The organism is Saccharopolyspora rhizosphaerae, assembly GCF_003931915.1.
GTDB classification, from domain to species: Bacteria; Actinomycetota; Actinomycetes; order Mycobacteriales; family Pseudonocardiaceae; genus Saccharopolyspora; species Saccharopolyspora rhizosphaerae.
This window is the reverse complement of the sequence record NZ_RSAA01000016.1, coordinates 55,722-110,611: the sequence shown is the minus strand read 5'-3', so window position 1 is coordinate 110,611 and position 54,890 is coordinate 55,722. Positions and strand designations below refer to the sequence as shown.

At 71.0% G+C, this 54,890-nt stretch carries 57 protein-coding genes, 5 tRNA genes and 1 other RNA gene (2 of these 63 cut by a window edge); 33 read left to right on the top strand and 30 right to left on the bottom strand.

Going from position 1 to position 54,890, the window contains the following annotated elements; translation table 11 throughout:
* Positions 1–722: the 3' portion of a cysteine desulfurase-like protein gene (locus tag EIL87_RS17935; RefSeq protein WP_125091703.1), read on the top strand. Its footprint begins 478 nt before the window's first position; the window shows 722 of its 1,200 coding nt (coding positions 479–1,200); the start codon falls outside the window, past its left edge; it ends in the stop codon at positions 720–722.
* Positions 723–826: 104 nt separating this feature from the next.
* On the opposite strand, the gene EIL87_RS17930 is transcribed toward EIL87_RS17935, so the two are convergent.
* Entirely contained in the window at positions 827–1,804 is a 978-nt protein-coding gene (locus EIL87_RS17930) for an NAD(P)H-quinone oxidoreductase (RefSeq protein WP_125091702.1), read from the bottom strand.
* A 151-nt stretch (positions 1,805–1,955) separates the two neighbouring features.
* On the opposite strand from EIL87_RS17930, the gene EIL87_RS17925 reads away from it, so the two are divergent.
* Positions 1,956–3,467 (top strand): M28 family metallopeptidase, encoded by a 1,512-nt coding sequence (locus EIL87_RS17925; protein ID WP_125091701.1) that lies wholly within the window; start codon positions 1,956–1,958, stop codon positions 3,465–3,467.
* 55 nt (positions 3,468–3,522) lie between these two features.
* Here EIL87_RS17925 and EIL87_RS17920 read toward each other — a convergent pair whose 3' ends face one another.
* Together EIL87_RS17920 and EIL87_RS17915 are read right to left on the bottom strand one after the other, a co-directional pair.
* Positions 3,523–4,128: a hypothetical protein gene (locus EIL87_RS17920; RefSeq protein WP_125091700.1), complete on the bottom strand. Its 606-nt coding sequence runs from the start codon at positions 4,126–4,128 to the stop codon at positions 3,523–3,525.
* A 148-nt stretch (positions 4,129–4,276) separates the two neighbouring features.
* Positions 4,277–4,741 carry a hypothetical protein gene (locus EIL87_RS17915; protein ID WP_125091699.1) on the bottom strand — a complete coding sequence of 155 codons (465 nt, stop codon included), beginning with the start codon at positions 4,739–4,741 and terminating at the stop codon, positions 4,277–4,279.
* 81 nt (positions 4,742–4,822) lie between these two features.
* Between EIL87_RS17915 and EIL87_RS17910 the strand changes: the two genes are divergently transcribed.
* Complete coding sequence (locus EIL87_RS17910; protein ID WP_158628659.1) at positions 4,823–5,503, top strand: TetR/AcrR family transcriptional regulator; 681 nt, start codon at positions 4,823–4,825, stop codon at positions 5,501–5,503.
* A gap of 1 nt (position 5,504) precedes the next feature.
* Here the strand turns inward: EIL87_RS17910 and EIL87_RS17905 are convergent, their stop codons facing one another.
* The 4 genes from EIL87_RS17905 to EIL87_RS17890 all read right to left on the bottom strand — a co-directional run bounded on the left by EIL87_RS17905 (position 5,505) and on the right by EIL87_RS17890 (position 7,771).
* Complete coding sequence (locus EIL87_RS17905; RefSeq protein ID WP_125091697.1) at positions 5,505–6,152, bottom strand: dihydrofolate reductase family protein; 648 nt, start codon at positions 6,150–6,152, stop codon at positions 5,505–5,507.
* Between the two features lie 192 nt (positions 6,153–6,344).
* Positions 6,345–6,533 (bottom strand): hypothetical protein, encoded by a 189-nt coding sequence (locus tag EIL87_RS17900; RefSeq protein ID WP_233576344.1) that lies wholly within the window; start codon positions 6,531–6,533, stop codon positions 6,345–6,347.
* Between the two features lie 80 nt (positions 6,534–6,613).
* Positions 6,614–6,832, bottom strand: coding sequence for a helix-turn-helix domain-containing protein (locus EIL87_RS17895; RefSeq protein ID WP_125091695.1), 219 nt, complete (start codon positions 6,830–6,832; stop codon positions 6,614–6,616).
* A gap of 51 nt (positions 6,833–6,883) precedes the next feature.
* A complete protein-coding gene (locus tag EIL87_RS17890; RefSeq protein WP_125091694.1) occupies positions 6,884–7,771 on the bottom strand; it encodes an LLM class F420-dependent oxidoreductase in 888 nt (295 codons plus the stop codon).
* Between the two features lie 84 nt (positions 7,772–7,855).
* On the opposite strand from EIL87_RS17890, the gene EIL87_RS17885 reads away from it, so the two are divergent.
* A complete protein-coding gene (locus EIL87_RS17885; RefSeq protein WP_125091693.1) occupies positions 7,856–8,317 on the top strand; it encodes a GNAT family N-acetyltransferase in 462 nt (153 codons plus the stop codon).
* A gap of 48 nt (positions 8,318–8,365) precedes the next feature.
* Entirely contained in the window at positions 8,366–9,139 is a 774-nt protein-coding gene (locus EIL87_RS17880) for a sporulation protein (RefSeq protein WP_125091692.1), read from the top strand.
* 77 nt (positions 9,140–9,216) lie between these two features.
* On the opposite strand, the gene EIL87_RS17875 is transcribed toward EIL87_RS17880, so the two are convergent.
* Entirely contained in the window at positions 9,217–10,491 is a 1,275-nt protein-coding gene (locus EIL87_RS17875) for an MFS transporter (RefSeq protein WP_233576343.1), read from the bottom strand.
* Between the two features lie 380 nt (positions 10,492–10,871).
* Between EIL87_RS17875 and EIL87_RS27510 the strand changes: the two genes are divergently transcribed.
* Positions 10,872–11,081, top strand: a complete 210-nt coding sequence (locus EIL87_RS27510) for an SgcJ/EcaC family oxidoreductase (protein WP_233576342.1) — start codon at positions 10,872–10,874, stop codon at positions 11,079–11,081.
* 305 nt (positions 11,082–11,386) lie between these two features.
* On the opposite strand, the gene EIL87_RS17865 is transcribed toward EIL87_RS27510, so the two are convergent.
* Positions 11,387–11,471 (bottom strand) — tRNA-Ser (locus tag EIL87_RS17865).
* A gap of 50 nt (positions 11,472–11,521) precedes the next feature.
* A complete protein-coding gene (locus EIL87_RS17860; protein WP_407690551.1) occupies positions 11,522–11,992 on the bottom strand; it encodes a MarR family winged helix-turn-helix transcriptional regulator in 471 nt (156 codons plus the stop codon).
* A 120-nt stretch (positions 11,993–12,112) separates the two neighbouring features.
* On the opposite strand from EIL87_RS17860, the gene EIL87_RS17855 reads away from it, so the two are divergent.
* The 4 genes from EIL87_RS17855 to EIL87_RS17840 all read left to right on the top strand — a co-directional run bounded on the left by EIL87_RS17855 (position 12,113) and on the right by EIL87_RS17840 (position 15,371).
* Complete coding sequence (locus EIL87_RS17855) at positions 12,113–13,084, top strand: ABC transporter ATP-binding protein (protein ID WP_125091691.1); 972 nt, start codon at positions 12,113–12,115, stop codon at positions 13,082–13,084.
* Positions 13,081–13,851, top strand: a complete 771-nt coding sequence (locus tag EIL87_RS17850; protein WP_125091690.1) for an ABC transporter permease — start codon at positions 13,081–13,083, stop codon at positions 13,849–13,851. Before EIL87_RS17855 ends, EIL87_RS17850 begins: the two co-directional genes overlap by 4 nt.
* Before the next feature lie 258 nt (positions 13,852–14,109).
* Positions 14,110–14,916: a L,D-transpeptidase family protein gene (locus EIL87_RS17845; protein WP_199740480.1), complete on the top strand. Its 807-nt coding sequence runs from the start codon at positions 14,110–14,112 to the stop codon at positions 14,914–14,916.
* A 50-nt stretch (positions 14,917–14,966) separates the two neighbouring features.
* A complete protein-coding gene (locus EIL87_RS17840; RefSeq protein WP_125091689.1) occupies positions 14,967–15,371 on the top strand; it encodes a hypothetical protein in 405 nt (134 codons plus the stop codon).
* Between the two features lie 213 nt (positions 15,372–15,584).
* Here EIL87_RS17840 and hisC read toward each other — a convergent pair whose 3' ends face one another.
* Entirely contained in the window at positions 15,585–16,634 is a 1,050-nt protein-coding gene (gene hisC / locus EIL87_RS17835) for a histidinol-phosphate transaminase (protein ID WP_125091688.1), read from the bottom strand.
* Positions 16,635–16,865: 231 nt separating this feature from the next.
* Here hisC and EIL87_RS17830 point away from each other — a divergent pair, with 231 nt between their 5' ends.
* From EIL87_RS17830 to EIL87_RS17815, 4 genes are all read left to right on the top strand, one after another.
* Positions 16,866–17,552, top strand: coding sequence for a dienelactone hydrolase family protein (locus EIL87_RS17830; protein WP_125091687.1), 687 nt, complete (start codon positions 16,866–16,868; stop codon positions 17,550–17,552).
* Between the two features lie 64 nt (positions 17,553–17,616).
* Positions 17,617–19,593, top strand: coding sequence for an acetoacetate--CoA ligase (locus EIL87_RS17825; RefSeq protein WP_125091686.1), 1,977 nt, complete (start codon positions 17,617–17,619; stop codon positions 19,591–19,593).
* Between the two features lie 80 nt (positions 19,594–19,673).
* Positions 19,674–19,763: transfer RNA gene (locus tag EIL87_RS17820), tRNA-Ser, on the top strand.
* Positions 19,764–19,803: 40 nt separating this feature from the next.
* Positions 19,804–19,876: transfer RNA gene (locus EIL87_RS17815), tRNA-Arg, on the top strand.
* A 262-nt stretch (positions 19,877–20,138) separates the two neighbouring features.
* Here EIL87_RS17815 and EIL87_RS17810 read toward each other — a convergent pair.
* The 4 genes from EIL87_RS17810 to EIL87_RS17790 form a co-directional block, all read right to left on the bottom strand.
* Positions 20,139–20,786, bottom strand: coding sequence for a cyclase family protein (locus EIL87_RS17810; RefSeq protein WP_125091685.1), 648 nt, complete (start codon positions 20,784–20,786; stop codon positions 20,139–20,141).
* Between the two features lie 124 nt (positions 20,787–20,910).
* Positions 20,911–21,117 (bottom strand): hypothetical protein, encoded by a 207-nt coding sequence (locus EIL87_RS17805; protein WP_125091684.1) that lies wholly within the window; start codon positions 21,115–21,117, stop codon positions 20,911–20,913.
* 410 nt (positions 21,118–21,527) lie between these two features.
* On the bottom strand, positions 21,528–21,716 hold the full coding sequence (locus tag EIL87_RS17795; protein ID WP_125091682.1) for a hypothetical protein: 189 nt from the start codon (positions 21,714–21,716) through the stop codon (positions 21,528–21,530).
* Between the two features lie 95 nt (positions 21,717–21,811).
* Positions 21,812–23,125 carry an MFS transporter gene (locus EIL87_RS17790; RefSeq protein WP_325049479.1) on the bottom strand — a complete coding sequence of 438 codons (1,314 nt, stop codon included), beginning with the start codon at positions 23,123–23,125 and terminating at the stop codon, positions 21,812–21,814.
* Between the two features lie 63 nt (positions 23,126–23,188).
* Here EIL87_RS17790 and EIL87_RS17785 point away from each other — a divergent pair, with 63 nt between their 5' ends.
* Entirely contained in the window at positions 23,189–24,193 is a 1,005-nt protein-coding gene (locus EIL87_RS17785) for a GlxA family transcriptional regulator (RefSeq protein ID WP_125091681.1), read from the top strand.
* Between the two features lie 47 nt (positions 24,194–24,240).
* On the opposite strand, the gene EIL87_RS17780 is transcribed toward EIL87_RS17785, so the two are convergent.
* Both EIL87_RS17780 and EIL87_RS17775 read right to left on the bottom strand, forming a co-directional pair.
* Entirely contained in the window at positions 24,241–24,444 is a 204-nt protein-coding gene (locus EIL87_RS17780; RefSeq protein WP_125091680.1) for a hypothetical protein, read from the bottom strand.
* 310 nt (positions 24,445–24,754) lie between these two features.
* Complete coding sequence (locus EIL87_RS17775) at positions 24,755–25,225, bottom strand: YbaK/EbsC family protein (protein WP_125091679.1); 471 nt, start codon at positions 25,223–25,225, stop codon at positions 24,755–24,757.
* A 243-nt stretch (positions 25,226–25,468) separates the two neighbouring features.
* Between EIL87_RS17775 and EIL87_RS17770 the strand changes: the two genes are divergently transcribed.
* Positions 25,469–25,669, top strand: a complete 201-nt coding sequence (locus EIL87_RS17770; RefSeq protein WP_125091678.1) for an antitoxin — start codon at positions 25,469–25,471, stop codon at positions 25,667–25,669.
* A 144-nt stretch (positions 25,670–25,813) separates the two neighbouring features.
* On the opposite strand, the gene EIL87_RS17765 is transcribed toward EIL87_RS17770, so the two are convergent.
* Entirely contained in the window at positions 25,814–26,785 is a 972-nt protein-coding gene (locus tag EIL87_RS17765; protein ID WP_125091677.1) for a prephenate dehydrogenase, read from the bottom strand.
* A gap of 122 nt (positions 26,786–26,907) precedes the next feature.
* Here EIL87_RS17765 and EIL87_RS17760 point away from each other — a divergent pair, with 122 nt between their 5' ends.
* The 4 genes from EIL87_RS17760 (at position 26,908) to EIL87_RS27735 (ending at position 30,473) form a co-directional block, all read left to right on the top strand.
* A complete protein-coding gene (locus EIL87_RS17760) occupies positions 26,908–27,396 on the top strand; it encodes a tRNA adenosine deaminase-associated protein (RefSeq protein ID WP_125091676.1) in 489 nt (162 codons plus the stop codon).
* Complete coding sequence (locus EIL87_RS17755) at positions 27,393–27,878, top strand: nucleoside deaminase (RefSeq protein WP_125091675.1); 486 nt, start codon at positions 27,393–27,395, stop codon at positions 27,876–27,878. Before EIL87_RS17760 ends, EIL87_RS17755 begins: the two co-directional genes overlap by 4 nt.
* Before the next feature lie 172 nt (positions 27,879–28,050).
* Positions 28,051–28,136 (top strand) — tRNA-Ser (locus tag EIL87_RS17750).
* A 309-nt stretch (positions 28,137–28,445) separates the two neighbouring features.
* The gene (locus tag EIL87_RS27735; RefSeq protein ID WP_267898859.1) at positions 28,446–30,473 is read left to right on the top strand and encodes a putative bifunctional diguanylate cyclase/phosphodiesterase; all 2,028 of its coding nucleotides are present in this window, start codon (positions 28,446–28,448) and stop codon (positions 30,471–30,473) included.
* A 46-nt stretch (positions 30,474–30,519) separates the two neighbouring features.
* On the opposite strand, the gene EIL87_RS17740 is transcribed toward EIL87_RS27735, so the two are convergent.
* Together EIL87_RS17740 and EIL87_RS17735 are read right to left on the bottom strand one after the other, a co-directional pair.
* Positions 30,520–31,908 (bottom strand): FAD-binding oxidoreductase, encoded by a 1,389-nt coding sequence (locus EIL87_RS17740; protein ID WP_233576341.1) that lies wholly within the window; start codon positions 31,906–31,908, stop codon positions 30,520–30,522.
* A gap of 135 nt (positions 31,909–32,043) precedes the next feature.
* Positions 32,044–32,129 (bottom strand) — tRNA-Ser (locus EIL87_RS17735).
* A gap of 123 nt (positions 32,130–32,252) precedes the next feature.
* Between EIL87_RS17735 and ffs the strand changes: the two genes are divergently transcribed.
* Positions 32,253–32,347: signal recognition particle sRNA small type (gene ffs, locus EIL87_RS17730), an RNA gene on the top strand.
* A gap of 58 nt (positions 32,348–32,405) precedes the next feature.
* Positions 32,406–34,607 carry a DNA polymerase III subunit gamma and tau gene (locus EIL87_RS17725; RefSeq protein WP_125091674.1) on the top strand — a complete coding sequence of 734 codons (2,202 nt, stop codon included), beginning with the start codon at positions 32,406–32,408 and terminating at the stop codon, positions 34,605–34,607.
* A gap of 1 nt (position 34,608) precedes the next feature.
* On the opposite strand, the gene EIL87_RS17720 is transcribed toward EIL87_RS17725, so the two are convergent.
* Positions 34,609–36,411, bottom strand: coding sequence for a S9 family peptidase (locus EIL87_RS17720; protein WP_125091673.1), 1,803 nt, complete (start codon positions 36,409–36,411; stop codon positions 34,609–34,611).
* A 228-nt stretch (positions 36,412–36,639) separates the two neighbouring features.
* Between EIL87_RS17720 and EIL87_RS17715 the strand changes: the two genes are divergently transcribed.
* From EIL87_RS17715 to EIL87_RS26865, 8 genes are all read left to right on the top strand, one after another.
* Positions 36,640–37,002 (top strand): YbaB/EbfC family nucleoid-associated protein, encoded by a 363-nt coding sequence (locus tag EIL87_RS17715; protein WP_125091672.1) that lies wholly within the window; start codon positions 36,640–36,642, stop codon positions 37,000–37,002.
* A gap of 16 nt (positions 37,003–37,018) precedes the next feature.
* The gene (recR, locus tag EIL87_RS17710; RefSeq protein WP_125091671.1) at positions 37,019–37,615 is read left to right on the top strand and encodes a recombination mediator RecR; all 597 of its coding nucleotides are present in this window, start codon (positions 37,019–37,021) and stop codon (positions 37,613–37,615) included.
* 308 nt (positions 37,616–37,923) lie between these two features.
* Positions 37,924–39,618 carry an ABC transporter substrate-binding protein gene (locus EIL87_RS17705; protein WP_125091670.1) on the top strand — a complete coding sequence of 565 codons (1,695 nt, stop codon included), beginning with the start codon at positions 37,924–37,926 and terminating at the stop codon, positions 39,616–39,618.
* 83 nt (positions 39,619–39,701) lie between these two features.
* Complete coding sequence (locus EIL87_RS17700; RefSeq protein ID WP_125091669.1) at positions 39,702–40,712, top strand: ABC transporter permease; 1,011 nt, start codon at positions 39,702–39,704, stop codon at positions 40,710–40,712.
* Positions 40,713–40,718: 6 nt separating this feature from the next.
* The gene (locus EIL87_RS17695; protein ID WP_125091668.1) at positions 40,719–41,651 is read left to right on the top strand and encodes an ABC transporter permease; all 933 of its coding nucleotides are present in this window, start codon (positions 40,719–40,721) and stop codon (positions 41,649–41,651) included.
* A 12-nt stretch (positions 41,652–41,663) separates the two neighbouring features.
* Positions 41,664–42,662, top strand: a complete 999-nt coding sequence (locus tag EIL87_RS17690; protein WP_125091667.1) for an ABC transporter ATP-binding protein — start codon at positions 41,664–41,666, stop codon at positions 42,660–42,662.
* A 71-nt stretch (positions 42,663–42,733) separates the two neighbouring features.
* Positions 42,734–43,825: an ABC transporter ATP-binding protein gene (locus tag EIL87_RS17685; protein ID WP_125091758.1), complete on the top strand. Its 1,092-nt coding sequence runs from the start codon at positions 42,734–42,736 to the stop codon at positions 43,823–43,825.
* Positions 43,826–43,901: 76 nt separating this feature from the next.
* Positions 43,902–44,075 carry a hypothetical protein gene (locus EIL87_RS26865; RefSeq protein WP_158628658.1) on the top strand — a complete coding sequence of 58 codons (174 nt, stop codon included), beginning with the start codon at positions 43,902–43,904 and terminating at the stop codon, positions 44,073–44,075.
* A gap of 102 nt (positions 44,076–44,177) precedes the next feature.
* Here EIL87_RS26865 and EIL87_RS17680 read toward each other — a convergent pair whose 3' ends face one another.
* A complete protein-coding gene (locus tag EIL87_RS17680) occupies positions 44,178–45,077 on the bottom strand; it encodes an EamA family transporter (RefSeq protein WP_199740479.1) in 900 nt (299 codons plus the stop codon).
* Positions 45,078–45,149: 72 nt separating this feature from the next.
* Here EIL87_RS17680 and EIL87_RS17675 point away from each other — a divergent pair, with 72 nt between their 5' ends.
* Positions 45,150–46,055, top strand: a complete 906-nt coding sequence (locus EIL87_RS17675) for a LysR family transcriptional regulator (RefSeq protein WP_125091666.1) — start codon at positions 45,150–45,152, stop codon at positions 46,053–46,055.
* Positions 46,056–46,065: 10 nt separating this feature from the next.
* Here EIL87_RS17675 and EIL87_RS17670 read toward each other — a convergent pair whose 3' ends face one another.
* The gene (locus tag EIL87_RS17670; RefSeq protein WP_125091665.1) at positions 46,066–47,673 is read right to left on the bottom strand and encodes an alpha-amylase family protein; all 1,608 of its coding nucleotides are present in this window, start codon (positions 47,671–47,673) and stop codon (positions 46,066–46,068) included.
* Positions 47,670–47,882 carry a hypothetical protein gene (locus EIL87_RS17665; RefSeq protein WP_233576340.1) on the bottom strand — a complete coding sequence of 71 codons (213 nt, stop codon included), beginning with the start codon at positions 47,880–47,882 and terminating at the stop codon, positions 47,670–47,672. The genes EIL87_RS17670 and EIL87_RS17665 overlap by 4 nt, the downstream gene beginning before the upstream one ends.
* Positions 47,883–48,349: 467 nt before the next feature.
* Here EIL87_RS17665 and EIL87_RS17660 point away from each other — a divergent pair, with 467 nt between their 5' ends.
* Positions 48,350–48,979 (top strand): DedA family protein, encoded by a 630-nt coding sequence (locus tag EIL87_RS17660; RefSeq protein ID WP_125091663.1) that lies wholly within the window; start codon positions 48,350–48,352, stop codon positions 48,977–48,979.
* A 495-nt stretch (positions 48,980–49,474) separates the two neighbouring features.
* On the opposite strand, the gene leuA is transcribed toward EIL87_RS17660, so the two are convergent.
* The gene (gene leuA / locus EIL87_RS17655) at positions 49,475–51,265 is read right to left on the bottom strand and encodes a 2-isopropylmalate synthase (protein WP_125091662.1); all 1,791 of its coding nucleotides are present in this window, start codon (positions 51,263–51,265) and stop codon (positions 49,475–49,477) included.
* A 248-nt stretch (positions 51,266–51,513) separates the two neighbouring features.
* On the opposite strand from leuA, the gene EIL87_RS17650 reads away from it, so the two are divergent.
* The gene (locus tag EIL87_RS17650) at positions 51,514–51,867 is read left to right on the top strand and encodes a hypothetical protein (protein ID WP_407690553.1); all 354 of its coding nucleotides are present in this window, start codon (positions 51,514–51,516) and stop codon (positions 51,865–51,867) included.
* A gap of 24 nt (positions 51,868–51,891) precedes the next feature.
* Here EIL87_RS17650 and EIL87_RS17645 read toward each other — a convergent pair whose 3' ends face one another.
* From EIL87_RS17645 to EIL87_RS17630, 5 genes are all read right to left on the bottom strand, one after another.
* Positions 51,892–53,076 (bottom strand): aminotransferase class V-fold PLP-dependent enzyme, encoded by a 1,185-nt coding sequence (locus EIL87_RS17645; RefSeq protein WP_233576339.1) that lies wholly within the window; start codon positions 53,074–53,076, stop codon positions 51,892–51,894.
* Positions 53,077–53,217: 141 nt separating this feature from the next.
* Positions 53,218–53,844, bottom strand: coding sequence for a permease prefix domain 1-containing protein (locus tag EIL87_RS17640; protein ID WP_125091660.1), 627 nt, complete (start codon positions 53,842–53,844; stop codon positions 53,218–53,220).
* Positions 53,841–53,978: a hypothetical protein gene (locus EIL87_RS26860; protein ID WP_158628657.1), complete on the bottom strand. Its 138-nt coding sequence runs from the start codon at positions 53,976–53,978 to the stop codon at positions 53,841–53,843. The genes EIL87_RS17640 and EIL87_RS26860 overlap by 4 nt, the downstream gene beginning before the upstream one ends.
* A gap of 76 nt (positions 53,979–54,054) precedes the next feature.
* Complete coding sequence (locus tag EIL87_RS17635) at positions 54,055–54,645, bottom strand: nitroreductase family protein (protein ID WP_125091755.1); 591 nt, start codon at positions 54,643–54,645, stop codon at positions 54,055–54,057.
* Between the two features lie 28 nt (positions 54,646–54,673).
* Positions 54,674–54,890, bottom strand: the 3' end of a protein-coding gene (locus EIL87_RS17630) for a glycosyltransferase family 39 protein (protein ID WP_233576338.1). Its footprint extends 872 nt past the window's final position; only the last 217 of its 1,089 coding nucleotides appear in the window; its start codon lies off the right edge, out of view; the stop codon is at positions 54,674–54,676.

Here is a 54,890-nt window from a genome sequence, read left to right as displayed (position 1 = left end):
TCGTGGCGACCACCGCCGCCTCCGGCGCGGTCGGCACCCGGCCGGACATCCGCCCGGCGGCGGAGGCCGCCGACGAGCACGGCGCGCTGCTGGTCGTCGACGCGTCCGCGGCGGCCCCGTTCCTCCCGCTGGACATCACCGCGCTCGGCGCCGACGTGGTGGCGGTGAACGCCTCCGCCTGGGGCGGTCCGCCGGTGGGGGCGCTGGCGTTCCGCGACCCGGCGATGCTCGACCACCTGCCGTCGGTGTCGCTGGACCACAGCGCCCGCGGTCCGGAACGCCTGGAGATGGGACCGCACGCGTTGCCGCTGCTGGCGGGTCTGGTCGCGTCGGTGGACTACCTCGCCGACCTCGACGACGCGGCCATCGGGCCGCGCCGCGAGCGGCTGCTGACCTCGCTGCGCGCGGTGAAGTCCTACCAGGCCGGACTGCTGACCACCCTCACCAACGGTTTGCGGAAGCTGCCCGAGGTGGTGCTCATCGGTGACGCGATGCGCCGGATCCCGTCGATCGCCTTCACGGTCAACGGGGTCAAGGCCGAGGACGCGGTCGCGCACCTCGCCGACCAGGGCATCTGCGCCTTCGCCGACCCGGGCACCCACGGCGTGTTCGCAGCGCTGGGTGCGGCCGAGGTCGGCGGAGCCGTCCGCGTCGGCCTCGCGCACTACACGAACACCCGGGAAGTCGACCAGCTCCTCCAGGCGGTCGCCGGCCTCGCCTGACCGCCCGGTCCTCGGTTCGCGGAACCCTTCCCGGGTCCGCCCGGTCAGCACGAGGAGGCGATTTCGCGCGGAACGGCTGGGGATCCGCGCGAAACCGCCGGAGGTCACCGCACCAGCAGGAGCTTGCCCCGGACGTCGCCGGCTTCGAGGGTGGCGTGGGCGCGGGAGGCCTCGGCCATCGGGATGGTCGCGTGCACCGGCATCCTCACCTCACCCGCCTCGACCAGCGGCCAGAGGTGTTCGCGCACGTCGGCGACGATGCGGCTCTTGCCGTTCGGGCCGTCGACCGGCCGTCCGCGCAGACCGAGCGTCGAGATCCGAAGCCGCTTCATCAGCATCTTGCCCAGGTTCAGCTCGGCCTTGGCGCCGCCCTGCATGCCGATCACCGCGAGGTGGCCGTCGGGCGCGAGCGCCGACAGGTTCCGGTCCAGGTAGGACGCGCCCATGTTGTCCAGGATGACGTTCGCACCGCCGAGACCCTTGAGGACCTCGACGAAGTCCTCGTCGCGGTAGGAGATCACCGGGTCGGCGCCGAGCTCGGCGCACAGCGCCCGGCTGTCGGCCGACCCCGCGGTCGTCGCCACCCGCGCGCCCAACGCCTTGGCGACCTGGATCGCGCAGGTGCCGATGCCGCCCGCGCCGCCGTGCACCAGGAACAGGTGCCCCTCGCGAAGTCCGGCCTCCATCACCACGTTCGACCAGACGGTGCACGCGACCTCGGGAATCCCGGCCGCTTCCACCAAGTCCACACCTTCGGGTTTGGGAAGCACTTGCGCGGCCGGGACCGCCACCCGTTCCGCGTACCCGCCGCCCGCGAGCAGCGCGCACACCTCGTCACCGACGTTCCACCCGGTCACGCCCTCACCGATCTCGACGATCCTCCCGGAACACTCCAGTCCGGGGATGTCGCTTGCGCCCTGGGGCGGCGGGTAGTTGCCTTGGCGCTGGGCGAGGTCGGCGCGGTTGACCGCGCTGGCAACGACGTCGATGACCACCTCACCCGCTCCGGGCTTGGGGTCCGGGTGCTCGGTCCACACCAGGACGTCGGGGTCGCCGGGCTCGCTGATTGAGATTCCGTACATGCCCGTGACGGTAGTCAGCCGCGAGCGGCGCGAAAACTGAGAACGCGGTTCGGATCGGGAAAAACGGGAAACATTCCCGCTTCTGAACTCCGTCCGGGTTCGGTTGACTGGATCAGGACATTCACCCATTCCACTCAAAACGGGGAGCATGATGAGTTCGCGAACCATCACACCCAGACGCGCGGCGGCCGCGCTGACGGCTACCTGCGCGGCGGCCCTCGTGGCCATCGCCCCTGCCTCCGCGGCGCCGGCCGACCTCGGCGACCGGATCACCGGCGATGCGGTGAACCGGCACCTCATCGCGCTGCAGCGGATCGCCGACGTCAACGGGGGCAACCGCGCGTCCGGGCTGCCGGGCTACGAGGCGAGCGTGGACCACGTCGCGGGCAAGTTGCGCAACGCGGGCTTCGACGTGACGACACCGGAGTTCACCTACGACGCCTACTACCTGGACTCCTTCAGCCTCGCGGTCGGCGGTCAGCCCACCGAGGGCGACGCCCTGGAGTACTCCCCGGCCACCCCGCAGGGCGGGATCACCGCGCCGCTGTCGATCGCCGCGGTCGACGACACCCCGGGGTGCGAGGCCGCTGACTTCCCGGCGGAGGTCGCGGGCACGGTCGTGCTGATCCAGCGCGGTTCCTGCACGTTCGCGCAGAAGCAGCAGGTCGCCGCCGATGCGGGCGCGGTCGGCACGATCATCTACAACAACGTCGACGGCCCGCTCAACGGCACGCTCGGCGACCCGGCGGACGCGCGCATCCCCAGCGCCGGCGTGACCAAGCAGGTCGGCGAGGGCCTGGCCGGGCAGGCGGGCGCCGAGGTGAACCTCGACATCCAGTCGCGGCTGGAGTCCGTCACCACGCGCAACGTCGTGGCCCAGACCCGCACCGGGCGGCCCGACAACGTCGTGATGGCCGGTGCGCACCTGGACGGCGTTCCGGAGGGCCCGGGGATCAACGACAACGGCAGCGGCAGCGCCGGTCTGCTGGAGGCCGCGCTGCGCATGGGCGGCAGCCCGCAGACCGAGAACGCCGTGCGCTTCGCCTGGTGGGGCGCTGAGGAGTCCGGCCTGGTCGGGTCCACGAAGTACGTGCAGAGCCTGACCTTCGAGCAGCAGCTCGACATCGCGCTGTACCTGAACTTCGACATGATCGGTTCGCCGAACGCCGCCTACTTCGCCTACGACGGCGACGACTCCGACGGCGTTGGAGCGGGCCCCGGCCCGCAGGGCTCGGCGCAGATCGAGCAGGACCTCGTGGCCGCGATGGCCGCGCAGGGCGTGGAGCTGGAGGGCACGGACTTCGACGGCCGGTCCGACTACGGCGAGTTCATCGCCAACGGCATCCCGTCCGGTGGTCTGTTCACCGGCGCGGAAGGCGTCAAGACCGAGGAGCAGGCCGCGAAGTGGGGTGGCACGGCGGGCATCTCCTACGACCCGAACTACCACCAGGCGGGCGACGACCTGCGCAACATCGACCGGGTGGCGCTCGAGCGCAACGCCAAGGCGCTCGCCAACGTCGTCGAGGCGTACGCGGAGAGCACCGAGGGCGTCAACGGCGCGCAGACCCGTGACGAGCGGGCGAGCCTGCGCCAGGCGCAGCTGTCCACCTTCGCCGCGCACTCCGGCGGCCGGGCGGTCCCGCACGGTCACAACGCGAGCTGACCTGCAGCTGGAGCGGGGTGCGGAGGCCTCTCCGCACCCCGCTCCGTCGTGCGCGTCAGGAGATGGTCACCTCCGACGGGAGCTGCAGCGTGCCGCTGAGCGTCGCGCTGGTCCCGCCGTCGCACAGGAAGCCGCTCTCGCTGATCGGGAACGACTCGCCGGAGTTGGCGGTGAGCTGGTGCGTGCCGTTGTCCCAGCCGTTGCCCCGGACCGTGACGTTGTCCACCTCCACGGTGCAGACGCCGCTGATGTTCACGGTCGCGCTGGCCTGGCTGATGTCGACGCTGCTGGTGCTGGTCGCCGTGGACAGCCACTGACCGGTGGCGGTGACCGTGGTCGTCGCGGAGGGGGCCAGCGTGTTGGTGCAGTCGGTGAAGGTGGGAGCCGCGGGCGCGCCCGCGGAGTTGACGGTGCCGGCGACGGCCGGGTCACCACCGGTCGGGGCCAGCACGTTGCCGCTGACGGTGCTGCACCGGACTTCGAGGCCCGTGTTCGACCTCATGACCAGCTGCGTTCCGCTCGCCAGGGTGATCGGTTCGACGGTGTTCTGCGGATTCCACTGGACGGCCTGCGCGGTGGCCGCCTGGGCCGCCGCAGCGCCGCCGAGGGAGAACGCGGCGATCAGCGCCACGCCTGCCGCCTTCCGTCCTGCTGTGCGCATCGTGACCTCCTGTCGTCGGGGCACGCCTCGTCGCTCGCACGACGCGCGGAGGCGCGTCGCGGAGTGGAACGCAGAAGTGGTGAATTCGAGGCGGTGCCCGGGGGAAATAGAAACACGAGTGTTTACAAACCGCAACGAAAACTGCGCGCTAGGAATCTCGCTCCCCGCGCCGGTGTGCGGAGAGGAACGGGGCGAAATGGGTGAGGCGATGCGCCAAACGAGCGTGGTCGACGGTTCCTCCGCGTAGTTCTTCGCGCACGAGTTGGCGCACGGCCCCGACCACGAATTCGACCTTCGTCTCGTACCCGGGTTCGCCGCAGGAGAGGACCAGGTCGAGGATCGAGCTGGTCAGCCGGCTCCTGGCGGCTCGGCTGTAGGCCATCAGGCGTGGATGTTCCGCCTCGCCGCAGTCGCCGAAGTACAACCGGGCCGCCGCCGGGTTCTCGGACAACCAGGTGATCAGGGCACCCACCGCAGTGCGGTATCGATCCAGGCAGTTCTCGTTCTCCGAACACGCCTTCCGGCAGGCGACGTGCCACGCCTCCACGGCTTCCGTGAACGGGTTCGGTGAATTCGGGATCAGGTGGTCGTCGTGGCTCCCCGAAATGTGCACGCGGGCACGGTAGCGGCCCGGTAACCTCGTGATGAAGATCTTCTCCAGGGAAACGCCGACCACGAGCGAGGTGTGGGGCAGGTGGGCGCCACGGCTCCCCGCGCACCGCGGAAGTTGCCGCCCGGGCGGCACGGGATCCCGGCGGACCAGGTCGCCGAGGACCAGCGCGGGCGCATCCTCGCCGCGGTCGTGACCGCCGTCGGCGAACGCGGTTACGGCGGCGCCACCGTCGAGGACTTCACCAGCCGTGCCGCGGTGTCCCGCAAGACCTTCTACCAGCACTTCGCCAACAAGCAGGCCGCGTTCCTGGCCGCTTACGACGAGACCGCCGACCGCGTCGTCAGCGCCCTCCGCAACGCCTACTCGGCCCACGCCGACTACGTCGCCAGCGCCCGCGACGCGCTGGAGTGCACGCTGCGCGAACTCGCCGCCGACCCCGACGCCGCCGTGCTGGGCGTCGTCGAGGTCTTCGCCGCCGGGCCGGAAGCGCTGCGCCGCCGGGGCGAGATCATCCGCACGCTCACCGAGCTGATCACCGAGCACACGCGGGACCTGCCGCAGGCGGCACCCGGAGCGAGCTTCACCGCCGAGACCATCGTCGGGGCGGTGCTCGAAGTCCTCCACAACCGCGTCCAGCGGGGCGAGGCCCGACAGCTGCCCGACCTCCTGCCGGACTTGCTCTACTGCGTCATCGCCCCGTTCCTCGGCCACGAGCGGGCGACCGAGGAGCGGGCGAAGGTGCTGCGCGACCCGGCGGGATGACTCAGCGACGCCAGAAGAAGTGGTGCTCGACGCCGCTCGGCGCCGTGATGCGCTCCAGGTGGTAGCGGTCGGTGAGGTCCTCGGGGCTGTTCCAGAGGCGGAGACCGTCACCGAGCTCGATCGGGACGACCGCGACGTGCATCTCGTCGACGAGGTCGGCCTCGATGAACTCCCGCAGTGTGGTGACGCCACCGCCGATGCGCACGTCCCGGCCCTCGGCCGCGGCCTTGGCCTTCTCGACGGCGTCCTGCGGGCTGAGGTCGACGAAGTGGAACGTGGTGTCGGAGAGGGTGAAGGACGGCCGTTCGTGGTGGGTGAGGACGAAGACCGGGGTGTGGAAGGGCGGCTGGTCACCCCACCAGCCCTGCCACTCGTGGTCCTGCCACGGGCCCCGCTGCGGGCCGAACTTGTTGCGCCCCATGATCTCGGCGCCGATGTTGTGGCTGAAGTCGCGCGTGATGCGGTCCTCGACGCCCCGGGTGCCGCCCGCGTCGACCCGGTTCGGCCAGCTGGCCGTCGCCCCGGCCCAGGAGAACAGCTGCCCGGGGTCGACCGCGTGCCCGAAGGGCTGCTCGAAGCTCTGGGCACGACCCGCTCCGATGCCTTCGCGCGAGACGCTGATGCAGTGAACTCGAACCCGCTGCTCCATGGTGTGCTCACCTCGCCACTGGCCGTCCGGTGACCACCAAGCTACTGAGCTGCCAGGTCCAGGTCTTCTCCGATCTTGCGCAGTCGGCGGGCGCGCTGCGGCCGGGCAGGGGCGCGCACACGTCCCACGACACGTCCCCAGCCGCGACTGGAGAACAGGTCGCGCGACATGTGCGCGCCACCCGGCTCGAGGTCAGGCTCCGATGGCCTCGGAGTTCGCGCGTTCGCCCGCCAGCAGGGCCACCCGGTAGTGCGCCAGCGACTTGTTGAGGCGGTCGCGGGCCAGCTTCGCCTGTTCGTCGTCCACCCCGATGCCGAGGTGCGCGCACACAGCGGCGCCGGTGGGCTTCGGCCGTGCTGTCACGTCCTGTGTCTCATCCACGAACCCCATGCTCGCAGCCCTCGGCCGAGACCGTTCCCCGAGCCCCCGTCGAGCGCTTCGGGCCCCGGTGGACTGCGCGTTCACGACGACACCACGACACCCATCGCTTGGAGGAACCGCAGCGCCAGCGGCTTGGCCGGGACGACCTGCTGGGCCTCGAAGCGCGCCACGTCGGACTCGGACACCTGGGCCGACGCGGCGAGCTCGGCGTGGTTCCAGCCCAGCTCCTGGCGAGTGAGGAGCACCAGCCGGACCAGGTCCTCGGTGTCGTGGGGGTGTTCTTGCTCGGTTCCACTCACGCGGCGACCTTAACCATGCAAGGTCACCGCCCCGTCACCCTGATGTCAGGCTCACAGATCGAGTGCCGGTGCGATCTCGCGCAGCGCGGGCAGCGGGTCGTCGGAAAGCCCGTCACCGAGGACCTGGACGACCACGTGGTCCGCACCCGCGTCGAGGTGGCGGCGCACGTGCGCGGCGATCGCCTCCGCGTCGCCGATCGCCACCAGGTACTCGGCCAGCTTGTCGGACCCGCCGACGACCAGGTCGGACTCGTCGAAGCCTTGGCGCAACCAGGAGTTCCGGTAGTTCGGCAGTTGCGAGTACATGTGCAGGTGCTGGTGCGCTCGCCGCAGCCCGAGCTCCCGGTCGGTGGTCAGCGCGACGGCCTGCTCGCTGACGATCCACTTGTCGGGTCCGAGCAGCTCACGCGTGGTCGCGGTCTGCTCCGGGGTGATCAGGTACGGGTGCGCGCCGTCCGCGGCGGTGCCGGAGAGCTCGATCATCTTGGGGCCGAGGGCCGCCAGCAGGCGGGTCGGGCGCGGTGCCCCGGGTTCGACCTTCTCGGACAGCTCGTCCATCCGCCGCAGGTAGTCGCGCATGGTCGTCAGCGGCTTGGCGTAGGTGCCGGCGTTGCCCTCGACGAGGGGAGCGTGGCTGACGCCGAGTCCGAGCACGAACCGGCCGGGGTGCAGCGCGCTGAGCGTGCGGCCACCGGCCTCGGCGGCCTTGGCGTCGCGGGCGTGGATGTTGGCGATGCCGGTGCCGACCACGAGCCGCTCGGTCGCTCCCAGCAGCGCCGCGGCCTGCGTCAACGACTCCTTGCCGAACGCCTCGCCGTAGAACAGCGAGCCGTAGCCGAGCTCCTCCAGCTCGGCTGCTCGAGCGCGGACGTCCTGGATGCGCCACGCGTCGCTGGTCCACCACACACCGGTGCGGGACTGGAAATCGATCTGTGCCATGGTCCGACGCTATACCTGTGACCACGCCGGAACACTCCGTGATGACACGCGCGTGGACGGCCGTGCGAGGCACGATCCGGCGGCATGGGAGATCACGCGCAGCTCCGGCGAGCCGAGCCGTCCGACTACGACCGCATCATCGACGTCGTCGACGACTGGTGGGGCCGTCCGGTCCGCTCCGTCCTGCCGCGGTTGTTCCTCGACCACTTCCACCGGACCAGCTTCGTCGCCGAGGACCGCGGTGAGCTGACCGGATTCCTGATCGGGTTCCTCTCCGGCTCCGACGACGAGTCCGCCTACGTCCACTTCGCCGGGGTCGCTCCGCGAGCGCGAGGGGGAGGGCTCGCCCGGCGGCTCTACGAGCACTTCTTCGACCTCGTCGGCGGTGCGGGGCGGGTGCGGGTGCGGGCGATCACCACTCCGCACAACCACGGGTCGATCGCCTTCCACCGAGCCCTGGGGTTCGCGGTGCGCGGCCCGATCCCCGACCACAACGGCCCGGGTGCTGATCGAGTCCTGTTCAGCCGCGAGGTGCGTGCCACATGATCACCGGAACCGGCACCGCGCGCGGTGCGCAGGCGTCACACTGGAGGCATGTTCAAGAAGCTCCTGGCCGCGGTGGGTGTTGGCGGCGCTGAGGTCGAGACCGAACTGCGCACCCCGGGCGTGCAGCCGGGCGGTTCGGTCGAGGGGGTCGTCCGGCTGCGCGGGGGCGAGGTCGCGCAGCAGTTGGACGGGGTGTCCGTCGAGTTCGTGACCCGCGTGGAGCACGAGGTCAACGACGACGAGGTCAAGTCCAAGCGCGCCTTCGGCCGGCAGCGGGTGGGCGAGGCCGTCGCGCTGCAGCCGGGCCAGGTGGTGGAGCTGCCGTTCCAGGTGGTCGCTCCGCTGGAAACCCCGATCACCTTCTACGGCGGTCGCCACCTGCCGGGCGGCGAGGTCGCGGTCCGCACGCGGCTGGAGATCAGCGGGGCGGTCGACGCCACCGACACCGACCCGATCGGCATCGGAGCTCTCCCGGCCCAGCACGTCTTGCTGCACGCGGTGGAGCACCTCGGCTTCCGCCTGCACCGGGTCGACTGCGAAGCGGGCCACCTGCGCGGAACCCGCCAGACGCTGCCCTTCTACCAGGAGGTCGAGTTCCACGGTTCGCCCCACTACCCGCGCCTGAAGCAGCTGGAGGTCACCTTCATCGCCGGCCCTGACGGTCTCGACGTGGTCCTCGAAGGCGACAAGAAGGCCGGTCTGATCACCAGCGGCCGGGACCTCAGCCACCGCCTCAGCGTCGACCACCAGACGGTCTCGCAGGTCGACTGGGCCGCGGAACTCCACAACCACCTCTCCCGCATGAGCAGCGGCTGGTTCTGAAGCGGGGTCGCATCCTTCGTTCCACAGTGGACGGCGCGGGGCTCCGCGGCGTTTCTCGGGAGGTTGCGAAGGTGCTTTCACCTGGACCTTCCCTCCGCCGGCGGGACAGCAGGCACTGCTGAGGAGTCGTCCACCGGGAGGTCGCGGGTGTGGCGGAGGGGAGAGGTGAGCAGCCACGCCGAGGAGAGCAGGACGCCGAGGGCGGCGATCCACAGGGTGGTGCGCATGCCCAGGTGAGTGCCGATCACACCGCCCAGCAGCGCGCCGAACGGCGCGGTGGCCCGGAGCATGAAGCGCATGGTGGCGTTCATCCGGCCCATCAGGTGGTCCGGGCACAGCGCTTGGCGGAAGCTGGCCTCGACGATGTTCACCGTGATGAGGCAGAACCCGCTGATCACGCCGCCGATCGCGAACCACGCGAGGCGTGGGCCAGGCCCGGTCAGGGGGACCAGCAGCATCCCGGCACCGAGGCCGACGATCGCCACCAGCATCAGCCGGGCCTGACCAACGCGGCGTGCGATCGCACCGGTGCTCAGTGCCGCGGCGACCGCCCCCAGCGGACCGATGCTGCTGAGCACCCCCACTTCTCCAGGCGACAAGCCGACCTCGAGCGCCAGGAACGCGATGACGATCGCGATGCTCGCGGCCTGGAAGAACACGACGCTGGCCCCGCTGCAGGCGATGGCCCGCAGAACGGGGTGCCCGAAGACGAACTGCAGTCCTTCGCGGATCTCGGTGGTCAACCGGCGGTCGGTGGGACGTTCGCGGGGCGGCTCGTCGCTCCGGATCGCGCGCAACCAGCCGGCCGACCACAGGAAGCTCACCGCGTCGACGACGATCGCCAGCGGAGCGCTCAGCCACTGGACCAGCAACCCGCCCGCAGCAGGGCCGGACACTTCAGCGACCGACGTGTTCGCCTGCAGCTTCGAGTTCCCCTCGACCAGGTGGGACCGGTCCACGAGCCGAGGCAGGTAGGACTGGTGCGCGACGTCGAAGAAGACGGTCAACACCCCGACCACGGCGACGACCGCGTAGAGCTGCCACAGCGCAAGCCGGCCCGACCAGGCCGCGACGGGCAGCGAGATCAAGGCGAGTGCTCGGCCCAGGTCGGCCACCACCAGCACAGGGCGGTTGCGCCACCCGTCGCACCACGCACCCACCGGCAGCCCCAGCACCAGGAAGGCCGCCGTCTCCAGCACCGCGAGCAGCGAGACCTGGAACGGGGAAGCGCCCAGCTCGGTGATGGCCAGCAGCGGAAGCGCCACGAAGCTGATCCGCGAACCGATCTGGCTGAGCCCGTCAGCCACCCAGAACCGCCGGAAATCAGCACCCATGCCCCTCGAACCGACCACCGGTCCCGTCCCTCCTCCTGCGCAACGAGCCCGGTGAGGCTAAGTGCCGGGCCGCTGCGCGGGGCAAGACTGTGAGGAAGTCGCCACCACGGCGCCGCCGCGTCGACGTCATCGATGGACCGTCACCGCGACCGAGACTTGCGCTCGACCTGACTCGAAGTTCGAGACTGCGGCACGTGGACGAACTGGGGAGCCGCGCACGGCGGAGATCGAGGCGATCGAGCGCGTGGTCGCCGCCATCGAGCACACGCAGCAGAACGCACGGCCCGACGAGTTCGTCGCCTCTACCGCGACGACGCCATCTGGACGACGGCCCACGGCAAGCGCCTCGTCGGCCGCCACGAGATCTCGGCTGCACACACCAGGTTCTCCCCGGCGCGATGGCGGGTCTGGAGGTGACCTACGACGCCGAGCAGGTGCTGTTCCTCCGCCCCGACGTAGCGGCCGTCAAGGTGCGGCAGCGCTACCTCACCCCCGACGGCGACCCCGCCGGCACCGAGAGCGAAGGCAGCCCGCTCTACGTCATGGCCGAGGAAGACGGCCACTGGCGCCTGGCCGCCGGTGAGAACACGCTGGTCCGCCCGTCCTGACGCTTCGGAACAGCCAGCTGATCAAGGCCTTCCCGTCGGGTTCAGCTCACCGCCCCGAGGAAGGTGCCCGCCTCGAAGCGCGTGAGATCAAGCAGTACGTCGAGGAGCTGCGGGGGCGTGTTGACCACTTCCCGCGGAGACGGCGGTGCGTCGCGGTCTCCGGCCACACACAGACGGGAGCGGGCAGTGTCCCGGACATCCGGGCAGTGCTGGTCGCTGTCCTCGACAGTGCGGAAGAACGGCTGCAGAAGCAACGAGGCCCGGTGGGGGATGTCCCCGCCGGGCCGTGTTCGGGCTGTTCAGAGCGGAAGCGGCGGGATTCGAACCCGCGGTGCCTCTCGGCACGCTCGCTTTCAAGGCGAGTGCATTCGGCCGCTCTGCCACGCTTCCACGCCGCAGCGTAGCCAACTCCGGATGCTGGGCCTACAGGCGGTCCGGGGTCAATCGAGGCTGCGGAGGTGGTCGGTGAGACGGCTGAAGACCGCGGCGAGGGTCTTCTGCTCGTCGGGGTCGAGGAGGTCGATCATGTGCTCGCGGACGCCCCTGACGTGGGCCGGGGCGGCTTCGCGGAGCTTGGCCATGCCGTCGTCGGTGAGGACCGCGAGGACGCCTCGGCCGTCTTCCGGGCATTCCTGCCTGCGGACCAGGCCCGCTTTCTCCAGCCTGCGGATCTGGTGCGACATGCGGCTCTTGGAGTGGGCGATGCCGTTGGCGAGCTCGCTCATCCGCAGCTGCCCGTCGGGAGCTTCCGACAGCGAGACCAGGATCTCGTAGTCGGCGATCGACAGGCCGTGCGTGACCTGCAGTTCTCTGCCGAGGCGGTGTTCCAGCAACGCGCTGCCCACGATGTAGGCGCGCCACGCGGTCATCTCCGTCTCGCCCAGCCACGGGGTGTCGGTCGCCTCGGTCACCCGGTCAGGTTACCCAGGCCGGGGTCGATCGCGGGCTGTGGCGGGAACCTCGGTGCGAAATTGGATTGCCTGGGCTCCGGTTGCCGCGACTAACATCGAACATCGAGCCAGGGGGTCGATGTGTCGGTCGCGGTCGAGGTGTCAGAGCTGGTCAAGCGCTACCCGAAGAGCCAGTCCCACGCGGTCGACGGGCTGTCCTTCCAGGTGCGCGCAGGCGAGGTCTTCGGGCTGCTCGGCCCGAACGGGGCCGGCAAGACGACCACCGTCGGGATCCTCACCACCCGGGTCCAGCCGACCAGCGGACGGGCCGTGGTCGCCGGGGTCGACGTGGCCGCCGACCCCGTCGCCGCGCGCCGCAAGGTCGCCGTCGTGCCGCAGCGGGTGAACCTGGACCGCTCGTTGAACTCGCGGCAGAACCTGATCTGGCACGCCACCTACCACGGCGTTCCGCGCGCCGAACGGCACCGGCTGGCCGACGAGCTGCTCGACCGGATGGGTCTGGCGGACAAGGCCAAGGCCCGCGTCGACGACCTCTCCGGCGGTCAAGCGCAACGGTTGATGATCGCCCGCGCGCTGATCCACAAGCCCGAAGTGCTGTTCCTCGACGAACCCTCCACCGGCCTGGACCCGCAGGCGCGGCTGTTCGTCCACGACCGCATCAACGACCTGCGCGACGAGGGCGTCACCGTGGTGCTGACCACGCACGACATGGACGAGGCCGAGAAGCTCTCGGACCGCGTCGGCGTCGTCGACCACGGCCGGCTGCTCACGCTCGACACCCCGGAAGCGCTGATCCGCTCGCTGCCGGGCAGCGGGACGCTCGACGCCACGGTGCTGGCGGACGGCTACGAACCCGACAAGATCACCGATCTGCTCGGCGAGGTCGCCGGTGTCGAGCAGGTTGAGCGCATCAGTCCGGACGACGCCGCTGAGCTGCGGCTGCGGCTCTACGTCGGGTCGGAACCCGCCGCGCTGCTCGGGCCGATCGCGCACACCCTGCACGAGCGGCGGATTCCGGTCAGCGACCTGTCGCTCGGCTCGGCGACGCTGGAAGACGTCTTCATCGACCTGACCGGCCGGGAGTTGCGATGAGTTCGGTCCGCGCGTTCCTCGCCGTCCTCGGGCGGGACGTCTTCGTCACCGGCCGCGAGCTGCCCAGCTTCCTGGCGCAGGTGCTGGTGCAGCCGGTGGCGCTGCTGTTCATCTTCGGCAAGGTGCTCGGCGAGCTCGGCTACACCCAGCCCGACTACGCGCAGGTGCTGCTGCCCGGCATGATCGCGCTCAACGCGTTCCTGGTGTCGTTGCAGAACACCTCGTTCCCCCTGGTCCTGGACTTCTCGTACTCGCGGGAGATCGAAGACCGGCTGCTGGCGCCGCTCCCGATCAGCTGGGTGGCGGTGGAGAAGATGCTCTTCGGCGCACTGCGCGGGCTGTTCGCCGCGGTGCTGATGGTGCCGCTGGGCGTGTGGATGCTCGGCCGGATCGACTGGGACCTGAGCGGTCTGCCGTTCGCGCTGCTGTGCATGGTGCTGGGGTCGGCCTCGGGTGCCGCGGTCGGCCTGACGGTGGGTGCCGCGGTGCCGCCGCGGCGGATCAACATCATGTTCGCGGTGATCCTGGCGCCGCTGATGTTCACCGGTGCGACCCAGTTCCCGTGGGCGCAGCTGGAGCACCTGCGCTGGTTCCAGGTGCTGTGCGCGATCAACCCGCTGACCTACGTCAGCGAGGGCATGCGCGGGGCGCTGCTGCCGGGGATTCCGCACATGGCGCCGTGGGTGTGCGTGCTGGCGCTGCTGTTCGCCTCGGCGTTGTTCGGGGCCTTGGGGATCCACTTCTTCCTGCGTCGCGCGCTCGACTGAGGAATGTCGCTCAGCCGAGGGAAAAGAACAACACGATCAGGTGATCTGATCTCGGTAACGACCCTCGCCCGACCCCGAAGTCAAGCCGTTTCTGCTGGTCAGGGTCGGTTTTTGGGTTGATCGACCGGCGCGGGTCGGTTCGGTGGCGCTTGAACACCCGGATAGCTTCCGGCTGGCATTTGATCTCTCGGATCAGCTGCCTCCTCCAGGCGCCCAGTGCCTCGGAGGACCTCAGAGCCAACGGGCCAGGAGCCGATCATGAGCCTACGTCGCACAGCCGGTGGCCCCGCACGCGTGCGGGCTTGCACGGCGGCCGCGCTGGGCTTGGCGTGCCTCGTGCTGCCCGGGTGCGCGGCGACCCCCGCCGCGCCACCCGAGCGGCCGCCGTACGCCATGGCGAAGGCCGACCTGGGAATGCAGGCCGATGCCACCACGTTCACCGAGTTCCCCAGCGCCCCTGCGGATCCCGCTCCCCACGGGAGTGCCGACGGGGTGGTGCTGCGGGTGCTCTCGGACGTGGCGGTGCACCAGTCGCCAGGCGGGCCGGTGTTCGCGAAGCTGCCCGCCAAGCAGCTCGACAACCCCACGTGGGTGCCGGTCATCGCCGAGCGCGGTCAGTGGGCGCAGGTCCTGCTGCCCTCGCGGCCCAACGGGAGCACCGGCTGGGTGCTGCTGGACGAGCAGACCCAGCGCGCTCGCACGCCCTACGAGGTCGACGTCGAGATCGACGCGCGGCGGCTCACGGTGCGCCGCGACGGCGGTGTGATCGGCGAGTGGGTGGTCGGAGTCGGGGCGTCGGATTCGCCGACGCCGCGCGGGCGGACCTACATCATGGCGGCGATCGAGGAGACGGTGACCAAGTTCAGCCCGATCATCCTGCCGCTGGGAACCCACTCCAACACCTTCAGCACGTACGGAGGCGGGCCGGGCACGGTCGCGCTGCACGGCTGGCCGGACCCTTCGGTCTTCGGCCAGGCCAGCAGCGACGGGTGCGTCCGTGTCCCCGACGACGCGCTGCGCCTGCTGGCAACGCTGCCACTGGGCACGCTCGTCCACCTGCGGTGACCCAGCTGCCGGTGGAGTCCCCCGAGAAACCAAGGAAGAGGAAGCGATCTATGCGCAAGACGGCTTACATGGCGGGCGCGCTGGCCGTGGGCACCGCGAGCATGGTGATCGGCGGCACGCAGGCGTTCGCCGACAGCAGCGACAACGACGGCATCAACATCGGCAACGACAACAACGCGAGCGTGCTGCCGATCCAGCTGTGCGGCAACAACATCGCGATCCTCGGTGCGGTCGTGCCGGTCGCCTCGCCGCAGAACGTGGTGTGCGCGGCGAACGCCCCGATCGTGGAGGGGCCGGGCGAGGAGCCGCCGGCGTCCGAGGAGGAGCCGCCTGCGGAGGAGCAGCCGCCCACCGAGGAGAAGCCGGCTGAGGAGCCGCCTGCCTCCCAGGAGGAGAAGCTGCCCGAGGCCCCGACTCCCGTCGCGGTGCAGGGTCACCACGCGGTGACGGGCTGACCGACACCTGGTCGGGTGGGCCGGCCACCTGAACGGGTGGACCCCATGATGCTTCTGTAGCGAAGGGACCGGCCCCCCACTACATTCCGGTGCTGCGTAGATGGCTACGCGTGCAGATGTGGTCGTTTCGGCTCAAGCGACCACGATCGCAGCGGTGGTGGCTGGCGAAGTACTCCCCCTCTCTTCGCCGGTCACCACCGTTGCTCGTGCTCGTCAGCCGAAGGACTTGGCCGCGGCCAGGAACGCGTCGTTCTCGTCCGGCTGACCGATCGTCACGCGGGCGCCCTCACCGGCGAAAGCCCGCACCACGACCCGGTTCTCCAAGCAGTGCTCGTTGAACGCCGCGGTGCGCTCACCCAGCGGCAACCACACGAAGTTGGCCTGCGTCTCGGGGACCTCGTACCCCATCGCGATCAGCTCGCGGTGCACCCGCGTCCGCTCGGCCACCACGTCCGAGCAGCGGCGGCGGAGCTCGTCCTGGGCCTGCAACGAGGCGATCGCGGCGGTTTGGGCGAGGGCGTTGACGCTGAACGGGATGCTCACCTTGCGCAGCGCCTCGACGACCCGCACCGGGCCGATCGCGTAGCCCGCGCGAAGACCGGCCAAGCCGTAGGCCTTCGAGAAGGTCCGCATCGACACGACGTTGTCGCGCACGCGGGTGATTTCCACGCCGTCCGGGGCCTCCGGGTCGTCGACGAACTCGAAGTAGGCCTCGTCGAGCACCACCAGCACGTCACCCGGAACGCGGTCCAGGAAGGCGTTCAGCTCCGCCCGGCGCACGAGGGTCCCGGTGGGGTTGTTCGGCGTGCACACGAACACCAGCCGGGTCGCCGGGGTGATCGCCGCCAGCATCGCTGCCAGGTCCAACGCGTGCTCGCCGGTCAGCGGCACCTTCACCTGCTGGGCACCGACGACCTGCGTGATGATCGGGTAGGCCTCGAACGACCGCCACGGGAAGACGACCTCGTCCTCGGCGGTGCAGGTCGCCTGCACCAGCTGCTCGCACAGCGCGACCGAGCCGCAGCCAACCGCGACCTGCTCGGGCGCGACGTCGTAGTGCGTGGCGAGCGCTTCGGTCAGCGCGGTCACGCCCATGTCGGGGTAGCGGTGCACCTCGGTCGCGGCCTCGTTGATCGCCGCCACCGCGCTGGGCAGCGGGCCCTCGGAGACCTCGTTGCTGGCCAGCTTGATCGACCCGGGCACGGTTCGACCCGCCACGTAGGGCGGCAACTGCTCCAGGTCGGCACGGGTGCGCACGCTCATCGGCATCTCCTACCTCGATCCGTCACCCAGGACGTTAACCCGACCTCACCTGCGTCCACACCACCGCTGTCCGCTTCCCGCCTCGGCACGGCACCTCGCCCTCCGGCACGGCCCGTCCGGTGGCCTTCGCCACGCCGCGTTGCCGTCGGTGCGGCTCTGGGCGCCCAACCGTTGGTCCGTATGGATGACGGTGTTGCCCGCTGTTCACTTGGCTGTGATTACCTGCCCGACATGATCCCAACCCGTACCGAGACGATCGCGCTCACCGACGGCACGGGGCTGCGGCTGACGGTCGCCGAGCCCGACAACGTGGTCCGCGGGGGCCTCGTCTTCCTGCACGAGGCGCGCGGAATCACGGAGCGGGTGCGCACGCTCTGCAGCCTGCTGGCCGAGGAGGGGTGGCTGACCGTCGCCCCGCACCTCTACCACCGCGAGGGCACCGACGAGCTCGGCGACGACCAGTGCGAGCACGAGCAGGTGCGCAAGCTCTCCGGCGACTCGATCCTCGCCGACACCGACGCCGCCTTCCTCTGGCTCACCGACCAGGGTGTTCCGACGGACTGCCAGGGCGTCCTGGGCTTCGACATCGGCGGCTCGGCCGCTCTCGTGGTCGCCTCCAGCCGCTCGCTCGGTGCGGCGCTCAGCGTCGGCGGCACCGGCATCCTCGAACCGCTCTCGGCCGCGCTCCCGCCGCTGGTGGACGTCGCGGGCGAGCTGGCGTGCCCGTGGCTGGGCATCTACGGCGACGACGTGGCGGCCGGCGAGGTCGACAAGCTCCGCGAGGTCACCGACAAGGCCGAGGTCGCCACCGACGTCATCCGCTACCCGGGTGCCGGCCACCGCTTCGACCTCGACTCCGAAGCCGCCGCCGAGGCCTGGCGCCGCGCGCGGAACTGGTTCGACCTGCACCTTCGCTGAGGACCCGGCCCTGGGTGACGTTCGCCCTGGCAGGAAAGGCCTCCGGTGGGTTAGGAAGTAGCTCATGACGACCGCACCGGAGCTGTTGTGGGAACCGAGTCCGGACCGAGCAGCCGCCAGCCGGATGGCCGCTTTCCGCAGGTGGCTGCGTGATGAGCGCGGGCTTGACCTGCCGGACTACCGCGCCCTGTGGGAGTGGTCGGTGGCCGACCTGCCGGGCTTCTGGTCGGCGATCGCCGAGTTCTTCGACGTCACCTTCCACGGCCGCCCCGAGCAGGTGCTCCCGGAGGAGGTCATGCCGGGTGCCCGCTGGTTCCCCGGTGCGACGCTGAACTACGCCGAGCACGCGCTCCGCGAGGGCGAGGGCAAGACCGACGAGGACCTGGCGGTGGTCTTCGTGCGCGAGGACGGCCGCAGCGAGGAGATCACCTACGGCGAGCTGCGCAACCGCGTCGCGGCCGCCCGCTTCGCCCTCGCCGAACTGGGCGTCGGTGCGGGTGACCGGGTCGCCGCCCTGGCTCCGAACTGCCCGGAGGCGCTGGTGGCGTTCCTGGCCGCCGCGAGCCTGGGCGCCACGTGGTCGTCGTGCTCCCCGGACTTCGGCGCACGCGCGGTCGCCGACCGGTTCGTGCAGATCGAACCGAAGGTCCTCATCGCGGTCGACGGCTACTGCTACGGCGGGCGCCGGTTCGACGTCCGCGAGACCGTCGACCAGCTGCGCGCGGAGATGCCGGGACTGGCCGCCACGGTCCTGATCGACTACCTCGGCGAGGAGCACGGCTTGCCGGGCGCGCTGGAGTGGTCGGAGCTGCTTGCCCACCACCGCGGCGCACCGCTGGAGTTCACCCCGGTGCCGTTCGACCACCCGCTGTGGATCTTGTACTCGTCCGGCACGACGGGTCTGCCGAAGGGGATCGTGCACGGGCACGGCGGCATGGTCCTGGAGCACCTGAAGGCCATCGGCCTGCACTGCGACCTGGGCCCCGGTGACCGGTTCTTCTGGTTCACCACCACCGGCTGGATGATGTGGAACTTCCTGATCGGTGGCTTGCTGACCGGCACCACCCTGGTGCTGTTCGACGGCAGCCCGGGCTACCCGTCGCTGTCGACGTTGTGGGAGCTGGCCGCCCGGTACCGGGTGAACTTCTTCGGCACGTCCGCCCCGTTCATCCAGAGCTGCCTCAAGCGGGAACTGCGTCCGAAGGACGACTTCGACCTCTCGGCGTTGCGCGCTGTGGGCTCCACTGGAGCGCCGCTGACCACCGACGGCTTCCGGTGGGTGGCCGACGCGGTCGGCGAGGACGTGCAGATCGCCAGCGTGTCCGGTGGCACGGACCTGTGCACGGCGTTCGTGGGCGCGAGCCCGGACGTGCCGGTGTGGCTGGGGGAGATCTCCTGCCCGATGCTGGGCGCGGCAGCGGCCTCCTACGACGAGTACGGCAAGGAGCTGCACGAGGAGGTCGGCGAGCTGGTGCTGACCAAACCGATGCCCACGATGCCGGTGTTCTTCTGGAACGACCCCGACGGAACGCGGCTGCGGGAGGCCTACTTCGACACCTACCCGGGGATCTGGCGGCACGGTGACTGGGTCCGGATGACCGACCGCGGCTCGCTGGTGATCTACGGCCGGAGTGATTCCACTCTCAACCGCGGCGGGATCCGGATGGGCACCGCCGAGTTCTACCGCGTCGTGGAGGGCTTCGAGCAGATCGTCGACTCGCTGGTGATCGACACCTCCGGGGTGGGCGAGACCGACGGCGAACTCCTGTGCTTCCTGGTCCTGGCCGAGGGCGTGGAGCTGGACGACGTGGTCGGCGACCTGAAGGCGGCGCTGCGGACCGAGCTCTCGCCGCGGCACGTGCCGAACCGCTTCATCGTCGTCGACGAGGTGCCGCGCACCCTGAACGGCAAGAAGCTGGAGGTTCCGGTGAAGAAGATCCTCGCCGGCACCCCGCCCGAGCGGGCCGTCAGCCGCGACGCGCTGCAGAACCCGTCGTCCCTCGATCCGTTCGTGCAGCTCAGCCACACCGCGGAGGAGTGAGCGGACGTTGAGGGGACCCCCCTGTTGGAGGCCGCTGAAGGGGTGTGTAAAGTTTTCTCCGGTGGCCGCGAAGGACGCCGGGAGGCTTCGCCTAGTCTGGTCTATGGCGCCGCACTGCTAATGCGGTTGGGGGTTACGCCCCCTCCCGGGTTCAAATCCCGGAGCCTCCGCGAGGGACCTGCCCCAGGGTAGGGCCCGACAATTGAACAAGCGCCCGTAGCTCAACGGATAGAGCATCTGACTACGGATCAGAAGGTTTGGGGTTCGAATCCCTACGGGCGCGCGTCTGGTCGAGACAGCAGAAACCCCCGGGAAACTGGGGGTTTCTTGCTTTTCAGGGATCGGGCAGGTTTTTGCGGACCCGCCGGTGCGGGAGTGATGCTCGACACGGTCCGCGCTGCGGTCGGTCCTCCTCGATTGCCGCCCGAGAGGACACCCACGAATTCGACGCCTGTGGCGAGACAGAGGCCACACCCCGGCTGTGGCCGGTCCTGTCCGTGCCGGGACCGCTCTCGTCGCGGCGAGCGCACCCCATGCGGATCCGCCTACGTGCGGGCGAAGGCGCGCACCGGGATCGAGGGCAACCCGGTGAACGGCAGCGGTACCGCGGAGAAGGAGAACCCCGCGGACGGCACGCTCCCCAGGTTCGTGGCGTTCTCGACGATGAGCACGTCGTGGTCGAGCAGCTCCGTGTGGACCGGCCGGCCGCCTCCGACGGTGTCGTCGACGTTCACCGAGTCGATGCCCACCAGGACGGCGCCCGAGGACGCCAACCGGCGGGCGGCTTCCGGGGTGAGGTGGGGATGCTCGTGGCTCCCGTACCGCTCGGTGCCCCAGTGGGCGTCCCACCCGGTGCGGATCAGCACCGCGCACCCCTCCGCCCGTGCGGGCACGGCATCAGCCGGCACTTCGGTGAGGCCCTGAGCGTCGACGAGGAGACCCGGCAGGTCCACGCACCGACCGAGGTCGAGGCTTCCGATGTCGCCGCCTGAGGGGAACCGGTGGGCGGGCGCGTCCAAGTACGTCCCGGTGCTGGTGACCAGCTCGACACGGGCGATGCGGAACTCCGTGCCCGGCGCGTAGTGGGACCGCGAAGCCTCGAAGCCCACGTGGTCGCTGACCACGGGGCCGGGCAAGCCCGGGTACGTCACCATGCCCGGCACGATCGGGTGCGTCAGGTCGATCAAGCCCACACCGCGATGCTAGGCCGACCCACCGGAGGCTGAGCCTGCCGTCTTCGCTGGGGGCGCGAGGCTGAGGCCGAAGGTCACGGATTGCCCCGGGCGGGCGGTGTCTACGTCGGGGTGCGCGTGGCGATCAGGCGGCGTTCTGCGCCTCGGGAAGATGCGGAGGCGCCGAGCTCGGGGCCTTCTCGGTGGGTTCCTCGGTGACCCAGCCGGCCACGTCGCCGAGCGTCATGCGCGGTCTCCACAGGAGGTCTGCGGTGAGCTCGGAGGAGTCCAGGTCGGCGTCGGTCGTGGTGTGCAGCCGCTCGCGCCACTGCCAGTGCTCCGGGGCGCGCATCGCCTCGACGTCTCCGTCGAGGTGCTCGAGGACGGTCGACCACCAGTAGCCGATGTGCCAGCTGATCCACGCGCTCGTGACCGCCGGAACCGGGTCGGGCTCGGTTTCGGCGAGGTCGGCGGCCCAGTTGCCGTCCGCATCGGGCCGGACGGTCCAGTGGTGCGGTGCGGGCGCCCCACCACTGCTCGTCGAGCCCGTCGGCGTGGTGCTCGAACAAGGCCCACGTCATGTCGAGCTGGCGCAGCAGCAGTTCCACCCTCGCTACTGGTCACCGCCGGATGTTCCCACCGAGGCCGGGAGCAGCGCGATCGAATGACCGCTCTCGACCGAGGCCTGGGGGCGGACGGGAGGCGTCGTCCAGGGAGCGGGTGTGAGAACCCCTGTCAGGGAGGGGTTCTCACGCCGACCGGTCAGCCGTCGTCTTCGCCGCCTTCTTGCTCGCCGTCCTGCTGCTGGTCCTCTTGCTGCTGGTCGCCGTCCTGCTGCTCCTGCTGGTCCTCCTGCTGCGGGCCCTGGGCGAAGTCGCAACCGGCGGTCGCGCCGAGCGCGAGGACGGCACCGGCGACGGCCGTGACGATGCGGAGTTTCGAGTTGCGCATATCTGGACGATACGGGCGAGCCCGGCGATCCGTCAGGTCCCCGCACCGACGCCGTCTGACCTGCCTGCCCCCCGAGAGCACCCGAACAGGGGCGATCACGTGTCGTGGTGATCGGTTCCGCCTGCATGCCGGGTCCGCCAGGCCCGGGTCGACGTCCACCGGCCGGTCGGGCTAGGAACGGCGATGTGCCCGGCACGGGGCGGCCTGCTCCGGGGGTGCACGGGGCTGCGGGGGATCCTGAGCGCGAGGAGTGCTGCGGCGAGGCAGAGGGCGCCTGTGGTGGGCCAGAGGAGGGAGTAGGTGCCGGTGAGGTCGCGGGTGAGGCCGCCGAGGTAGGCCAGGGACCCGGCGCCGAGCTGGTGGGCGAGGCTGATCCAGCCGAAGGCGATCGGTCCGTCGGCGCCGTGGAGCCGGCGGCACAGGGCGATCGTCGGCGGGACGGTCGCCACGTCGAGGAGGCCGAAGACCACCACGAAGGCGAGCACGCCTGGTCGCACACGCGGCCCGAACAGGCCGGGCAGCAGCGCGAGCGAGACACCGCGCAGCGCGTAGTAGCAGGTCAGCAGCAGTCTCGGGTCGAAGCGGTCGGTGAGCCAGCCCGAACCGACGGTGCCGAACACGTTGACCACGCCGACGACCGCCAGCAGCGAGGACGCGACCCCGGTGGGCATGCCGTGCTCCTGCGCGGCCGGGGTGAAGTGGGTCCACATGATGCCGTTGGTGGAGGCGCCGCAGATCGCGAAAGTGCCTGCGAGCAGCCAGAACCACCCGCTGCGCAGGGGTAGTGCGCGCACGGCACCGCCGACCGGGGCCGGAGCGGGCGGCGGTTCCGGGTGCGCAGCGCCGTAGGGGAGCACGCCGACGTCGGCGGGACGGTCCCGCAGCACGGCCCACGCGAGCGGGGCGACCAGCAGCGCGGCGGCGACGAGCGCGCCGGTGGCCGCGCGCCAGTCGACGTCCACCAGCAGCGAGAAGACCGGCAGCAGCGCGAACTGGCCGAACACGGTCGCAGCGGTGAGCACGCCCGCGACCAGGCCGCGTCGGGCGGCGAACCAGCGGTCGGCCACCAGCGCGGCGAAGGTCGTCGCCAGTGCGCCGCAGCCGGTCCCGACCAGCAGGCCCCAACCGAGGACGAACTCCAGGGCGCTGCCATCAGCGTGGTCAGCCCTGCGCCGGTGGCGATCAGCAGCAGGGCGGTGAGGACCGTCCGGCGCATGCCGAAGCGGTCCACCGCGGCAGCCCCGAACGGCGCGGTCACGCCGTAGAGCACGAGGTTCAGCGAGGCCGCCGCGCTGATCGTGCCGTGCGGCCAACCGAACTCGTGGTGCAGCGGAGTCACCAGCAGTCCCGCGGTCGTGGCGCAGGCGCCGGCGGCGATGATCACCAGGGCCGCCACCGCGGCGACCCACCAGGTTCGATGAACGGGCACGGGTCGACCTTGCGTCACCGTGTTTCGCGCGACGAGTGACCCGATGGCCAACCTGTGCAAGGATCGGGCCATGACGGCTCGGGTGGCAGTGCTGGTGCGCGACGGCGTGATGCCGATGGAGCTCGGCCTGGTGCACCAGCTGTTCGGCAGCGCCCGGTCCACGTCCGGCGAGCGCCTCTACGAGGTCGTGACCTGCGCAGTCGTGCCGGGGGTGATCCGCACCGACGCGGACTTCCCGATCCACGTCGAGCACGGGCCGGAAGCGCTCGACGAGGCGGGCACCGTGGTCCTGCCCGCCAGTCACGAGCCGGACGAGACCGAGACCGAGGGACGTCTGCCGGCCGGCCTGGCCGCCGCGCTCGCCCGGATCCCGGACGGCGCCCGCATCGCGTCGATCTGCACGGGTTCCTTCGTGCTGGCCGCCGCCGGGCTGCTCAACGGCAAGGAAGTGACCACGCACTGGAAGTCCTGCGACCACTTCCGGCGCCTGTTCCCCCAGGTCAGGTTGGTGCTGGACGTGCTCTACACCGACGACGGCGACGTGCTGACCTCGGCGGGTGAAGCCTCGGGCATCGATCTGTGCCTGCACCTGATCCGCCGCGACCACGGTGCGGCGGTGGCCAACGAGGTCGCGCGCACCACGGTCGTGCCGCCCCACCGGGAGGGCGGGCAAGCGCAGTACATCCGCCGGCCGGTCCCGGAACCGCAGGTGTCGACGACCTCCGGGGCGCGCGCGTGGGCGCTGGAGAACCTCGACCGGCCGCTCACGCTGCGGGAACTCGCCGCGTGCGACTCGCTCAGCGTGCGCACGTTCACGAGGAGGTTCCGCGACGAGGTCGGTCTTTCGCCGCTGCAATGGCTCACCCGGCAGCGCGTGGAGCGGGCGCGGCAGTTGTTGGAGGAAACGGACCTACCGGTCGAAAGAATTGCGAGCGATTCCGGATTCGGAACGGCGGCGTCTCTGCGCCAGCACCTGCAGTGCGAATTGGGCGTCTCTCCCAGTGCGTACCGCGCGACGTTCCGCGGTGCGCCCGGTCCCGACGCGTAGGTGAGGCCCCGCCGGGTGTGGCCGGCGGGGCCTCAGCACGGGATGGGTCAGCCCAGGATGCCCGCGTTGATGATGGAAGTCTCGGTCTCCGTCACGGTGGTGTCGACGTCCCACCAGTTGCACGCGAAGTGGTGGCAGGAGCCGCCACCCCGCGGCGTCATCGTCTCTCCGGCGGATGCCATCCCGGCACCGGCGACGGCGAGGGGCAGGATGAAAGCGCCGACGACGATGGGGCGAATCAGCGAACGCATAAGTGCCTTCCTTCCAATTCTGCTTACCCGGTGAGATTTCTGGATCAGGCTGACCCGAAATCGGGCAAACCAATGTGTACCGTCCTCTGCGCCATGCCGCAGATCTTCCGCAGGGGGCTTCACCGGAAAGTGTTCGCCCGTCCGAAGCCGCGCTTTCCGCAACGCATTCCGGCGCCATCCGCGGGTTTTTCCCGCGCTGTCACCTGGTGTGTCGACGGGGGGTCCGAAAGGGTGGTTTGCGGCTGGAGTGCCGCTGGAAGGGTTGTGCGCGGTTCGTACCAGGTGTGGACGTGTCCCCGGACGGTGGCGTTCAGGTTCGGGCGACCTCGGCGGCCACCCCGCCGGTGATCCGCAGGAGCTCGTCGAAGCTCGTCGGGAACATCGCGTGCTTGCTGCCCGCGCCCGCCCAGACCGTGGGATGCGCGGCCAGCGCCCGGTCCACCACGGTCCGGATCGGCCGCGGGTGGCCCACCGGCCCGACCCCGCCGACCGGCTGCCCGGTGGCCTCCTCGACGAACTCCGGGCTGGCCCGCCGGATCTTGCGGACTCCCAGCGCGCGTTCCAGCCCTCGGGTGTCCACCCGGTGCGCGCCGCTGGCGATCACCAGCAGCGGGTCTCCGTCGGCGGTGAACACCAGGCTGTTGGCGATCGCGCCGACCTCGCAGCTCAGCTCCGCGGCGGCGGCCGCCGCCGTGGGCACTTCGCTGACGAACTCGACGACCTCGCCCTGGGCGCCGAGGTCGCGCAACCGCTCGGTGAACGCCTCCGTCGTGCTGGTCATGTGCGCAGGCTATTGACCGACGTGGCGCGGTCGTCAGCGGGGCCTGCAGCAGCACCTCGATCGGAGCGTCGAAGAGGTGGTCGATCGTCCGGTGACCGGTCGCCGTGCGCGTACGGGGAGGCCACTCGTCCGGGTTAGGCGTGCGCCCGGAAGGGGTGTTGCGACGAGCAGGAACCCGCGATCGGGCTTAGCTTCGCCGGGAGCAGCGGCGAAGGCTTTCACACGAGCCGGGGAAGGAGCACCATGGGCTTCGGAGACTTCAAGGACAAGCTGCAGGGCCTCAGCGAAGAGCACGGCGACAAGGTCGAGCAGGGCATGGACAAGGCCGGCGACAAGGCCAAGGAGAAGTACGGCCACGACGAGCAGGTCGACCAGGCCGTGGAGAAGGGCAAGGACTACGTCGGAGGAGACGAGGAGCAGCCCCCGCCGCCGCCCGGCCAGTAGACAACTCAAGACCACAGCGCTCCGGCCGAGGCTGGCGGCGGGACCAGGCGGAAGTCGTCCCGACCAGTGGTCGCAGCGCACCATAGGAGAGGTCGCCCCCACGCACAGGGCGACCTCTTCTTCTGCCCGCGACCGCCCTCCGCGTCAGCCGACGGGGACTTCGGTCGTCGCGTGGTCCTCCGCGATCGCGGTGACCCGGCCGCCGAGCTCGCCGAGGTCGCGGAGGCGGGCGAGGGCTTCGGGGCGGAGGCGGACCGACGCGGTCGTGGTGCCTTCCCCGCCGGCGAGGGCGTCGAGCCGCCTCCGGGCTTCGTAGCCCGCGTCCAATGTGGACTTCAGTCCGCCGGTGGAGGCGAGGGAGCCGCGCGCGGCGCCCAAGCGGCCCAAGGCGTCGTCGACCGCGTCGAGCAGGGCGGGCTTGTTGCCCTCGGTCATGGCGCGCACCAACTCGGGATCGCTTCCCGCGACCCGGGTTCCGTCCCGGAACGAGCCCGCCGCCAGCGACAGCGCGAGCGGACCGCCGTCGGCGCCGACCGCGGCGAGGATCGCGGCGAACAGGTGCGGCAGGTGCGAGACCCGGGCCACCGTGTCGTCGTGCGCCGCCGCGCCGGTCGGCACCACGTGGGCGCCGCAGTCCAGCGCCAGCTCGGCCGCTTCGCGCCAGGCCTCGATCGTCGTGGCCTCCTCGATCGTCACCGCCCAGGCCGCGCCGCGGAACAGATCGGCCGACGCGGCTGCGAAACCCGACGCCGAAGTTCCCGCCATCGGGTGACCTCCGGCGTAGCGAACGCGCGGGGTGAGCTTGCGGACCTCGAAGTCGACCGGGTCCTTCACGCTGACGACGTCGGTCAGCCAGGCTCCCGGGTGGACGTCGGCGATCCGGCGCAGCACCTCGCGGACCGCCGGCAGCGGTACCGCGATCACCACCAACGCGTCCTCCTGCTTGGCCCGTCGCAAGGCGGCGTCGGTTTCGAGCGCCTCGAAGCCCGCCTCGCGCGCTGCGGTGGCGTCCGCTTCCGAAGCGGTGGCGCCCCACGCGGGGCGCCCGGCCGCGGAGGCGGCGCGCAGCACGGATCCACCGATGAGTCCCAACCCGATCACGCACACGGCACGCATCCGTCCATCCTGCCCGACGAAGCCGTTCCGCACGCACCCGGTTGAGCGCAATCCGTCCCCTGATGGTTACGACAACCGCAATAGTGCTTTCGGGTGGCCTTCGTACGCTTTACGGTGTCTTCATGACGGTGCAGGAGCCGGTCGCAGGCTTCGCCGTCGCCGTGGTGCGCGAAGACGGGCGGTGGCGGTGCAGCGCGATGGACAACTCGGTGCTGACCGGCCTGGACGCCTCGATCACGGCGTTGCGCGAGCTGCGTTCCACCGGCGCGGTGTTCGGAATGTGCAATGTGGACGACGAGTTCTTCGTCCTGATCAGGCCTGTCCCGGGTGGGGTGGACCTGCTGCTGTCCGACGCCGCCGCGGCGCTCGACTACGACATCGCGGCCGACGTGCTCGACCTGCTCCGCATCGACCCTCCCGATGAGGACGACGAGGAGGTCTGGCCGGAGGGCAACCTCGCCATCCTCTCCGACTTGGGGCTCCCGGAGGGAGAACTGCTCGTCATCATCGAGGAGGTCGACCTCTACCCGGACGAGCAGCTGGAGATGATCGCCCAGCGCTGCGGGTTCGGTGACGACTTCTCGAAGCTGTTGGAGAAGATGTACCGGTGAACACCACCGAGGCCCGCGCCGGCGACGTCGAGCTGGTGCGGGCCGCGTTGCGGGTGGCCGCCGACGCACCGTCCACAGGGGATGTGCCCATCGGAGCCGTCGTCGCCGATGCCGAGGGCCGGGTTCTCGCCGAAGCCTGCAACCGGCGCGAAGCGCACGGCGACCCGACCGCGCACGCCGAGGTGCTCGCCCTGCGCGCGGCGGCCCGGGCGCACGGCGACGGGTGGCGCCTGGAGGGCTGCACGCTCGCGGTCACGGTCGAACCGTGCACGATGTGCGCCGGAGCGCTGGTGCTCGCCCGCGTGGCGCGGGTCGTCTTCGGCGTCTGGGAACCACGCACCGGAGCCGTCGGCTCCCTGTGGGACGTCGTCCGCGACAACCGCCTCAACCACCGCCCGGAGGTCGTCGGCGGTGTCCTGGCCGCGGAGTCCGCGGCCCTGCTGGAGTCCTTCTTCGCCACCCAGCGCCCGGGGTGTGGCTGACGTCTCTCTAGTGGGCGATCCGGGGGTGGTTGCCGCAGCGGGTCCCGCTCGCGGGCGGGCCGCCCGGTGCGTTCTCCGAATGACCTGGGAAGACGCGGGCGGTCGTGCGGACCGGGGTCCCGGCGCGGACCCCCTTGTGGGGATCGAGCAGGCGGCCGGTAGCCTTGTCGGCGGTAGCGTGTCCGAGCGGCCTAAGGAGCGCGCCTCGAAAGCGCGTGAGGTTAACAGCCTCCGTGGGTTCGAATCCCACCGCTACCGCTCGCAAGAGCCGGTCCCCGTGGTCACGGGGACCGGCTCTTCTGCTTCCGATCTCAGTTCGGCGTCACCAGTCCTGGGCAGGCGGGGGCGGGGCAGTCGACCACACGCTCCCGACCCGGTCCGCGAGCACCCCGGAGCGACGGCGTTCTGCCTGATCAACCGCCTGCGCCGGAGCCGGAGGAGACGGCGTGGGCGGGCTTCCGCCACTAGGCTGGGCCCCGTTCTTCCCAGGTCACGCGATGGGAACGCTCGGAAGCGAGGAACGGGAAGCTCTTGACTCCACGCACGTGGCTTTGCAGTTTGAACCCCATGGAGGAGCAGACCGCCGGAGACATGAGCGAGCGCATCGAGCTGTCGCTGCCGCTGCCGGAAGCTCCGGCGGTGCTGACCGACGCGGACGGACGCATCGTCGGCCTGACCGAGCAGGCCGCGGAGCTGTTCGACCAGCACGCATCGGCCCTGGTGGGCCGGACGTTCGCCGAGTTGGCGGTGCGGCAGGGGCCTGCGCTGAGCTTGCGCGGACCCGGTGCTGCCACCGTGCGCTACCTGAGCTGGCCGCACGAGGACGACCCGACGTTCCGCGTGACAGCGCTGATCGACGTCTCCGGCGAGGTGTTCAGCACCTCGCACCCGCTTCCGGTCGAGCTGGCGGGCCTCGCGCGGGTCGAAGCCTCCTCGCTCCAGGACGTGCAGCGCGTCGCCCGCATCGGCACCTGGGAGTGGGACCCGACCACTGACCTGGTCACGCTGTCGGCGGTCTCGCACGAACTGCTCGGGGTCCCCGCAGGTCGCGTGCTCGCGCTGGAGGACTACCTCGAGGCGGTGCTCCCGGAGGACCGGGAGGTCGTGCGGACGTCGCTGGCCCCGCTGGTCGAGCAGCACGACCCCGTTCCGGTGGAGTACCAGTTCCGGATCGTGCGCCTGGACGGCGGGCTGCGCACCATCGCCGCCCAGGCGAGCGCGCGCTCGCGGGACCAGGGGGTGACGGTCGTCGGCACCATCCAGGACATCGGTGACCCGACGGTGCTCCGCACCCGCCCCGGCTACGACGAGGTCACCGGCCTGCCGGACGAGGAAGCGGCGGTCGAGGTGCTCGGCCGGCTGCTGTCCAGCCCCGACCACGGCCGCGTCGCGGTCCTCACCTGCGCCCCCGACCAGCTCGAACGCGTCGACCACTCGCTCGGCTTCCGCGCGGGCAACGAGCTCCGCGCCACCCTCGCCCGCCGCCTGTGGGAGGGCATGCCCGAGGGCTGCACCGTGGCGCGCGGACCCAACGGGATGAGCTTCACCGTGCTGTGCCCGGACGTCGCGGGCGTCGGGGGACTGGAGGCCCTGACCGCCACGGTGACCGGGCTGCTGCGCACGACGACGGTCGTCGCTGGCCACCTGGTCCACCTGTCGGCCTCCACCGGGATCGCCCAGGTCCAGAACGGCGCCTCCAGCAGCGAAGACCTGATGCGTCACGCCGCGGTGGCCGTGTCCGAGGCGCGGCGCCGGGGTCAGGGCAAGGTCGTGCTGGCCGATCGCGACCTGATCACCGAGGCGAACGAGCAGCTCTCGATGGAGGAGCAGCTCCGGGAGGGGTTGCGCCACGACGAGCTGGTCCTGCACTACCAGCCGATCGTCACCGCCGACGGGGAGCTCCGCCGCGCGGAGGCCCTGGTGCGGTGGCAGCACCCCCACCTCGGCCTGCTCGGCCCCGGCTACTTCTTGCCCACCGCCCGCCGCGCCGGGATGCTCCCCGACCTCGACCGGTGGGTCCTGCGCACCGCGATGCGGGAGGCCGCGAGGTGGCCGCTCCTGCACGGCCGCGCGTTGCCGGTCAGCATCAACCTCGCCGGACTCGTCCCCGGCGACGACAGCTTCGTGGAGGTCGTCGAGGAGGCGGTGGCCGAGTCCGGGATCGAGTGGGACCGGGTGGTGCTGGAGCTCGTGGAGACCGACCTGGTCGACCTGCGTCCGCACCACCGAGCGGCGATGGAGGTGCTCGTCGAGCGCGGTGCCCGGTTCGCCATCGACGACTTCGGCACCGGCTACTCCTCGCTCGCACGGCTGCGGGACCTGCCCGCTCAGATCATCAAGCTCGACCGGCGGTTCGTCAGCAACATCGCGGTGGACGCGGCCGACTGCGCCGTGGCGCAGGCCGTGACGACCATGGCGCACGCGATGGGGCGGGCGTGCACGGCCGAGGGCGTCGAGACGCAGGAGCAGCTCGGTGTCCTCGACGCCCTGGGCGTCGACCACCACCAGGGCTTCCTGTTCTCGCCCGCGGTGCCGGAGCCGGAGTTCCGCGAGGTCCTCGCGGCCGAAGGCGGGTACCGGCCGGTGCAGGCCTGAAGGCCTCCACCCGGCCGGCCCCGCGCAGCGACTCGCCCCAGCGCGCTCAGGGGGTGATGTTCTGGTTGAGGTGGAAGGTGTTGTCCGGGTCGTAGTGGCGCTTGATCGAGCGCAGCCGCTCGTAGTTCTGCCGGTAGTTGGCCTTGACGCGCCCCTGGTCGTCGGAGGCCATGAAGTTGATGTAGCCGCCCTCGGCGGAGTGCGGGGCCGTCGCGGCGTAGTAGTCCCGGACCCACGCGATGTTCGCCTCGTTGTCCGCCGGGTCCGGCCACATGCCCGCGATCACCGTCGCGAAGTTGGCGTCCCGGTAGGCGAAGGCCGTCTCGTCCGGGCCGACCCGGTGGCAGGCGCCGTCGATCGGGTAGATGTGCACCGTCGAGTTGACCACCGGCACCCGCGGTCCGTGCTGTAGGTGGGCCTCGATCATCTCGTCGGTGAGCTCGGTGACGAAGTTCGCCTTCCAGTAGTGCTGCAGACCGGGTGGCACCAGGGCGTCGAAGGCCGCGTTGAGCGCCGGGTACGGCATCGGGCCGACGTGCTCGCCGACCACGGGCGCCAGGTCGCGCAGTCCCGCGACCGCCGCGGGACCGTCCTCCAGCGGGCCGGCCCAGCAGGTCACCACCGCGATGTGCGGAACGCCGTGCCGCTCCTCCGGGATGAACGGCAGCGGCGGGGCGATCTGGAACGCCGGGAACGCGCCGAGCTGCTCGGGCGCGTCGGCGATCAGCTCGCGGAAGCCGCGCAGCACCTCACCTGCGTGCTCCAGGTCGAAGAAGATCGGGCCGCCGTAGATCTCGCGCACCGGGCTGAGCCGGTACTCGAACGACGTCACCGCACCGAAGTTGCCGCCTCCACCGCGCAGCGCCCACAGCAGGTCGGGGTTGTGGTGCTCATCGGCCACCACGATCTCGCCGGAGGCGAGCACGACGTCGGCCGAGATGAGGTTGTCGCAGGACAGCCCGAGCCCGCGGGCGAGGTAGCCGATGCCGCCGCCGAGGGTCAGCCCGCCGATGCCGGTGGTCGAGATGATGCCGCCGGTGGTGGCCAGCCCGTAGGCGTGCGCGGCTGCGTTGAAGTCGCCCCAGGTCGCGCCGCCCTCGGCGCGCGCGGTGCTGCGCTCCGCGTCGACGCGGACGCCCCTCATCGCGGACAGGTCGGCCACCACGCCGCCCTCGCAGGTGCCGAAACCCGGCACGCTGTGACCGCCGCCGCGCACCGCCACGTCCAGCGAGGCGCCCCGCGCGAAGTCGACCACCGCCGCCACGTCGCCGGCGTTCGCGCAGCGCACCACGGCCTGCGGGTGCAGGTCGATCATCGCGTTGTGCACCCGCCGGGCTTCGTCGTAACCGGGGTCGGCGGGAGTGATCACCGGACCTCGCACGTGTTCCCGCAGTTGTTCGATCGTCGTCCCGACGTGTTCGATGGTCGTCCCCACGACAGCCGCCTCCGCTCCGCTTCCCGCGTGTTCCTGGAACGCACGGTGCGACCGCAGCAGCCCGCTGCACAGGGGCGTTCGGCCTGGGACGACGAAAAGAGCCCCGGACCTCGTGGTCCGGGGCTCTCCCGCGAGCGGAGGATACGGGATTCGAACCCGTGAGGGCTGTTAACCCAACACGATTTCCAATCGTGCGCCTTAGGCCGCTCGGCCAATCCTCCGTGCGGAAGCCTAGCAGGGCGGTGCAGCGCTTCAGGTGGGGGGTTTGACCAGCGGCGACCGCGGGTGGTGCTCCCCGTGGGCCCCGGTTCTCCGAGCCCGCGGGGCGTCTGGGTACACTGTCCCGTGGACCTCGTGCGGCGTCCATCCTGTGAACTCCCCCAGGGCCGGAAGGCAGCAAGGGTAAGCGGGCTCTGGCGGGTGCACGGGGTCCCCTTACTTTCCAGGGACGCTCACCCTGGTCCGAGTTGTCAGTCCGACCGCGTAGGGTTCCGACCGTGGCGCTCGCCCTCTACCGCAAGTACCGTCCGGCGACCTTCGCTGAGGTCGCCGGGCAGGAACACGTCACCGAACCCTTGCGGACCGCGTTGGCCGCCGGGCGGATCAACCACGCTTACCTGTTCTCCGGACCTCGCGGCTGCGGCAAGACCTCCAGCGCGCGCATCCTGGCCCGCTCGCTGAACTGCGCCCAGGGGCCGACTCCGGACCCGTGCGGTGAGTGCGACTCCTGCGTGGCGCTGGCCCCCGAAGGCGGCGGCAGCGTCGACGTCGTCGAGCTCGACGCGGCCAGCCACGGTGGTGTGGACGACACCCGCGAGCTGCGCGACCGGGCGTTCTTCGCCCCGGCCCAGTCGCGGTACCGGATCTTCGTCATCGACGAGGCCCACATGGTCACCACGCAGGGCTTCAACGCCCTGCTCAAGATCGTGGAGGAGCCGCCGGAACACCTGATCTTCGTCTTCGCCACCACCGAGCCGGACAAGGTGCTCACCACCATCCGGTCCCGGACGCACCACTACCCGTTCCGGCTGATGCCGCCGGGCGTGATGCGCGAGCTGGTGGAGCGGATCTGCGCCGAGGAGTCGGTGAAGGTTGAGCCGGCCGTGTTCCCGCTGGTCATCCGGGCCGGTGGCGGTTCCGCGCGCGACACGCTGAGCGTGCTCGACCAGCTGCTGGCCGGAGCCGGCGAGGAGGGGGTCACCTACGAGCGGGCCGTCGCGCTGCTCGGCGTCACCGACGTCGCCCTGATCGACGACGTGGTCGACGCGCTCGCTGCGGGCGACGCCGCTTCCGTCTACGGCACGGTCGAGCGGGTGGTGGAGGCCGGGCACGACCCGCGCCGCTTCGCCTCGGACCTGCTGGACCGGTTGCGCGACCTGGTGCTGCTGAGCTCGGTGCCGGACGCGGGGGATCGCGGACTCGTGGAGACCACGGGCGACGAGCTGACCCGCATGCAGCAGCAGGCCGAGCAGCTGGGCCCGGCGACGCTGTCGCGGTTCGCCGAGATCGTCCACACCGGACTGTCCGAGATGCGCGGGGCGACGGCACCCCGCCTGCTGCTCGAACTGCTCTGCGCGCGGATGATGTTGCCGACCGTCTCCGACTCGGAAACCGCTCTGCTGCAACGGCTCGAGCGCGTCGAACGCCGGATGACCATCGCGCCCGCCGAGGGGTCGGCCGCGGAAAGCGGTGCGCCCGAAGCTGTTCCGGCCGATCAGGACAAGCCCAAGCGGGTCTACCAGCGGCCGCACGAGCGGGCCGCCGCCGAGCCCGCGCCGCAACCCGAGGAACCGGCCGCCGCGCCGAAGCCGGCGGAAACCCCTGCGCCGCAGGAGAAGGCGGCTCCGGCCGCGCCGCGGCCCGCGGCCGCACCGCAGCGCCCGCCGGAGCCCGAACCGGCGCAGCCGCAGCCCGCGCAACCCGCCCCCGCGGCGCAGCCCGAGCCCGCGCAGCCCGACGCATCGGCGCCGAGCGGCTTCGACGCCGCAGCCGTGCGCCGGGTGTGGACCGACGTGCTGCAGGGCGTCGCCAAGCGCAACCGGCCCACGCAGGCGCTGCTGCTCAACGCCACCGTGCAGGACCTCAACGACGGCGTCCTGGTGCTGTCGATGCCGACGTCTGGGCTGGTCAAGCAGCTCGCGCAGCAGCGGCGGCTGGACTTCGTCCGGGAGGCGCTGCGCGAGGTCGTCGGCGGTGAGTGGGACATCCAGTGCGTCGAGGCCGGGGCCGCGCCACCGGCCCGGCCGGCCGCGCCGAAGCAGCCCCCGCAACCGCCGCAGCGCCGGGAGGCTCCGGCGCAGCCGCAGCAGTCCCAGCAGCCGCCCGCCTCGGAGAAGCCCGCGCCGGAGAAGCCCGCACCGCCCGCGAAGCCGCAGAACGGCGGCGGCTCGACCAACGGCGCCCAGCAGCGCGGTCCGGGTGGCCCCCGCGGTGGTTCGGTGCCGCGTCCGCCGGAGCCCGACGACATCCCGCCCCCACCGGAACCGCCGGACGAGGAGCCACCGCCGCCGGACGACATCCCGCCGACCCCGGAGCCGCAGCGCGGGCCGGCCACGCCGGAGCCCGACGACGAGGACCCGGAGTCGATGCTCGCGGAGTCCTCGCCGATGGAGGACGGGGTGCGAGGCGGTCCCGATCCGGAGGCCAAGGCCGTCGAGCTCTTCGAACGGGAGCTGGGCGCTCGCCGCATCGAGGGCTGAGTCAGCCCAGGTGCCGGGACAGGAAGGCCAGCGCCTTCGGGTAGGCGTCGAGCCGGTTCGCCCGCTTCGCCAGACCGTGCCCCTCGTCCGGGTAGACGTGGAACTCGTACGCAACGCCGTTGGCGCGCACCGCCTCCACGATCTGCTCGGCCTCGGTCAGCGGCACGCGAGGGTCGTTCGCGCCGTGCAGCACGAACAGCGGTGCGGCGATGGCGGAAGCGCGGTTGAGCGGTGACGCTTCGCGCAAGAAGTCGGCGTCGGCGATGAGGCTGCCGTACTCGCGCTCCCGGTGCGCGCGCCGGTAGGGCGCGGTGTTCTCCAGGAACGTGACCAGCGAGGAGATCCCGACGACGTCCACTCCCGCCGCCCACAGCTCGGGCTGGAACGCCAGGCCCGCCAGCACCATGTAGCCGCCGTAGGAGCCGCCCCACAGCGCCGCGCGGGACGGGTCCAAGCCCACCGACGGCAACCACCGGTGCAGGTCGGCCAGGTCCTGGACGGATTCGAGCCGGTTGCGCGCGTCGTCGGCGGAGTACCAGCGCTTGCCGTAGCCGGTGGAGCCGCGGACGTTGGGCACCAGCACGGTGTGCCCGCGCGAGACCATGGCCTGGACGAGCGGGTGGAACGAGCGCACGGACTGGCTCTCGGGCCCGCCGTGGATGAGCAGGACCGCCGAGCCGTCCGGTGCGGCGGGCGCGTAGCGGAAGCACGGGATCTGCTCGCCGTCGCGCGCGGGAACCCGGTGCACGGTCGGCTCGACCAGCGTCTCCTCGGCCAGCTGCGCGGCGGAGGACGTCAGCGGCGTGCAGGTGCCGGTGGCGGTGTCGACCAGCAGCACGTCGCCGGGCGTGCTGGGGGAGCTGAACGACAGCGCGGCGAACCGCGAGTCCGGTGACCAGACGGGCTCGGGCAGCGGGTAGCCGCACCAGCCTCCGCTCGGCAGGGCGATGTCCACCACGTGCTCGCCGGTCGCGGCTTCGTGCAGCGCGGCCCGGTGGGCGCCGTCGACGGCGGTGAGCACCAGCAGGGTGCGCCCGTTCGGCGACAACCGGCCGCTGAGGTCGTGCTCGTCGGAGGTCACCAGCCAGTGGTGCCCGCCGGTGCGCGGGTCGAGCCGCGCGACGCCGGTGCGGTCGCGGCCGGCGTCGGTGGTGACGACCAGCCCTCCGGGCTGCCAGCCGGGGTGCAGGTGGCGCGCGGCGAGGTCGCGGTCGGTGAGCTCGCGCAGCTGGTCGGCGCCGGTCTCCGGCATCGTGTCGGCGACGAGCACCTGGTCCGAGAGGGGCTTGGTGGCGGGCACGGTGATCGCCGCGAACCGCGAGTCGGGGGAGATCGCGACCTCGGCGACCATCCCGCCGCCGTCGTGCACGACGTGCTCCTCGCCGGTGGTGACGCTGCGGATCACCACGTCGAAGTCGACGCCGTTGCGGCGGTTGGTGGCGTAGACGATGCGGCCGGGCAGCACGTCGAGAAGCCGGTGCACGTGCTCGGAGTCGCGGACCAGCGGCTCCAGTTCGGACAGCGGCGCGGGCCGGCTGCGCCGGTCGTCGAGCCGCAGCAGCGAGAGCTGGCCGCGCTCGTCGCCGTCGCTGTCGTGCTGCACCACCACGGCCCGCTCGCCGGGCAGGTAGCGACCGACCACGGCACCGGCCAGCGCGGTGAGCTCGGTGCACCCGCCCTCGGCGAGTTCGACCAGTTGCACGGACCCGGACTCGTCGCAGCCCGCGAGCACCCGCCCGTCGTCGGCCACGTCGAACACCCGCCAGGTGGTCAGCTCCAGCAGCCGCGAGATCTCCAGCGTCACGTGACCACCCTTGCACGTCGGGTGACCACGACCAAGGTGTCGAGTCGACCGCGCGTTCGCCCGGAGAGGACGCCGCGACCCCACCACCAGGAGTGGAGCCGGGAGGCCGCGCGGGTTCCACCGTCCGCGCCGACGGGCGAGGTGAGTTCAGACCTGGGAGCCCGCAACCTCTACGCTGGACTTGTGCCCCTCGTCGGGGGTGCAAGCCCTGCCTAGGAGGAGTCAACGGTGCAGCCAGGTGGCCAGCCGAACATGCAGCAGATCATGGAACAGGCGCAGAAGATGCAGGAGCAGCTGATGTCTGCGCAGCAGGAGCTCGCCGAGGCGGAGGTCACCGGGAGCGCGAGCGGCGGGCTGGTGACCGCGACGGTCACCGGCGCCGGAGAGCTCAAGGGACTGGTGATCGACCCGAAGGCGGCTGATCCGGAGGACACCGAGACGCTGGCGGACCTCGTCGTCGCCGCCGTCCGCGATGCCAACCGCGCCGCGCAGGAACTGCAGGCGCAGAAGATGGGCCCGCTGACGAGCGGCCTGGGCGGTGGCGGCCTGGGCGGTGGCGGCCTGGGCGACCTCGGCCTGCCGGGCATGTGATCCGGAGCGAGTCGACGTGTACGAGGGTCCGGTACAGGATTTGATCGATGAGCTGGGACGGCTTCCCGGCATCGGTCCGAAGAGCGCCCAACGCATCGCCTTCCACCTGCTGGCCGCGGAGCCGGCGGACGTGACCCGGCTGCAGGAGGTCCTGCAGCAGGTCAAGGAAGGCGTGGTGTTCTGCGAGATCTGCGGCAACGTCTCCGAGGAGACGACCTGCCGCATCTGCCGGGACGCCCGGCGCGACAAGACGCTGGTGTGCGTGGTGGAGGAGCCCAAGGACGTGCTCGCGGTGGAGCGCACCCGCGAGTTCAAGGGCCGCTACCACGTGCTCGGCGGTGCGCTCGATCCGCTGTCGGGCGTCGGTCCGGACCAGCTCCGGGTCCGGGAGCTGCTGGCGCGGATCGGGACGGACGAGATCACCGAGGTGATCATCGCGACGGACCCGAACACCGAGGGCGAGGCTACCGCGACGTACCTGGTGCGCATGTTGCGCGACTTCCCCGGGCTGAACGTCACGCGACTCGCTTCCGGGCTTCCGATGGGTGGCGACCTGGAGTTCGCCGACGAATTGACGCTCGGACGGGCGCTGTCCGGACGTCGTTCGATGTAGTAGGCGAGCGCCAACAATTCAACACCTGGAACGGCGGCGCCTTTCCTCCCGGACGATCGGGAGGTCTGGCGCCGTCTTCACCTCCCGAGGAAACATTTCGCCAAACGCTTGACTCGGTGGATTCCTTCCCCTATTCGGCGCGCGAAAGAGCAGCGCAACTCGCAGTTCTGGAGAGGCAAGCCTCCGATTCCGGTATGAGGACCGCCTAAGTAGCGGGATCGTAATCTTGAATGTTCCACTCCCCTCCTTTCGAGGGTTACTCTCACGGAACTCTGCTGCCTACGGACACAAACGGGTGGGTTTATCCAATGAGTAGAGCTCCATCGTCGTGGCGAAGCGGAACCCGCACGCTGCGTCGGATCGTCACCGTCGGAATCGCCTTCGCCACTGCTGCGTCCCTGGCGGGCTGCGCGCAATCCGAGCGCGGGGCCGGCGGCGGAGAAGGAGGCACCCTCACCTTCGGTGCGGCCGGCGCTCCGGACCTGTTCGACCCCTTCTACGCCTCCGACGGGGAGACCTTCCGCGTCACCCGCCAGATGATGGAGGGCCTGGTCAACTTCAAGCCGGGCTCGGTCGACGTCGAACCGTCCCTGGCGGAGAGCTGGGAGCACACCCCGGACGGCAAGACGTGGACGTTCAGGCTGCGCAGCGGCGTGAAGTTCCACGACGGCACGGACTTCAACTCCGACGCGGTCTGCAAGAACTTCCAGCGCTGGTACAACCAGACCGGGGCCGGGCAGAACAACGCGCTGTCCTACTACTGGATCGAGAACTTCGGCGGCTTCGCCGACGGCAAGGCGCCCTCGCTGTTCCAGAGCTGCGAGAACCCGGACCCGAACACGGCCGTCGTGCACTTGACCCGCGCGACCTCGAAGTTCCCGGACCTGCTGGGTCTCCCGTCGTTCAGCATGCAGTCGCCGACGGCGATGGAGAAGTACAAGGCCAACGACGTCCAGGCGCAGGGGGACAGCTTCGTCTACCCCGAGTACGCCAAGTCCCACCCGACCAGCACAGGGCCGTTCAAGTTCGACTCCTACGACCAGTCCAACGGCACCATCAAGCTGGTTCGCAACGACGAGTACTGGGGTGAGAAGGCCAAGCTCAAGGAGCTGATCTTCCGGATCATCCCGGACGAGACGGTCCGCAAGCAGGAGCTGGAGTCGGGCGCGATCGACGGCTACGACCTCCCCAACGCCGCCGACCTCAAGGCGCTGCGCGAGGCCGGCAACAACGTCCAGGTGCGCGACCCGTTCAACATCATGTACCTGGGCATCACCCAGAAGAACAACCCGGCGCTGCAGAACCTCAAGGTCCGGCAGGCGCTCGCCCACGCGGTCGACCGGGAGACGCTGGTCAAGGCCAACATGCCGGAAGGTGCGTCGGTGGCCACCCAGTTCTACCCGAGCAACGTCGACGGCTACGCCCCCGACGTGCAGAAGTTCCAGCACGACCCGGCCAAGGCCCGGCAGCTGCTGGCCGAGGCGGGCGCGTCGAACCTGACGGTGAACTTCTACTGGCCGACCGAGGTCACCCGGCCCTACATGCCGGACCCGCAGGGCATCTACAACGCCCTCGCCGAGGACCTGCGCGAGGTCGGCATCACCGTCAACCCGGTGAGCAAGCCGTGGAACGGCGGCTACATCGACGACGTCGACAACGCCAAGGCCGACCTGTTCCTGCTTGGCTGGACCGGTGACTACAACACGCCGGACAACTTCATCGGCACCTTCTTCGGCACCCCGACCAACCGCTTCCACACCGCGAGCTCGCCGTGGGGCGCGGACCTGGCGGCGCAGCTGCAAGCGGCTGACTCGGAGCCGGACGAGGCCCAGCGCTCCGCGATGTACCAGGACATCAACCGCAAGCTGATGTCCGAGTACCTGCCCGCGGTCCCGCTGTCGCACTCGCCGCCGGCGATCGTGACCAGCCCGCGCGTCCAGGGCTTGGTGCCCTCTCCGCTGACCGCCGAAGAGTTCGCTTCGGTGAGCGTCTCGGAGCAGTGATCCGAGGCGTGCCGCGCGGGGCCGGTGCGAGCCGGTCCCGCGCGGGCGCGTGGGTTCGCTGAGTTGAACACGGGGGTTTTCACGTGCTCCGCTTCACCATCCGGCGACTGGGGCAGCTGGTCCTGGTCGTCTTCGTGCTGTCGATGCTGCTGTTCGGCTGGCTGCGCATGCTGCCGGGCGGACCGGTCTCGGCTCTGCTGGGCGACCGCGCCACACCGGCCGCGCGGGCGCAGCTCGAGGAAGCCCTCGGGCTGGACCAGCCGATCTTCGTGCAGTACTTCAGGTTCCTCGGCCGGGCCGTCAGCGGCGACTTCGGCACGTCGACGGGGGTGCAGCGCGGTGATTCCGCGCTGGAGGTGTTCCTCACCCGCTTCCCGGCGACGCTGGAGCTGTCCGTCCTCGCGCTGATCCTGGCCGTGGCCGTGGGCATCCCGCTGGGCTACCTGGCCGCGCGCCGGCGCGGTGGCTGGCTGGACAACCTGAGCATCACCTGGTCGCTGGTCGGCGTCGCCGTGCCGGTGTTCTTCCTGGCGTTCCTGCTCAAGTTCGTCTTCGCCATCCAGCTCGGCGTCCTCCCCGCCTCCGGGCGGCAGGACTCGGTGATCAACGCCACCCGCGTCACCGGCTTCTACATCCTCGACGGGTTGCTGACCCGCGAGTGGGACGCCTCGTGGAACGCGTTCGTGCACCTGATCCTGCCCGCCATCGCGCTGTCCACCATCCCGTTCGCGGTGATCTTCCGGATCACCCGGGCCGCGGTGCTCGACGTGGTGGACGAGGACTACGTGCGCACGGCGCGAGCCAAGGGCTTGGGGCAGATGGTGATCCGGCGCCGGCACATCCTGCACAACGCGATGCTGCCGGTGGTCACCACCATCGGCCTGCAGACGGGTGCGCTGCTGGCCGGGGCGGTGCTGACCGAGCGGGTGTTCAACATCGCGGGCATCGGGCAAGCCGTGGCCCTCGGCTTCGAGCGCAAGGACTTCCCGGTGCTGCAGGTGGTCATCCTGGCCTCGGCGATGGTCTACGTGCTGGTCAACCTGGTCGTCGACCTCTCGTACGCGTTGATCGACCCACGACTGCGGACACGGTGAGCGACGATGGTTCTCAACACGCAGCGCAAGGACAAGCTCGACGCGCTGGCGGACACGGCGTCGGACGCGGGGGTGAGCCTCACCGCCTCCGCCTGGCGGCGGCTGCGCCGCAACCCGGTCTTCGTCGTCGGTGCGGTGGTGATCGTCGCGTTCGTGCTGCTGGCCCTGCTGGCGCCGCTGCTCGCGCCGCACGACCCCGCGCAACGCCTGCTGGAGTCCCAGGTCTCCCGCGCGGACAACACGATCCCGCCCGCGCAGCCCGGGTTCCCGCTCGGCGGTGACCAGTACGGCCGGGACCTGCTGTCCCGGCTGCTGCTCGGCTCGCAGCAGACGTTGCTGGTGGCGGTGCTGGCCACCGTCATCGGGCTCGGTGGGGGACTGGTCCTGGGCGTGCTCGCCGGTGCCTTCGGCGGCTGGGTGGACGCCCTGGTCATGCGCATCGCCGACGTGATGCTGTCGGTGCCGTCGCTGTTGCTGGCGGTGTCGATCGGCGCGCTGTTCGCCGAGCAGACCCAGTTCACCGTGATCCTGGCGGTGGCGATCGTGCAGGTCCCGATCTTCGGGCGACTGCTGCGCGGCACGATGCTGGCGCAACGCGCCAGCGACCACGTGCTGGCGGCCAGGGCGCTCGGGGTGAAGGAGAGCGCCATCGTGTTCCGGCACATGCTGCCGAACGCGCTGGGCCCGGTGATCGTGCAGGCGACGCTGGTGCTGGCGGTCGCCATCATCGACGCGGCAGCGCTGTCCTTCCTGGGCCTGGGTGCGGCCGACGACTCGGTGCCGGAATGGGGCCAGATGCTCGGCGGCGCGCAGAACATCATCGACTCGCACCCGCAGCTGGCGTTCTGGCCCGCCGGGTGCATCATCCTGGTCGCCTTCGGTTTCACGCTGGTCGGCGAGTCGCTGCGCGACGCGCTGGACCCCAAGCGGCGCCGGTGAGGGGAGAAGGCAATGGCTTTGCTGGAAGTGCGCGACCTCTCCGTGGTCTTCGCCCGCAAGGGCGAGCCGCCGGTGACCGCGGTGGACGGGATCTCCTTCGACGTCGAGCCGGGCAAGACCGTCGGCCTGGTCGGTGAGTCCGGCTGCGGCAAGTCGGTGACCTCGCTGGCGATCATGGGTTTGCTGCCGCCGCGCGGCGCGGAGGTGTCCGGAGCGGTCCGCTTCGACGGCACCGATCTGCTGCAGCTGCCCAAGAAGGAGCTGGACGCCCGGCGCGGCAAGGACCTGAGCATGGTCTTCCAAGACCCGCTGACCTCGCTGAACCCGGTGGTGCCGATCGGCCTCCAGGTCGCCGAAGTGGTCGAGCGGCACCGCGGGTTGCCGCGCAAGGAGGCGATGGGCGAAGCCCACGAACTGCTGCGCAAGGTCGGCATCCCGGACCCGCAGCGGCGGTTGAAGGAGTACCCGCACCAGCTCTCCGGCGGCATGCGGCAGCGCGCGCTGATCGCGATGGCGCTGGCGTGCAAGCCGCGGCTGCTCATCGCCGACGAGCCGACGACCGCGCTGGACGTGACCATCCAGGCGCAGATCCTCAAGCTGCTGTCGGACCTGGTCGCCGAGACCGACACGGCGCTGATCATGATCACGCACGACCTCGGCGTGGTGGCGGGCCTGTGCGACGAGGTGAACGTGCTCTACGCGGGTCGGGTGGTGGAGCGCGCGGCCCGGCACGAGCTGTTCGCCCGCCCCAAGCACCCCTACACCGCGGGTCTGCTGGCCTCGATCCCGCGGCTCGACTCATCCCGCGGGCAACGGCTCGCGCCGATCCGGGGCTCGGTGGCCGACAACATCCCGTGGGACGCCGGGTGCGCGTTCTGCCCGCGCTGCCCCCAGGCGCTCGACGTGTGCGAGCGGGAGACGCCCGAGGTGAGCATCGACGTCGGCGCGCGGTTGCTGCGCTGCCACAACCCGGTCCGCGAACCGATCTCGAACAGCATGGAGGCGTCATGAGCGACAAGTGCGCACGCGGTGCTCATGAGAGCCGGCCGGGCGCCGGTGACCCGCAAGACGCCAGCGGCGTCATGAGCGGCGACAGCGGTGCTCCGGAGGGACGACCCCAAGACGGCAGCGGGGACGTGCTCGTCGAACTCGACGACGTGAAGGTGCACTTCCCCATCAAGAAGGGCGTCGTGCTCGACCGGACCGTCGGCCACGTCTTCGCCGTCGACGGGGTGTCGCTGAGCATCGAGCGCGGTGAGACCTACGGCCTCGTCGGCGAATCCGGGTGCGGCAAGTCGACCCTGGGCCGGGCGGTGCTGCGGCTGGAGAAGCCGACCAGCGGCCAGGTGGTCTTCGACGGCACCGACCTGTCCGGGATGAAGGGCGAGAAGCTGCGCACCATGCGGCGGCGCATGCAGATGGTCTTCCAGGACCCGCTGTCCTCGCTCGACCCGCGCCAATCGGTGGAATCGCTGCTGGTGGAGGGCATGCGCGCGCACGGCCTGGCCGGCGACAAGGCGGCGACCGACCAGCGGCTTCGGGAGCTCATCGACGCGGTGGGCCTGCCGCCGAGCGCCCTGCGCAAGTACCCGCACGAGTTCTCCGGTGGTCAGCGCCAGCGCATCGGCATCGCCCGCGCGCTGTCGGTCGGGCCCGACCTGGTGGTGGCCGACGAACCCGTCTCGGCGCTGGACGTCTCGGTGCAGGCGCAGGTCCTCAACCTGCTGGAGGACCTGCAGGAGGAGTTCGGCCTGACCTACCTGGTCATCGCGCACGACCTCGCCGTGGTGCGGCACATCGCCGACCGGGTCGGGGTGATGTACCTGGGCGGCATCGTCGAGGAGTCCGCATCGGACGACCTGTACGCGGAGCCGCTGCACCCGTACTCCAAGGCGCTGCTGTCCGCGGTCCCGGTGCCGGACCCGCAGGTCGAGGACGACCGCGAGCAGATCCTGCTCACCGGCGACCTGCCCTCGCCCGCGGATCCGCCGCGAGGCTGCCGCTTCCACACCCGCTGCCCGTGGCGGCAGGAGGAGCGCTGCGACACCGAACGCCCGGCCCTCCGGGAGCTCGCACCGGGTCACCGCGTGGCCTGCCACTACGCCGAAGAGATCCGCGACGGTCTGCTGCACCCCCGCGCGGCGTCTCCGGAGGCGGCCGTCCCCACTGGCTGAGCACGTTTCCCGCGCACCTCGTTCCCCCAGCGTTGACGTCCACATAGGATGCCCCGCTGGGGAAGGAGGTCTCGTGTTGAGGTACAGCAGTGCGCTCCGGTGCTCGGCCTGCGAGCAGCGGGCGATCTTGGAGCGCGCCGTCGCCGCGAAGCTGGTCGCCGAATCGCACCACGCGCTGGTGCTCTACGAGTGCCCGGTGGGAAACGGTGTGCACGTGCGGAACCCGAAGTTCGAGAAGAACTCGACCTAGTCCTCCCGCGATCGCGGCGGAGCCGCTGTTCCGGGTGGGGGACTCGACCTGCGCCGCCGTAGGCTCTGCGCCCCGCACCGCTGAGCGGCGCTGCGGCCCCGGTCACACCGGGGCCGGTTCCAGGGCGGCCCGGCGGCGGTTGATCCGGGCGCTGCCGAGCAGGACTCCGCCGACGACCACTGCTCCTGCGGCGAGCTCGAACGGGTGGGGTCGTTCGCCGAGGAGGAGCCATGCGGTGCTGAAGCCGACCACCGGGACCAGCAGCGAGAACGGGGCGACCGTGCTGGCGGGGTAGCGGCCGAGCAGCGTCGTCCACAGACCCGATCCGATGACCGTGGCCAGCAGCGAGGTGTAGGCCAGGCCCGTGAGCGCGGCGATCCCGGTCGGCGAGTCCAGGACCGTGGTGAGCGCGTGCCACCCGGTCGACGGGCCCTCGACCAGCGTCGACGCGGTGAACATCGGCAGCGGCGGGACGATCGCGATCCACAGCGTCAGGTGCAGCGGGTTCGGCGCCTCGGCCTTGCGGCTGCACAGGTTGCCCAGCGCCCACGAGAACGCGCCGCACACCGTGATCAGCAGCGGCAGCAGCGTCGCGGTCTGCGCGCGGTGCCAGCCGATGGCCACCATGCCCAGCACGGCGGCGGAGATGCCGAGCAGCTGCACCGGCGTGAGCTTCTCCCGCAGCAGCAGCGCGCCCAGGACCACGGTGAACGGCGCCGAGGCCTGCTGCACCAGCGAGGCGAGACCCGTCGGCATGCCGATCTCCATCGCGACGAACAGGAACGCGAACTGCAAGGTCCCGAAGAACAGGCCGTAGCCGATCAGCCAACGCCACTTCACCTGCGGGCGCGGCACGAAGAGCAGGACGGGCAGCAGGACCGCGAACCGGAGCCCGGCGAAGAAGAACGGCGGGAAGTGCCCCAGCCCCTGGTCCAACGCGATGAAGTTGCCGCCCCAGAGCACTGCGACGACCACCGCCAGCAGGCGATCTCGTGTGGTCATACCGATCAGCCTGCGGGGCTCCTCTGTGAAGCACAAGCGAGATTATCTGCAAGTACTGTGTAGTCTTCCTCTATGGACGTTCGCAGGCTGAGACTCCTGCGCGAGCTGGCCGACCGCGGCACGGTCACCGCGGTCGCCCACGCCCTGGCCTACACGCCGTCGTCGGTGTCACAGCAGATCCGCGCGCTGCAGGCCGAGGTCGGCGTGCAGCTCACCGAACCCGCGGGCCGCGGTCTGCGGCTCACCGACGCGGGCTGGGCGCTGGCCACCCGCGCCGACGAGGTGCTGGCCGCGCTCGACCGGGCCGAGGCGGAGCTGGACACCTACCGCTCGACACCGCGCGGGGTGGTGCGCGTGGCGCTGTTCCCGTCGGGAGCGTTCCTGCTGCTCCCGGGCCTGCTGCGGCGCATCGCCGAGCACCCGGCGGTCCGGCTGGAGGCCCGCGACGTCGACATGGTGCCGTCCGAGGTGCCCAAGCTGACCGCCGACTTCGACCTCGTCGTCACGCACCGGGACGACCACGCCCCACCGCACGACGGTGACCGCGTGGCGGTCGTCCCGCTGCTGCGCGAGCCGCTGGACGTCGCGATGCCGCTGGGGCACCCGCTGGCCGGGCGCGACCGCGTCGAGCTCACCGAACTGGTCGGCGAGCCGTGGCTGAGCGTGGACATCGGGTTCCCGGTCGACGACGTGCTGCGCTCGCTGGCGGTCCGCACCGGCGTGCGGCCGTCGGTCGTGCAGCGCATCAACGACTTCCGGGTCACCGAAGCGCTCGTCGCGGCAGGGCACGGCATCGCGCTGCTGCCGCGCTACACGGTCGGCAGCACCCAGCTGGTGATGCGGCCGCTGGCCGGTGTCCGAGCGGGCCGCAACATCGAGGTCGTCTCCCGCAAGGGCGCCACCGAACGCCCAGCCGTCCAGGTCGCCCTGGACGCGCTCACCGCCGAAGCCCGGGAGCGCACCGACGCGGCCGGATGACGGCCGCCCGTCACCGGCGGGTGCCTGCCCACCGGCAGATCGCCGCCAGCTCCTCGGCGTGCTCGGCCAGCGTGTCGTCCACGACGCCCACGACCGGGATGTGCCCCTCGCGCTCCACGTCGGGCGGCCGGGGGAGGTAGCCCTTCTCGTGCACGCCCGTGCTGCCCGGTCCCGGAGTTCCCTCGGCGAGGTGGCCGGTGGTGCGGGCGTAGCGGGAGAGCACCCGGGGCTTGCGCAGGTCGCGGTCGGTGCCGAACCACTGCTGGCTCAGCGGGAACAGCGCGCTGAGCGCGTCCCACCAGCCCTCGGCGGCGAGCACCAGGCCGGGATGGCGCCGGTGCAGCTCCTCGACCAGCAGCCGGTAGCCCTCGAAGACGTCGTGGCGCGGGTCGTTGAAGTAGTAGCCCAGCGTGTCGAGGAACGCCGCGTCGACGCCGAACTCCTCCACCAGCGCGGAGATCGACTCCGCCAGGTGTGCCCGGAACCCCGGCTCGCCCGGGTTGAGGAACACCTGATCGCCTTCGCCGGCGCGGTCGGCGTCCCAGTCGGGGCGGTTGAGCAGCTCCACGTAGCGGTCGGTGTCGTTGCGCATCACCGCCCGCTCCCAGTCCGCGTACTGCACGACGTTGGCGCCGTGCCCGCCGAACATCGGCATCAGCCGGAAGCCCAGCTCGTGCGCGGTGCCGACGAGCTCGGCGAAACCCCGGTCACCGCCGAGGTCGGCGCCAGGCCGGTACCGCGGGTAGGCGTAGTAGTAGCGGCCCTCCCAACCGGGCAGGTAGGCGAGCACCCGCTGCGGGTCGACGTGCTGCGCGACGAACCGGAGGGCCTCGCTCATCTGCGAGAACGTGTTGAACACGTAGCCGGTCCAGTGCTGCCCGTGCAGCGTCACGACGAGCGCGGTGTCGCGCAACCAGCCGGGCACGTCCGGCCGGGACTCCCACGGCTGCAGCCCGTGCGCTTCCTCCACGAACCGCAGGTGGTCGTCCAGGTCCTGGTCGGCGTCGGCGTGGAGGCGGAGCCGGACCTCGGGGACCTGGCAGGTCGTCGCGCGCGCGGAGGCGGCGGGGACGTGCAGCAGCTCCACGACGGGCTCGGCGGAGTGAGCGGGCCTGCTGACGTGTAGGACGTGCTTGCGCACCAGCGGGTCGCGGACGCTGAGCGTCGAGCAGTCCGCTTCCTCGCCGACGGCCACCCACGGCGTCGCCCAGTCCGGGCTCGGGTGCTCCAGCTGGAAGCGCTCGTGGTGGCTGTGCGAGCGGCCGGTGTTCGGCGCCCACCACCCAGCGGTCAGCTGCTGCTCGGGCAGACCGCGCAGCAGCAGCTTGACGGCTTTGACCGGCGCGGTGTGCTGCGCGGTGATCGACCAGGTCAGCACGCCGTCCCGGTGCACCACCTCGACCTCCACCTCGCCGGCGTCGACCGTGCGCTGCTGCCCGAGCGCGGCGTAGCCGGTGCGCAGGTGCACGCGGTCGCCCTCCACGAGCGGGTCGGCCGGGCGGAGGCCGTAGCCGTTGGTGGTGGTGAAGACCTGCACCGACCAGCGGACCGGCGCTCCGGGAACGGGGAAGCAGGGGTCGCGGGGGTCGAAGCTGAGGTCCGTGTCGATGAGGCTCATCGCGGCACCGCCGTGCAGCCCTTCGCCTCGTCGACCAGGTTCGCGAGGCCTTCGGCTTCCTCGGCCGTGAAGATCAGGGTGTCGCCGGGCGGGAGCACGATGCCGACGCGATCACCCATGACGAGCACGGTCACGTTCCCGCTGCCGCTCGCCGTGGCGCACGCGATGCGCCACCGCAGCTGCTCGTGCGGATCCTCCGTCGGCCACATAGCCACATCACTGAACAGTGCGGGCTGGGGAACATCAAGTTCCATCGACCGTTCGAGTGATCAGGTCGGATGGGCGGAAGATTCGGATGGGCGGAAGATGAGGAGGAGCGGCTCGGGTGCCCCGACGTGTCCCCCGTCTTGTTCCGAGGCCGCTCCTCCTCATCCGGTTTTCCCCAGGGGTGACGCCGCCTCCCCCTGACATCCCCTCGACGTCACTCCATGGTGCCGTCCCCGGACTTCGGGCAACACCGACTTTGGTCGAGCGATTTCGCCGATCCAGCGCTGGTGAAGCGCTTGCGGACTGCGCCGTGCGGCGCAACGCACCCCTAGCCCGTTCGCGTGGTCGTACCGCTGTGGTCGGTAGCGGGGGAGGGAGAGGTCCGCCACCCCGCGCTCGGTACCCGCGGGGTTTGGGTCCGTACCCTTGCGGGAGCCGAACGCGCTGCCCCCGACCAGAACGGAAGTCCATGATCGAGTGGCTGAACACGATCCCGTCCGGCGTGATCTACCTCGTGGTGGCGGGGATCATCGGGCTGGAGAGCGTCGGGATTCCGCTGCCCGGTGAGATCCTGCTGGTCAGCGCGGGTGTCGCGGCCTCGCAGGGCGTGGTCAACCCGGTCCTGCTGGGCAGCTTCGCCGCGCTCGGGGCGATCGTCGGCGACTCGATCGGCTACGCCGTCGGCAAGCGCTACGGCCGCAAGCTGCTGACCTGGCTGGGCGCCAAGCTGCCGAAGCACTTCGGTCCCAAGCCGCTGGCCCAGGCGGAGGGGCTGTTCGAGCGCTGGGGCGCGTGGACGGTCTTCGGCGGCCGCTTCGTGGCGCTGCTGCGCATCCTCGCCGGGCCACTGGCAGGCAGCCTCGGCATGCCCTACCGCAAGTTCCTGCTGGCCAACGCGACCGGCGGCATCGCCTGGGCGGGCCTGGTGACGGCCCTGTCGTACGCGTTCGGCCTGGTCGCGGGCCAGTGGTTCCACCGCTTCTCGTGGATCGGCCTGGTCATCGCGGTCGTCTTCGCCTGGTGGAGCACCCGCGTCATCCAGAAGCGCGTCGAACGAGCCGAAGCCGAAGAGGAACCGGAACCGGCCAAGTCCGCCTGACCCACCGGGCTCCGACGCCGGACCTCACGGCTGTGCCCGGCGCGCGCTGATCGTGGCTCCCGCCCGAGACGCCCTCAGACGACCCAGGGGCGTCCCCGCGCGAGAGGGAGGCCCCTCCCGCCCGACACGCGGCCCTGCCACCAACCCGGGTGTGCTGGTGCTGGTCAGAGGGGTGGTGCGGTGGGCAGCCGTGGCCGTGCACCTCGGGTGGTGACGGTCCGGGCCCGCTTGGTGGCCCCGAAGCGATCCGGGACAGCGCGGCAACCTGACGCAGGTCTGTGCGCCAGCGTGAGACCTCGGATCCCACGACTCCTGCGGCCGCGACGGCAGGCCTGGAAGCACCCCGGTGATGGGAGAGCCCGAACACCCCGTCAAAGCGGAACCCCCGCCCCACCGGGAGCTGCGGCTCAGGGCGGGAGCGGGGGCTCAGCGCTGCTTCGACCTGGGTCCACCGCGGTGACCGGAGGTCGGTCGCCGCGGTGATCCCGAGGACGGTCAGCGGGAGGCGCGGTTGGCGGCGGAGACGACCGCGTTCAGCATGGCCGCGATCGTGGAGGTGTCGATGCCGACGCCCCAGAAGACGTCGTCGCCCACGGCGCACTCCAGGTAGGCGGCCGCCCGGGCGTCGTCGCCCGCGGTGAGCGCGTGCTGATGGTAGTCCAGGACGCGGATGTCGTAGCCGACCGTGCTCAGCGCGTCGACGAACGCCGACACCGGGCCGTTGCCGCGGCCGCTGATCTCGCGCTCCTCGCCGTCCACGACCACGGTGGCGGTGATCGTCTCGTCGCCGGCCTCACCGGTGGAGCCGTGGCGGACCAGGTGCAGCGGCGCGTCGGCCTCCAGGTACTCGGCGGAGAACGCCGTCCACATGGCGGCCGGGCTGACCTCGCCGCCCTCGTCGTCGGTGTGGGCCTGCACCGCCTTGGAGAACTCGATCTGCAGCTTGCGCGGCAGCTCCAGCTGGTGCTCGGTCTTCATCACGTACGCGACGCCGCCCTTGCCGGACTGGGAGTTGACCCGGATGACGGCCTCGTAGCTGCGGCCCACGTCCTTCGGGTCGATCGGCAGGTACGGGACCTCCCACGGGTGCTCGTCCACGGGCGTGCCGGCCTTGTCGGCCTCGGCGCGCAGCGCGTCCAGGCCCTTGTTGATGGCGTCCTGGTGGCTGCCGGAGAAGGCGGTGTAGACGAGCTCGCCGCCCCACGGGTGCCGCTCGGCGACCGGCAGCTGGTTGCAGTGCTCGACGGTGCGCTTGACGTAGTCGATGTCGGAGAAGTCGATCTGCGGGTCGATGCCCTGGCTGAACAGGTTCATCCCCAGCGCGACCAGGTCGACGTTGCCGGTGCGCTCGCCGTTGCCGAACAGGCAGCCCTCGATGCGGTCGGCCCCCGCCTGGTAGCCCAGCTCAGCCGCGGCGATGCCGGTGCCCCGGTCGTTGTGCGGGTGCAGCGACAAGATCACCGAGTCGCGGCGGGCCAGGTTGCGGTCCATCCACTCGATGGAGTCCGCGTAGACGTTCGGGGTGGCCATCTCGACGGTCGCGGGCAGGTTCAGGATGACCGGCCGCTCCGGAGTGGGCTGCCAGATCTCGGTGACCGCGTCGCAGACCTCGAGGGCGTAGGACAGCTCGGTGCCGGTGTAGGACTCCGGCGAGTACTGGAAGCGGAAGTCGGTGTCCGGGTACTTGCCGGCCATCTCCAGGGCCAGTTCCGCGCCCATCTTCGCGATCTTCTTGATGCCCTCGCGCTCCTCGCGGAACACCACGCGGCGCTGCAGGATCGACGTCGAGTTGTAGATGTGCACGACGGCCTTCGGCGCGCCCTCCAGGGCTTGGAAGGTGCGCTCGATCAGCTCCGGGCGGCACTGGGTCAGCACCTGGATGCGCACGTCGTCCGGGATGGCGCCGTCCTCGATGATCTCGCGGACGAAGTCGTAATCGGTCTGGCTGGCCGCCGGGAAACCGACCTCGATCTCCTTGTAGCCCATTTGCACCAGCAGGTCGAACATGCGGCGCTTGCGGGCGGGCGACATCGGGTCGATCAGCGCCTGGTTGCCGTCACGCAGGTCGACCGCGCACCACAGCGGGGCACGGGTGATCCGCTTGTCCGGCCAGGTGCGGTCCGGCAGGGAGACGTCCTCGACCAGTTCGTGGAACGGCTTGTAGCGGTGGGCGGGCATCGAGCTGCCCTGCTGCGGGTTCCACGACGGCTGCCCAGCGGGGGCGGGGTGGGATGGCTTGCGCACTCGGCCGGCGAACGGGGCCTGCGTGTCGGGGGTGTTGCTCATCAGAGAGGTTCTCCTGGTCGCTTACCGGTTCCTGGGCTTGGTGGAGACCGGCGCGTTCGTACCCCGCGACGAGGGGCCGGTCTAGGAGACCCCGTCGCGGCGGCGAAGCAGGAGAACGCGAGCCACGGACCTAGGCTAACCGCAACCTGGGCCGGAAGTGCAAGCTCCTGTTTCAGATCGTGGGAGATGCCAGGGGTGTGGCCGAAGAACAACCCTGTGGAACACGAGCGTTTTCGTGCCACACTGTGATCGTGACCGAGGATGTTCGTGCCGGAGCCCACGAGGGCGGCCTGCGACGCGCTGACCTGCGACGCGGGTGGGGACGGTTCGTCGACGTGCTGATCCAGCTGGTGCGCTGGTTCGGCCTGGTGTGCGCTGCGCTGCTGGCGATCCATGTGATCCTCACCATCGGCAGCGCGAACCCGGACAACGGCATCACCCAGTTCGTGACGTCCGTGGCCGATCCGCTCGCCCTGGGCTTCCAGGACCTCTTCACCCCGGAGGACCCGCAGCTGGCGGTCTTGCTCAACTACGGGATCGCCGCGATCTTCTGGCTGTTCATCACCTCGATCGCCACCAAGATCCTCGCCGCGGTGCGCTGAGCCCCGCCGGGCCGGCGAAGCCGGTCAGCGGTGGTCCGCAGCCCGCTCGGCGGAACCGTGGATCTCGTGCAGGGTCGCGTGCAGGCGCTCGGCCGCGTGCCAGACGTCGACGTGGGAGAGCCAGGCCGGGGCGAAGTTGAAGCGCACCAGGTCGGGTTCGGCGTACTCGACGAGCACGCTGCGGTCCGACAGCAGGTCGGCGATCCGCTGAGCGTGGTCGTGCCGGATGCAGACCTGCGCCCGCCGCTGCGCGTCGGGCGTGCGCACCTCGACCGCGACCTCCGGGCAGAACTCGTCGATGCGCTCCAGGAACAGCTCGACCAACCCGGTCGTCTTCGCCGCGAGCGCGCTCGCCGGGACGCCGTCGAGGATGGCCAGCACGTCGCGCAGCTCGGTCGCCGCGAGGGTGGCGGCGGGTCCGGCGAAGCCCTCCGCCAGCGGGTGCCGCAGGACACCGGTCGGCGAGTGCTCCAGGTGCCGTTCGGCCACGAAGCCGAAGGACGGCGCGGTCGGGCTCCCGCCCAGGTACTTGTGCCCGCAGCCGATCGCGAAGTCCGCGTTCCACCCGCGCAGGTCCACGTCCAGAGCCCCGGCCGAGTGGCTGAGGTCCCACAGGGTCAGCGCGCCACCGCGGTGGATCTCGGAGGTGATCGCACTCGCGTCGCGCACCACGCCGGACCGCAGGTCCACGTGCGACAGGGCGACCACGGCGACCTCGTCCACCGGCAGCGCGGCCAGACCCTCGACCCCGTCGATCAGCTGCAACCGGCCGCCGAGGTGGTCGGCGGCGGACTGGGCGAGGCAGCGGTCGGTGGCGAAGCAGTCGCGTCCGACGGCCAGCACCGGCCGTCCGGGGCGCAGCTTCGCGGCGGCGACCAGCGCCTTGAACAGGTTGATGGAGGTCGATTCGGCCACGGTGAGCTCGCCTGCGCTCGCTCCGACCAGCGGAGCCAGCGCGCCGGCCGCGAGCCGCGCTTCGCGCCGCCACTCCGACTCGCCGGAGGCGCGACCGCTGCGCGGTTCCCAGCGGTGCTGGACGAACCGGCGCAACCGCGCGGGGGAGGTGCGGGGCATCGGGCCACCGCTGTGGCCGTCCATGCGGATGACTCCGGGGACGAGGTCGTAGCGCAGGCGCAACCCAGCGAGCACGTCGGCGTCATCGAGCGCTTCCGCGGTCGTCTTGGTGCTCGTCCACACGAGTGAAGTCATACCGCATGATCGAACCGCATGTAACTGCCGTGGAGATCAATTGCCGTAGATCGGTTCCGATCTTCACGCGGAGGAACCATTGTCCTGGTGCTTTCAGCGTCGGTGCGCACCTGATCGCGATTTCCCGGAATTCCCAGTCGCTCAACCGGCTCGCACCGCGCACTGCCGGCAGGTCTTCGCCGAGTTCGCCAGTGCCGAGTGCGCGGCGGCGGTGCCCGCGGCGATGAGCAGCAGCAGCGCCCAGTTCTCCGCCGGTGGCAGCGCGGTGGTGAGGAGGACCAGGGTGGTGAGCGGCATCGCGATGCTGGCGGCGGTGCCGGTCCAGGCCATGACGAGCGGAAGTGTGCCGGGCACCGACAGCCGACGGGTGATCACCAGCGCAGCGCAGCCCACGGCCGTGGCGGCGCCCGCGAGCGCGGTCAGCAACGGCACGTCCGGCGAGGCCGGGAGGCCCTGCTCGCCCCCGAGCGTCCACGCCACGCGCCAGCACCCGAGCAGCACCGGGACGGTGGCCAGCAGCACCAGCGCGGTGCGCCGGGTCTGCGCGACGGTGAGCTCCCACTGGCAGCTGGGCGCCACCTCCGCGGGCGTGCCGAACTCGCGCACCGCGTGGCGCGCGGCCTCCTCGGGCGGCTGCCCGGCGTCGGTGCGCGCGGCGACCGTGTCGGTCAGGCCGTCGCGGATCTCGCGGATCATGCGGGCCTTGGCCCGCGGGGGCCCGCGCAGCTCGGTGGCGAGTTCGTCGACGTAGTCCTCGATGGAGTTCACGCGCTGCTCCCGTCGACCGCTGCGCCCCGGGCGGTGGCGCTGCGGTGCGTGCTCGCCCGGCCGTCCACCGCGCCGGGTCCGGGCGCGGCGAGACGCGGAAGGTCCAGCTGCGCTCGCACCGACTCCGCCGTCATGCGGCCCATCCTATGGCCTGTACCAGGCGAAATGGGTGTTCTCGCTACGGGGCGTGGACCACACCGGGGGCGCGGGTCAGAAGAGCGGGGTGCCCCAGGAGTCGGTGAAGACGAGATCGGTGAGGGGCTTGCGGACCCGGGGACGGAGCTCCTTCTCGACCAGGCGGTCCGGCATGCCGTCGAGGTTGCCGAGGTCGCCGACGGCGATGGCGACCAAGGGCTCGAAGTCGTCCGGGATCGAGAACTCCACGCGCGCGGCCTCGCGGTCGAAGCCCGCCATCTGGTGCGCGTGCAGGCCCTCCGCGACCGCCTGCAGGACCAGGTTCTGGGTGGCCAGCCCGAGCCCGTACTCGCCGTAGGGCATCGGCTCGCCGTCCTCGTTGAGCGACTGCGCGACGCCGATCGCCAGCGCCGCGGCGTCTCCGGCCCATCCCTTGTTGCCCCGGGACAGCGTGCCGTGGATGCGGTCGAAGGTCGGCTCCCCGCGGCGGGCGGCGATGTACCGGGCGGGCTGGGTGTTGCCCCAGGAGGGAGCCCACCGGGCCGCTTCGAACAGCGCGGTGAACTGCTCGTCCCCGATGGTCGCCGACGGGTCCAGCGCACGCGGGCTCCAACGCTGGGCGAGCAAGGGGTGGAGCGGGACGGACGAGTCCGCCGTCTTGTCCAGTTCGGTCACCGAAACCTCCCGAGCGTGCTCAGATGGCGTATTCCCAGGCAGTCAGCGAGTAGGCACCCAGCCAAGAGCCGAAGAACACGAGCAGCACCGCCGACGTCACCGCTGTGGCCGGCCGCCGTTTGCTCAAGCCGATCGCGACCGGGATGAGCAGCGGGAACGCCGGCAACATCAACCGCACCTTCGAGTACATCAGCCCGTCCGAGCCGAGGTCCAGCAGCAGCACCGCCGCGGCGAAC

Bases quoted from the DNA above. Each gene is read 5' to 3' on its own strand.
- EIL87_RS17930 (WP_125091702.1), bottom strand. From the start codon at position 1,804: ATGTACGGAATCTCAATCAGCGAGCCCGGCGACCCCGACGTCCTGGTG.
- EIL87_RS17925 (WP_125091701.1), top strand. From the start codon at position 1,956: ATGAGTTCGCGAACCATCACACCCAGACGCGCGGCGGCCGCGCTGACG.
- EIL87_RS17920 (WP_125091700.1), bottom strand. From the start codon at position 4,128: ATGCGCACAGCAGGACGGAAGGCGGCAGGCGTGGCGCTGATCGCCGCG.
- EIL87_RS17905 (WP_125091697.1), bottom strand. From the start codon at position 6,152: ATGGAGCAGCGGGTTCGAGTTCACTGCATCAGCGTCTCGCGCGAAGGC.
- EIL87_RS17890 (WP_125091694.1), bottom strand. From the start codon at position 7,771: ATGGCACAGATCGATTTCCAGTCCCGCACCGGTGTGTGGTGGACCAGC.
- EIL87_RS17885 (WP_125091693.1), top strand. From the start codon at position 7,856: ATGGGAGATCACGCGCAGCTCCGGCGAGCCGAGCCGTCCGACTACGAC.
- EIL87_RS17880 (WP_125091692.1), top strand. From the start codon at position 8,366: ATGTTCAAGAAGCTCCTGGCCGCGGTGGGTGTTGGCGGCGCTGAGGTC.
- EIL87_RS27510 (WP_233576342.1), top strand. From the start codon at position 10,872: ATGGCGGGTCTGGAGGTGACCTACGACGCCGAGCAGGTGCTGTTCCTC.
- EIL87_RS17850 (WP_125091690.1), top strand. From the start codon at position 13,081: ATGAGTTCGGTCCGCGCGTTCCTCGCCGTCCTCGGGCGGGACGTCTTC.
- EIL87_RS17845 (WP_199740480.1), top strand. From the start codon at position 14,110: ATGAGCCTACGTCGCACAGCCGGTGGCCCCGCACGCGTGCGGGCTTGC.
- EIL87_RS17840 (WP_125091689.1), top strand. From the start codon at position 14,967: ATGCGCAAGACGGCTTACATGGCGGGCGCGCTGGCCGTGGGCACCGCG.
- hisC (WP_125091688.1), bottom strand. From the start codon at position 16,634: ATGAGCGTGCGCACCCGTGCCGACCTGGAGCAGTTGCCGCCCTACGTG.
- EIL87_RS17830 (WP_125091687.1), top strand. From the start codon at position 16,866: ATGATCCCAACCCGTACCGAGACGATCGCGCTCACCGACGGCACGGGG.
- EIL87_RS17825 (WP_125091686.1), top strand. From the start codon at position 17,617: ATGACGACCGCACCGGAGCTGTTGTGGGAACCGAGTCCGGACCGAGCA.
- EIL87_RS17805 (WP_125091684.1), bottom strand. From the start codon at position 21,117: ATGCGCGCCCCGGAGCACTGGCAGTGGCGCGAGCGGCTGCACACCACG.
- EIL87_RS17795 (WP_125091682.1), bottom strand. From the start codon at position 21,716: ATGCGCAACTCGAAACTCCGCATCGTCACGGCCGTCGCCGGTGCCGTC.
- EIL87_RS17785 (WP_125091681.1), top strand. From the start codon at position 23,189: ATGGCCAACCTGTGCAAGGATCGGGCCATGACGGCTCGGGTGGCAGTG.
- EIL87_RS17780 (WP_125091680.1), bottom strand. From the start codon at position 24,444: ATGCGTTCGCTGATTCGCCCCATCGTCGTCGGCGCTTTCATCCTGCCC.
- EIL87_RS17775 (WP_125091679.1), bottom strand. From the start codon at position 25,225: ATGACCAGCACGACGGAGGCGTTCACCGAGCGGTTGCGCGACCTCGGC.
- EIL87_RS17770 (WP_125091678.1), top strand. From the start codon at position 25,469: ATGGGCTTCGGAGACTTCAAGGACAAGCTGCAGGGCCTCAGCGAAGAG.
- EIL87_RS17765 (WP_125091677.1), bottom strand. From the start codon at position 26,785: ATGCGTGCCGTGTGCGTGATCGGGTTGGGACTCATCGGTGGATCCGTG.
- EIL87_RS17760 (WP_125091676.1), top strand. From the start codon at position 26,908: ATGACGGTGCAGGAGCCGGTCGCAGGCTTCGCCGTCGCCGTGGTGCGC.
- EIL87_RS27735 (WP_267898859.1), top strand. From the start codon at position 28,446: ATGGAGGAGCAGACCGCCGGAGACATGAGCGAGCGCATCGAGCTGTCG.
- EIL87_RS17705 (WP_125091670.1), top strand. From the start codon at position 37,924: ATGAGTAGAGCTCCATCGTCGTGGCGAAGCGGAACCCGCACGCTGCGT.
- EIL87_RS17695 (WP_125091668.1), top strand. From the start codon at position 40,719: ATGGTTCTCAACACGCAGCGCAAGGACAAGCTCGACGCGCTGGCGGAC.
- EIL87_RS17690 (WP_125091667.1), top strand. From the start codon at position 41,664: ATGGCTTTGCTGGAAGTGCGCGACCTCTCCGTGGTCTTCGCCCGCAAG.
- EIL87_RS17685 (WP_125091758.1), top strand. From the start codon at position 42,734: ATGAGCGGCGACAGCGGTGCTCCGGAGGGACGACCCCAAGACGGCAGC.
- EIL87_RS17680 (WP_199740479.1), bottom strand. From the start codon at position 45,077: ATGACCACACGAGATCGCCTGCTGGCGGTGGTCGTCGCAGTGCTCTGG.
- EIL87_RS17675 (WP_125091666.1), top strand. From the start codon at position 45,150: ATGGACGTTCGCAGGCTGAGACTCCTGCGCGAGCTGGCCGACCGCGGC.
- EIL87_RS17670 (WP_125091665.1), bottom strand. From the start codon at position 47,673: ATGAGCCTCATCGACACGGACCTCAGCTTCGACCCCCGCGACCCCTGC.
- EIL87_RS17665 (WP_233576340.1), bottom strand. From the start codon at position 47,882: ATGTGGCCGACGGAGGATCCGCACGAGCAGCTGCGGTGGCGCATCGCG.
- EIL87_RS17660 (WP_125091663.1), top strand. From the start codon at position 48,350: ATGATCGAGTGGCTGAACACGATCCCGTCCGGCGTGATCTACCTCGTG.
- leuA (WP_125091662.1), bottom strand. From the start codon at position 51,265: ATGAGCAACACCCCCGACACGCAGGCCCCGTTCGCCGGCCGAGTGCGC.
- EIL87_RS17645 (WP_233576339.1), bottom strand. From the start codon at position 53,076: ATGACTTCACTCGTGTGGACGAGCACCAAGACGACCGCGGAAGCGCTC.
- EIL87_RS26860 (WP_158628657.1), bottom strand. From the start codon at position 53,978: ATGACGGCGGAGTCGGTGCGAGCGCAGCTGGACCTTCCGCGTCTCGCC.